General features: G+C 67.6%; 38 protein-coding genes. 5 read left to right on the plus strand and 33 right to left on the minus strand.

Annotated elements, in window-relative coordinates; all coding sequences use genetic code 11:
* The 4 genes from F8D48_RS07055 to F8D48_RS07070 all read right to left on the minus strand — a co-directional run.
* Positions 1–779: Tll0287-like domain-containing protein (locus F8D48_RS07055; protein ID WP_151430750.1), on the minus strand; the 779-nt coding region annotated here is incomplete at its 3' end.
* A gap of 144 nt (positions 780–923) precedes the next feature.
* On the minus strand, positions 924–1,541 hold the full coding sequence (locus F8D48_RS07060) for a 4Fe-4S dicluster domain-containing protein (protein ID WP_016308959.1): 618 nt from the start codon (positions 1,539–1,541) through the stop codon (positions 924–926).
* 16 nt (positions 1,542–1,557) lie between these two features.
* Positions 1,558–4,185 (minus strand): DMSO/selenate family reductase complex A subunit, encoded by a 2,628-nt coding sequence (locus F8D48_RS07065; protein WP_151430753.1) that lies wholly within the window; start codon positions 4,183–4,185, stop codon positions 1,558–1,560.
* 925 nt (positions 4,186–5,110) lie between these two features.
* Positions 5,111–7,195: a BspA family leucine-rich repeat surface protein gene (locus F8D48_RS07070; protein ID WP_170272768.1), complete on the minus strand. Its 2,085-nt coding sequence runs from the start codon at positions 7,193–7,195 to the stop codon at positions 5,111–5,113.
* A 360-nt stretch (positions 7,196–7,555) separates the two neighbouring features.
* Between F8D48_RS07070 and F8D48_RS11795 the strand changes: the two genes are divergently transcribed.
* Together F8D48_RS11795 and F8D48_RS11800 are read left to right on the plus strand one after the other, a co-directional pair.
* Entirely contained in the window at positions 7,556–8,299 is a 744-nt protein-coding gene (locus tag F8D48_RS11795) for an IS110 family transposase (RefSeq protein WP_205717350.1), read from the plus strand.
* The gene (locus tag F8D48_RS11800) at positions 8,271–8,735 is read left to right on the plus strand and encodes a transposase (protein WP_205717351.1); all 465 of its coding nucleotides are present in this window, start codon (positions 8,271–8,273) and stop codon (positions 8,733–8,735) included. Before F8D48_RS11795 ends, F8D48_RS11800 begins: the two co-directional genes overlap by 29 nt.
* 947 nt (positions 8,736–9,682) lie before the next feature.
* Here the strand turns inward: F8D48_RS11800 and priA are convergent.
* The 4 genes from priA to F8D48_RS07095 all read right to left on the minus strand — a co-directional run bounded on the left by priA (position 9,683) and on the right by F8D48_RS07095 (position 15,941).
* Entirely contained in the window at positions 9,683–12,268 is a 2,586-nt protein-coding gene (priA, locus tag F8D48_RS07080) for a replication restart helicase PriA (RefSeq protein ID WP_151430757.1), read from the minus strand.
* Between the two features lie 653 nt (positions 12,269–12,921).
* The gene (ybaK, locus tag F8D48_RS07085; protein ID WP_151430760.1) at positions 12,922–13,407 is read right to left on the minus strand and encodes a Cys-tRNA(Pro) deacylase; all 486 of its coding nucleotides are present in this window, start codon (positions 13,405–13,407) and stop codon (positions 12,922–12,924) included.
* Between the two features lie 260 nt (positions 13,408–13,667).
* On the minus strand, positions 13,668–14,549 hold the full coding sequence (locus F8D48_RS07090; RefSeq protein ID WP_151430762.1) for a lipoprotein intramolecular transacylase Lit: 882 nt from the start codon (positions 14,547–14,549) through the stop codon (positions 13,668–13,670).
* Positions 14,550–15,941, minus strand: coding sequence for a circularly permuted type 2 ATP-grasp protein (locus F8D48_RS07095; RefSeq protein ID WP_151430764.1), 1,392 nt, complete (start codon positions 15,939–15,941; stop codon positions 14,550–14,552). It lies immediately after the preceding gene.
* Between the two features lie 464 nt (positions 15,942–16,405).
* Between F8D48_RS07095 and metK the strand changes: the two genes are divergently transcribed.
* Entirely contained in the window at positions 16,406–17,674 is a 1,269-nt protein-coding gene (metK, locus tag F8D48_RS07100) for a methionine adenosyltransferase (protein WP_151430767.1), read from the plus strand.
* A 226-nt stretch (positions 17,675–17,900) separates the two neighbouring features.
* On the opposite strand, the gene F8D48_RS07105 is transcribed toward metK, so the two are convergent.
* From F8D48_RS07105 to gltX, 3 genes are all read right to left on the minus strand, one after another.
* The gene (locus F8D48_RS07105) at positions 17,901–18,317 is read right to left on the minus strand and encodes a PaaI family thioesterase (RefSeq protein WP_151430769.1); all 417 of its coding nucleotides are present in this window, start codon (positions 18,315–18,317) and stop codon (positions 17,901–17,903) included.
* A 75-nt stretch (positions 18,318–18,392) separates the two neighbouring features.
* Entirely contained in the window at positions 18,393–19,739 is a 1,347-nt protein-coding gene (locus F8D48_RS07110; RefSeq protein ID WP_151430771.1) for a hypothetical protein, read from the minus strand.
* Between the two features lie 12 nt (positions 19,740–19,751).
* A complete protein-coding gene (gene gltX / locus F8D48_RS07115) occupies positions 19,752–21,365 on the minus strand; it encodes a glutamate--tRNA ligase (RefSeq protein WP_151430773.1) in 1,614 nt (537 codons plus the stop codon).
* 828 nt (positions 21,366–22,193) lie between these two features.
* Here gltX and F8D48_RS07120 point away from each other — a divergent pair.
* Entirely contained in the window at positions 22,194–22,481 is a 288-nt protein-coding gene (locus F8D48_RS07120) for a DUF559 domain-containing protein (protein ID WP_240806266.1), read from the plus strand.
* A gap of 218 nt (positions 22,482–22,699) precedes the next feature.
* Here F8D48_RS07120 and F8D48_RS07125 read toward each other — a convergent pair whose 3' ends face one another.
* Together F8D48_RS07125 and mfd are read right to left on the minus strand one after the other, a co-directional pair.
* Complete coding sequence (locus tag F8D48_RS07125; protein WP_151430777.1) at positions 22,700–23,665, minus strand: DMT family transporter; 966 nt, start codon at positions 23,663–23,665, stop codon at positions 22,700–22,702.
* 149 nt (positions 23,666–23,814) lie between these two features.
* Complete coding sequence (gene mfd / locus F8D48_RS07130) at positions 23,815–27,798, minus strand: transcription-repair coupling factor (protein WP_240806267.1); 3,984 nt, start codon at positions 27,796–27,798, stop codon at positions 23,815–23,817.
* A gap of 193 nt (positions 27,799–27,991) precedes the next feature.
* Between mfd and nth the strand changes: the two genes are divergently transcribed.
* Positions 27,992–28,654, plus strand: a complete 663-nt coding sequence (gene nth, locus F8D48_RS07135) for an endonuclease III (RefSeq protein ID WP_135969981.1) — start codon at positions 27,992–27,994, stop codon at positions 28,652–28,654.
* On the opposite strand, the gene F8D48_RS07140 is transcribed toward nth, so the two are convergent.
* From F8D48_RS07140 to F8D48_RS07235, 20 genes are all read right to left on the minus strand, one after another.
* A complete protein-coding gene (locus tag F8D48_RS07140; RefSeq protein ID WP_151430779.1) occupies positions 28,651–29,253 on the minus strand; it encodes a hydrogenase maturation protease in 603 nt (200 codons plus the stop codon). The genes nth and F8D48_RS07140 overlap by 4 nt on opposite strands.
* Positions 29,250–29,711, minus strand: coding sequence for a viscotoxin-A3 (locus F8D48_RS07145; protein ID WP_151430782.1), 462 nt, complete (start codon positions 29,709–29,711; stop codon positions 29,250–29,252). The genes F8D48_RS07140 and F8D48_RS07145 overlap by 4 nt, the downstream gene beginning before the upstream one ends.
* A gap of 13 nt (positions 29,712–29,724) precedes the next feature.
* Positions 29,725–31,917 carry a YhgE/Pip domain-containing protein gene (locus tag F8D48_RS07150; protein WP_151430784.1) on the minus strand — a complete coding sequence of 731 codons (2,193 nt, stop codon included), beginning with the start codon at positions 31,915–31,917 and terminating at the stop codon, positions 29,725–29,727.
* Positions 31,910–33,187 carry a YhgE/Pip family protein gene (locus F8D48_RS11960; protein WP_338073116.1) on the minus strand — a complete coding sequence of 426 codons (1,278 nt, stop codon included), beginning with the start codon at positions 33,185–33,187 and terminating at the stop codon, positions 31,910–31,912. Before F8D48_RS11960 ends, F8D48_RS07150 begins: the two co-directional genes overlap by 8 nt.
* Positions 33,117–34,487 carry a YhgE/Pip domain-containing protein gene (locus tag F8D48_RS11965; RefSeq protein WP_240806268.1) on the minus strand — a complete coding sequence of 457 codons (1,371 nt, stop codon included), beginning with the start codon at positions 34,485–34,487 and terminating at the stop codon, positions 33,117–33,119. Before F8D48_RS11965 ends, F8D48_RS11960 begins: the two co-directional genes overlap by 71 nt.
* A 314-nt stretch (positions 34,488–34,801) precedes the next feature.
* The gene (locus tag F8D48_RS07160) at positions 34,802–35,488 is read right to left on the minus strand and encodes a cytochrome b/b6 domain-containing protein (RefSeq protein ID WP_135969986.1); all 687 of its coding nucleotides are present in this window, start codon (positions 35,486–35,488) and stop codon (positions 34,802–34,804) included.
* 1 nt (position 35,489) lies between these two features.
* Complete coding sequence (locus F8D48_RS07165; RefSeq protein ID WP_151430786.1) at positions 35,490–37,163, minus strand: nickel-dependent hydrogenase large subunit; 1,674 nt, start codon at positions 37,161–37,163, stop codon at positions 35,490–35,492.
* 18 nt (positions 37,164–37,181) lie between these two features.
* Entirely contained in the window at positions 37,182–38,459 is a 1,278-nt protein-coding gene (locus F8D48_RS07170; RefSeq protein ID WP_151430788.1) for a hydrogenase small subunit, read from the minus strand.
* A 273-nt stretch (positions 38,460–38,732) separates the two neighbouring features.
* Positions 38,733–39,581, minus strand: a complete 849-nt coding sequence (gene pheA, locus F8D48_RS07175) for a prephenate dehydratase (RefSeq protein WP_135969989.1) — start codon at positions 39,579–39,581, stop codon at positions 38,733–38,735.
* Positions 39,582–39,822: 241 nt separating this feature from the next.
* Positions 39,823–40,443 (minus strand): manganese efflux pump MntP, encoded by a 621-nt coding sequence (locus F8D48_RS07185; protein ID WP_151430790.1) that lies wholly within the window; start codon positions 40,441–40,443, stop codon positions 39,823–39,825.
* Between the two features lie 10 nt (positions 40,444–40,453).
* On the minus strand, positions 40,454–41,338 hold the full coding sequence (locus tag F8D48_RS07190) for an HhH-GPD family protein (protein WP_330857530.1): 885 nt from the start codon (positions 41,336–41,338) through the stop codon (positions 40,454–40,456).
* Positions 41,339–41,361: 23 nt separating this feature from the next.
* Positions 41,362–42,816 carry a ribonucleotide reductase subunit alpha gene (locus F8D48_RS07195; protein WP_151430792.1) on the minus strand — a complete coding sequence of 485 codons (1,455 nt, stop codon included), beginning with the start codon at positions 42,814–42,816 and terminating at the stop codon, positions 41,362–41,364.
* Between the two features lie 95 nt (positions 42,817–42,911).
* A complete protein-coding gene (locus tag F8D48_RS07200; protein WP_151430794.1) occupies positions 42,912–43,724 on the minus strand; it encodes an HAD family hydrolase in 813 nt (270 codons plus the stop codon).
* Positions 43,725–43,861: 137 nt separating this feature from the next.
* Positions 43,862–45,733, minus strand: coding sequence for an ABC transporter ATP-binding protein (locus F8D48_RS07205; protein WP_151430796.1), 1,872 nt, complete (start codon positions 45,731–45,733; stop codon positions 43,862–43,864).
* Positions 45,730–47,799, minus strand: coding sequence for an ABC transporter ATP-binding protein (locus tag F8D48_RS11970; protein WP_240806269.1), 2,070 nt, complete (start codon positions 47,797–47,799; stop codon positions 45,730–45,732). Before F8D48_RS11970 ends, F8D48_RS07205 begins: the two co-directional genes overlap by 4 nt.
* 8 nt (positions 47,800–47,807) lie before the next feature.
* A complete protein-coding gene (locus F8D48_RS07215) occupies positions 47,808–48,137 on the minus strand; it encodes an AzlD domain-containing protein (protein ID WP_151430799.1) in 330 nt (109 codons plus the stop codon).
* Positions 48,134–48,964 (minus strand): AzlC family ABC transporter permease, encoded by an 831-nt coding sequence (locus F8D48_RS07220; RefSeq protein WP_236650775.1) that lies wholly within the window; start codon positions 48,962–48,964, stop codon positions 48,134–48,136. The genes F8D48_RS07215 and F8D48_RS07220 overlap by 4 nt, the downstream gene beginning before the upstream one ends.
* Positions 48,965–49,066: 102 nt before the next feature.
* Complete coding sequence (locus tag F8D48_RS07225; protein ID WP_151430801.1) at positions 49,067–53,782, minus strand: C-type lectin-like domain-containing protein; 4,716 nt, start codon at positions 53,780–53,782, stop codon at positions 49,067–49,069.
* Between the two features lie 218 nt (positions 53,783–54,000).
* Positions 54,001–55,788: an AAA family ATPase gene (locus F8D48_RS07230; RefSeq protein WP_170272769.1), complete on the minus strand. Its 1,788-nt coding sequence runs from the start codon at positions 55,786–55,788 to the stop codon at positions 54,001–54,003.
* A gap of 161 nt (positions 55,789–55,949) precedes the next feature.
* Positions 55,950–56,267 (minus strand): LPXTG cell wall anchor domain-containing protein (locus F8D48_RS07235; protein WP_151430805.1); only part of this gene is annotated, 318 nt, incomplete at its 5' end.

Raw genomic sequence — 56,267 nt, forward strand, 5'->3', positions numbered from 1 at the left:
GCCTCCCGCTCCTCCCCTGCGCCGGCCACCCGGGAGAAGGAGGCCCGCAGCTCGGTCAAAGGCTCGGTGATCAGCCGGCTGAGCACCACGTAGATGATGAGGGCCATGGCCGCCGTCACGGCCAGGAAGAACACCATGTTCGACACGATGGCGTCGCGCATGTTCGCGAGGGCCGAATCGGCGGGCACTACCACCGACACGGCGCCGGCCACGTCCCCCACCTTCCAGCCCTCCTTGGGGTAGCCCGTGGCGTCGATCTCGCCGGCCGGCTCGCCGTGGCACTCGATGCAGTCCTCGGAAACGTCCATGGCGCGCACGTAGCGAAAGACCTGCTGGTCCTCCTCGGTCTCGAAGCCCCAGGCTTCGTCGGGGCCGCCCTCGACCAGAAAGCCCTCGATAGCGGCCGCCTCGTAGGCGTCGGGCGTGTTGTAGATATTGCGGGGGTTCAGGTTGGTGAAGCGGATGGAGTAGTCGGACTTCTCCGAGAACAGGGCCGCCACGGACTTGCCGGCGATGGCACAGTGCAGCCCCTTGTAGTCGTAGTCGCCGGCGGCAGTGTAGTTGATGACGCTCTGGTTAAGCGAGATGAAGTCCCATACGGCGTCCATCTCGGTGACGAGCACGCGCGACTTCTCGAGAAGGTCGGTCTCGGCCCGGCGAGCCTGGTCGCCGTAGGTGAACACGAGGAACACCGCCGAGATGACCACGAGCACAGCGGTCAGAAGGCCGATGAGCTTCGTCCTCAATCCGATGGCGCTCTGTTCTCCCCCGCGACGCATCACGCTGTCCGAGCCTTCTGCGGCCCTGCTCCCCTCTCCGTTCTCGCAGTTCCCCACTGCTGCCTCCCATGCAGGTACGGCTGGTAGGATGTTATACCCTACCAGCCGCGATAATACCAGTCTTTACGACGACGGGTCGCGCCCTTAGGCCTCGTGGCCCACTTCCTGCGGGTTGCGCAGCGTGCCGCCCTTGTCCGCGTCGCGATGCAGCGCGAACACCACGGCCGGGCCGGTCTCATCGGTCAGCTCGCCGATGGCCGCCGCCCCCTCCGGGTGCGCCTCGCGCAAGCTGGCGATGGGGCCGAACTCCAGGGCGCGCACCGGGCAGGCCTTGGCGCAGGTGGGATCCGGGGTGCCCTCGGGGTTCTCGTCGGAGCAGAGCACGCACTTGTGGGAAAGCCCGTCGTCCAGCTGCACGGGGTGCCCGTAGGGGCAGCTCTTCTCGCAGGTCATGCAGCCGATGCACTTCTCCTTATCGTTGTTCACGATGCCCGTTTCCGGATCCTTCTGCATGGCGCCGGTGGGGCAGTTGGCCACGCAGGCCGGGCTCTCGCAGTGGCCGCAGGTCATGGAGGCGTAGTAGGTGAAGGCCGTGGCGGTAAACGCGCCGGCCTCGTCGGCGGTCCACTCGCCGCCGCCGAACTCGTACACCTTGCGGAACTTGGCCGGCACTTCCAAATCGTTGCGATCGAAGCACGAGGTCATGCAGGCCTTGCAGCCGGTGCAGATGTCGGTGTTGACGAAAAATCCGTACTGTTCCATGGTAATCTCCCCCTTCTTAGGCCTTCTCGATCTTGCACAGGTTGGAATGCACGCCGTTGCCCTTGGAGATGGGCGTGGGGCGCGAGGACGTGAGCACCGAGATGCAGCCGCCCCGGTCGAGCACGCCGCGGTCGCCGATGGTGGCCCCGTCGCGAGTCTCCGGGTCGTACCAGGCGCCCTGGGGCACGCTGACCACGCCGGGCATGATGCGGTTGGTGACCTTCGCGGTCATCTGGGAGCGGCCGCGCTCCGTGGACACGATGACGGCATCGTCCTGGGCGATGCCGAGGGTCGCCGCGTCGCCGTCGTTGATCCAGCACTGCTGGGGCGCCACCGAGCTCATCCAGGGCACATTGCCGTAGGAGGAGTGGGTGCGCGTCTTGGTGTGGTGGCCGATGAGCTGGAAGGGGTACTCCTGCCGCAGCGGGTCGCCGAAGCCCTCGAAGTGGTCGTACCAGATGGGCAGGGCCGTGATCTGGTCGCGGCCGTCGTCGGGGATGACGCCGCCGCCGGTGAGGTCCCACTGCTTCGACAGGTTGTAGGCCTGCTTGGAGAAGACCTCGTACTTGCCGGAGGGGGTGGCCAGCGCCTCGGGCAGGGGCGCCACGGCCGGCTCGTGGTCGTCAGTCTGCTTGAACAGGCCGCCAGCGCGGAACTCCTCGAAGGTGGCGGGCAGGTCGTCGCCGGCCTCCTTGCCCTGCTCGTAGCACCACTCGATCCAGTCGAGCTGGCTCTTGCCCTCGGTGAACTCGTCCTTGAGCCCCAGTTTGTCGGCGATGAGCGTGCAGATCTCGTAGACGGGCTTGGCCTCGAACAGCGGCTCGATGGCCTTGCTCTCGCAGCAGATGAAGCCGGTCCAGGCGGTGCCGCCGGTGGTGAGGTCGTCCTCCTCGAAGGGGGTGGTGCCGGGCAGGATGATGTCGGAGGCCATGGCCGTCGGCGTCATCCAGGGATCCACGGTCACGATCATGCGCACGCCGGAGTCCTTCTCGTCGGGCAGGTTGTAGATGCGCAGGGAGTCGTTGATGTCGGCGTGCTGGCCCATCATGACGTTGGAGCCGTAGTTCCAGATGAACTTGATGGGGGCCTTCAGGGCGATGGTGCCGGGCTCCTCGGCATAGGAGGTCGCACCGGTCTCGTCGATATGGCGGATGCCCCAGGTGGCGTCGTTCATGACCGTGTAGTCCTCGATGGCCTGGTACCAATCGAAGAAGGACACGCACACATCCACGGTGTTCTTCTCGGGGAAGCACGGGATGGCCGTCGGGGTGGCATAGGGCACGCCGCCCACACCCTCACGGGCGCCGGTGCCGCCGCCGGAGATGCCCACGTTGCCGGTGATGGCGGCGATCATGGCGATGGCGCGGGAGCTGTTGCCGCCGTTGGAGTGGCGCTGCGGGCCCCAGCCCTGGATGGTGGCCGTGGGGCCGTCCACGTACAGGTCGGCCAGCTCTCGGATGACGGCGGCGGGAATACCGGTGATGGCGGCGGCCCACTCGGGGGTCTTCTCGCCGGTACCGGCGTAGGCGCCGGTGCCGGCGAGATAAGCCTCATAGGACATGTCCTCCTCCACGGTGAGCGAACCGGACGCATCCAGGCCCATGAACGCCGTGCTCGCGGGCTCGGCAGCCGACACGTCCTCGGCGAAGCTGTCGGAGAAGAAGCCGACGAACTTGCTGCGAAGGAAGTCCTCGTCCAGCTTGCCTTCGGCGAAGAGGTACTGGATCATGCCGGCGACGAGGGCCGCATCGGTGCCGGGGCGGATGGGGATCCAGCGGTTCGCCACGCCCACGGCGGTGTCGGACAGGTGCGGGTCCACCACCACGATGGTGGCCTCGGGGTTGTCCTGGCGCACCCGAGTGAGCAGGTACTGCATGGCCGAGCCGGACATGCGCGTGTTGGCCGGGTTGTTGCCGAACAGCACGATGTTCTTGGAGTTCACCAGGTCGGTCACCTCGTTGTTGGACCAGGCGTCACCGTTGAATAGCGGCATCTCCCAGGTGATCTGACCGGTGGAGTAGTCGGCGTACTGGCGCAGGTAGCCGCCCCACAGGTTCATGAGACGGGCGAACATGGTGGAGTCGGGGTGCCACGACTTCGACACAGTGCCGCCGAGCACGCCGGTGCCGTATTGGATGTAGAAGGCGTCGTTGCCGTACTCCTCCTTGATCTCCTTCATGGTGGTGGCGATAAGCTCGATGGCCTCGTCCCAGGAGATCTCCTCGTACTTGCCCTCGCCGCGCTTGGTGCCCTCTACGCGCTTGAGCGGTTTCTGCACGCGGTCGGGGCTGTAGATGCGCTGGCGGTTGGTGCGGCCGCGCACGCAGGAGCGCATCTGGTAGATCTTGCCGGGGCCGAACTCGTCATCGCCGTCGGAATCGATGTCGATGCGCACGACCTGGCCGTCCTTCACGTAGGTCTTCAGCGGGCAGCGGCTGCCGCAGTTCACATGGCACGCCGACCAGGTGACCGTATCGTAGTCGAGCGGCTCGCCGCCCGTGACGGGCAGGCTCTCCTCCTCGGACGCATCGGTCTGCGCGGCCGGAGCGCACCCGGTCAGCGCCACGCCGACTCCGGTAACGCCCGCCAGGCCGAGAAACGAACGGCGGCTGAGGCCCCCGAACGTCTGCGCAGTCTTCTCCATAGACTCCCCTTTCCTCGTCGTCTCGAGGATCCCGGGCAGGATCCTCCCTCGTTGGGGCAGTCTACGCGCATCGCCGTGGAACCTCCATGGGTATTTGGTTCATTTTTCCTTGGGAAATTCTTATCGAAATATTGCGCCCCAGGTGGGATGGGCAACCTCCCAGTCGGTCGGCGGTCGGGACGGGAGGGAACGCGAGGACGAGATGCCGCGAAGGCCGCGGTGGATTCGGCTGGGGAGGCGCCGCGGCGAAGGTCGGCGAGGCTCGAGGGGCGGAGGCTCCGCAGGCAGCTGACGGCGGGCGAGGCGAGGCGAGCTCGGCCGGGAAGGCACTCGGGACGAGGCGAGATCGGTTGGGAAGACGCTCGGGACGAGGCGAGCTCGGTCGGGAAGGCGACGAGGAAGAGGGGCGAGATTGGTTAGGAAGGCGGTGCAGCGCAGAAACCTGCTCCAGGGGCGGGGCACGAACAGCCCGTGACACCAAACTCCCCGTTTCCGCCCGGCATCGCAGGTTTTCCGTCGCAAACGGGGAGTTTGGTGTCATTTTCCGCGGCAGAAAGCGGCGTTTTGGCGCTATCGGTCGACAAAACCCCAGGTCGGCAATGAGAGATTCCTCGGCAGGCAGCACCAAACTGCCCGTTTGCGACAGGAGGTGAGGCGCGGGAGACGGAAATGGGGAGTTTGGGTACATAGAAGTGGCTGCCAACGGGCGCTCGCCCGATCTTCCGCACCCGGCGAAAAAGCGACCCCGCCGCAATCGGCTATTTGCGGGCGCGCGGTGCGGAAAGGGCCGGGACGCATTTGGCGCTCCGGCCCTCGAATGAGACGAATTTCCACGTCGCAGGAAAACCAGCAGCGTCAGTTACCCGCGGGCGCGGCAGCTGCCAGTAGGCTCTACCCGCGCGGGTGCGCGGACCGTCAGCAGACTCTACCCGCGATCCCTGCGGCGGACTGCGACGGCGGCGGCCAGGGCGCAGGCGGCGAGGGCCGCGGTGGCCAGGGGTACGGCCGGTGCCACTTCGTCGCCGGTCTGAGCGAGGCGGGTGGCGGACCTGGCCGCGGACTTCACCGGGGCCTTCGCCGCCGGGTCGGCCACGGCGTAAGTGGCCTCGATGACCCGCTCGGTGCCGTCGGGCATGGAGTACACGGCCGTCACCTCGTAGGCGCCGGCGCGGGTCGGGTCGATGGCCTCGACCTCCTTGCTGTCGTACTTGATGGTGACCGCCACGTCCTCGGCGCCGGCCGGGAAGCCCTCGCGGGTACCGAAGCGCTTGGCCAGGTCGCAAACGATGTCCCGCTTGTCCATGGCCACGCCCGTCGCATCCAGCGGTAATGTCACAACCTCGGAGAAGGCCACCGTGCGCTTGGGGGCGGGGTCAGCGGTGGTGCCGCCGTTGGAACCGCCATTTCCATTACCGGAACCGGAGCCGTTCCCATTGCCGAAGCCATTGTTGGAGCCACCGTTGCCATTGTCGGAACCGCCTCCGTCGCCGTCCGACCCGTCGCCCGAGCCATTACCCTCGACAACAGCGGTGTAGGTGCCAGCCGTGCGAGCTGGGATGGAATCGGCCGCGAAGACCTCCCCCTTCTCGTTGCGCCACTTCAGATCATTCCCATCGCGCCAATAGGGCAGTCCCGATGTGGTAAAGTCGCCTGTAGCAGGCAAGGAAATTCTGGTCAGAGAGTTGCAATCCGAGAGCATCATGAAAAGATGCTCCACCCGTGTCATATCGAATTTTGAAAGGTCGAGGCTTCCTACCGAGGAGCAATATGAGAGCATACGAGTCATGTCAACCACGTTGGACGTATTGAATTCCGAAAGGTCGAGTGAGCTTAAAGATGAACACTCCTGAAACATGGAGTTCATGTTCACCACCTTGGAGGTGGTGAATTTTGAAACATCAAGAAATACCAGGCTCCGACATTCGTTAAACATAGAGCCCATGTCCGTCACTCTCGCGGTATCGAATTTGGAGACATCGAGGGACTCCAACGAGGAGCAATCATTAAACATGTAGCCCATGTCCGTTACCCAGCCAGTCGTGAACGTAGCCGGGAATTGAATATCTTTGAGCGACGAGCAGCCATTGAACATCCACTCCATATCCGTCACCTTCGAGGTGTCGAACCGAGAAAGATCGAGGGATTTCAGCGATGAGCAACCGGAGAACATGTAGCTCATATCCGTCACTATGCTAGTCTGAAACGTAACCGGCAGCACAATAGTCTCCAAGGACGAGCACTTGCTAAACATGTTGTTCATGTCCGTCGCCCTGGAGGTGTCGAAACCCGAAAGATCGAGAGTTTTGAGGGACGCGCATTCGGTGAACATACCACTGATGTTCACCACCGCCCCCGTCCTGAAGCTCTTCGGAAAAGAAAGGGACTTCAAAGACGAGCACCCGAGAAACATTTGGCTCATGTCCGTCACTTTAGAGGTGTCGAACTTGGAGAGATCGAGGGACACAAGAGAGGAGCATCCGGCGAACATCTGGCTTGCATCCTCCAGACTCGTGGTCTCGAACTTGGAAAGATCGATGGATTTTAGAGAACGGCAGTCGTGGAACATCCTCCGCGCACTCTTTACCTTAGAAGTGTCCAATTTCGCCATGTTCACCTGCTCGAGATTCTCCAAATCATAGAACCACCAAGCGGCGCTCTGGGGCTGGAAGGCGTCGGCTACGACCGCCTCCACTACGTAGGGTCTTTTCTCCTCTTCGATCCATTGGTGGGCCGGAGCATTGGCATCATCTCGAAACGGCTGAATATCCTCCAAAGGCCCATACTCGGCCCTGGCACCCTCGCCCTTCTGGAACACGAGCGTGTACCCGCCACCATCGCGGGAGTACAGCGCGACGAATATATCGTCGTCCGCGACGGGAGCGGCCTCGTCCGCCCAAGCGCCAGAGGCAGATGCCAGCGCAAGAGAAAACGCGACGGCCGCCATCAGCGCTAGAGTCCACAGGGCTGTGAAGCCCTTCGCCCTCAACGTACCCCGTGCTGCTTCTCCCATGTTCGTCTTCCCTTCTCTCGGCAGGCGCCGGACGGAAAGCACCCGGCGCATCTTCTCCGCCTGAGGGTAGCAAATAAGTGCCCATTACAGTTAGAGCCGCCCCGCAAGGGCGGCTCTCTTTATCTTCCATTGCGAGGAGGCTACGATGGGGGCGGCCCTGACGGGCTGCTGGCCGGCCGCGCCGGATGGCCCTTCGCCCCTGCCTCTCCAGAAGGCCCGGGGGGTGTTGCCACCGGCGCGGCCAGGCCGCGGGCGGACGACTGATAGAGATCTGCCGGGCGCGCGGCGCCACGGCCGGGTAATGTGGGTGTCGCGGGCCCGCGGCGGGACCGGCCGGCCGACCTTCGGAGAGGATACATCATGGAAGAGAGGGGCACAACCGCGGCGGTGCTCGGCCTCGACGTCGGCAAGGCGTCGCACTGGGCCTGCGGCATCGACTCCTCGGGGCGCGTGGTCCTGAGCGGACGGGTCGCCAACAGGGCGGCCGACGTGGACGCCGTGCTGGCGCGCGCGGGCTCGGGGGCGCTGGTGGTGGTCGACCAGAAGCGCAACATCGGCGCGCTGGCCGTCGCGAGGGCCCGCGCCGCCGGCAACCCGGTCGCCTACCTGCCGGGATCGGCCGAGAAGGCCCTGCGCGACGCCGAGGCCGGCGTGGCCAAGACCGACCGCATAGACGCCGAGGTGATCGCGAGGGCCGCGCTGGGGATGCCCCATGTGCTGAGGCCGCTCGCCGAGGAGGCCCCGCGGGCGGCCTCCGTCCGGCTGCTGGCCTCCCAGCTGGACTTCTGCACGGGGTCGAGGACCCGGGCGAAGAACCGCCTGCGGGCGGTGCTGCTCGAGGCCGACCCGGCGCTGGAGGCCGCCGTCGACCCCTCCTGCGCCTGGCACATGGCGGTGCTGGCCGAGATCGGGGGGGCCGGCGGACTGCGCCGAGGCGGGCATCAGGCGGTTCAGGGCGGTGGCCGAGCGGGCGGGCGGCGCCTCGCGGGCGGCCAGCTCGCGGCTCTGGGGCGCGCTCGCGGCCTCGGCGTCGGCCGGGAGGCCGTCGGCTCCGGCGGAGGGGGCGCTCGCCCGCATGCTCGCCCGCGGCATCCTTGCGCTTGACGGGGAGGCGTCCGAGCTGCGGGCCCTGATGGCCGCCGAGCTGGAGTCCGACGAGACGTACCGCTGCCTGCTCACGGTGCCGGGCGTCGGCCCGAAGACGGCCGCCGCCCTGGTCGCCGCCGTCGACGTCTCGCTGTTCCCCAGCCACGACAAGCTCGCGAGCTACTGCGGGGTCGCCCCGGCCGACAGCCAGTCGGGCACGAGCGTCAGGTCGGCCAGGCCGCAGCGCGGCGGGAACAAGACCCTGAAGAACCTGCTCATATTCTCCTGCAACTCGCTGGTCGGCACCGGGAACAGGTTCGGGAGGTACTACGAGGAGTGCCGGGCGAGGAACATGCGGCACAACGCCGCCCTCAAGGCGGTGGCGCGCAAGAGGCTCAAGGTGATCTGGGCCATCATGAGGAACCCGAGGCCCTACGAGGAGCCCGTCGCGTAGGCGCCGCACCGATCCGCGGCCCCCGGAGGGGGCCTGGCTCGGTGCGCCCGAATCCCTGCTGCACCGAGCCAGCCAAGGGGTTGACAAAACTATAGAGACACCCCCCGCAAGGGGTAATTCGAGAGTCGGGGCCTAGGCTTCGAGGCACAGGAAATTATTCCGACCTATCGAGGAACAGGCGACGGAGGCACACTGGGCCCTCATCGCCGGGAGGGCGCATCGAGCTGCCGAGACGGCGGTGCGCCAAGCGGGCCAATCACCGAAACACCTGCAAAACCGCGATGCGAGATTCCGCAAGCTGTCAACGTCCTTCTCGGTACCCAAACTTCCCGTTTCCGACAGACACCGCGGGCTTTCTGGCGGAAACGGGAAGTTTGGTGTCATTTTTCAAGCCGAAAGCGGGGATTTTGCGCCCTCATCCAACAGAAGCCCAGTTCGCGGATGGACAATCCAACATATCGTGATACCAAACCCCTCGTTTTTGACAGATCCAGCAGGTTTTCCGTCAAAACCGAGGGGTTTGGTATCGTTTTCTCTGGCAGAATACGGGGGTTGGGTACTTTCAGTCGACAAAACCCCAGGTCGTAAATGGCGGATTCAGCGCACCCCGATACCAAATCCCCTGTCTTTGCCGGAAAACGAAACGAGAGCGGCGAAAATGCGGGGTTTGGTATCGGAGAGCAGGCCGAGAGACACGTCAAGGGACACACGTCGCAACGGCCTCGGCGCGAGGGGGAGTTCTCGCAGAGGGGGCGAGAGGCGCTTAGCCGTCCCGTCCCCTTGGCTCCATTCCGCTCAGCCGTCACTCCCCGCCTTGGACGGCCGAGCCCAACTCGACCGGACACAGCTGCCAGTCCCCGCCCCGGGCCTGGCTCCCTCGGGCCGACTGCCAACCGTTGCGCACCTCGGGCTCGGCTGGGTCGGGTCGCAAACCGCCAAGCGCTTCCCTACAGCAGGTCCATGGGATCTACGTCCACGGCGGCGTTTACCTGGGGGTTCGCCTTGCGGACGCGGAAGAGCCGAGCGAGGGGCGCGGACAGGTCGGCGCCCAACGGCGCCTTCACGACGATGTGGTAGCGATAGGTGTTGCGCAGCTTTCCCAGAGCGCAGGGCACCGATGGCAGCACCGTCCAGCGCGAGTCGCCCACCTCGTTGCGGATATGCTCGCTGATCTGGGCGTGCAGCAACTCGGCCTCAGTGGCCACGGCGTGCTCGTCGGCGCCCCACACCAGCACGTTGGCCAGGGCCATGTAGGGCGGGTATCCCAAAAGCTTCCGACGCGGCAGCTCCGAGCGCAGGAACAGGCCCCGGTCGTAGCGAGCCGCCGCCTGGATGGCCACGGCGTCGGCCTCATAGGTCTGCACAAGCACCCGCCCGTCGAGGGCGGCGCGGCCGGCGCGGCCCGCCACCTGCTCGATGAGCTGAAAGGTGCGCTCGCCGGCGCGGTAGTCGGGCAGGTGCAGCTGGGTATCGGCGTTGATGACGCCCACGAGGGTCACGTCGTCGAAGTCGAGGCCCTTGGCGATCATCTGGGTACCCAGCAGCACGGCGGCCTCGGCGGCGCCGAATCGTTCCAGCAGCTCCTGGTGGGCGCCCTTGGCCTTGGTGGTGTCGGCATCCATGCGGATGATGGGCACCTCAGGCCCCACCCCGGGCATCTGGTCCAGCAGTTGCCGCAGGTCGGCCTCCACCCGCTGGGTGCCGGCACCGAACTTCTTCAGGTAGGGGCTGCCGCACTCGGGGCAGACGGGCGGCGCGGGCACGCTGTGACCGCAGTGGTGGCACACCAGCTTGGCCCCCTGCTCGTGATAGGTGAGGCTCGTGGAGCAGCTCGGGCACTCGGGCACGAAGCCGCAGTCGCGGCAGAGCAAGAATTTCGCGAAGCCCCGCTGGTTCAGCAGCAGCACCGCCTTGCGGCCGGCCGACAGCTCCTCGGCCAGGGCCCGCCTCAGCCGCCCCGAGAACATGGAGCGAGCGCCCGAAGCGAACTCGGCGGCCATGTCCACCACCTCGATGGCGGGCATGGGGCGCCCGTTGGCCCGCTCGGGCAGGGCCGCACTCGTCCAACACGGATTCTTCGCCACCTGGTAGAGCGCCTCGATGGAGGGGGTGGCCGACCCGAGCACCACCGCCCCGCCGGAGCGGGCCATCATCCACTGGGCCACGTCCCGGGCCTGGTAGCGCGGGGCAGAGTCCTGCTTGTAGGAACCCTCGTGCTCCTCGTCGATGACGATGAGCCCCACGTTGGCCAAGGGCGTGAACAGGGCGCTGCGGGCACCCACCACCACCCGGGCCGCGCCGCTTCTGATGAAGTCCCACTGGTCGAAGCGCTCGCCGGCGCTCATGCGCGAGTGCATGACGGCCACAGTGGCGCCGAACCGGCCGCGGAACCGCCCCACGGTCTGGGGGGTGAGCGAGATCTCGGGCACGAGCACGATAGCCGTTCGTCCCTCGGCGAGCACCTCCTCGATGGCCCGCAGGTACACCTCGGTCTTGCCCGAGCCGGTCACGCCGTCCACGAGCACCACGCGCCCCCCGGCCGCCGCCCGGGCCTCGCCGATGGCCGCCAGGGCCGCCGCCTGACCCGCCGTGAGCACCGGTCGCGCGGAGGCTGAGGCCGGGCCGTCGGGCACTGCAGGACCCGCGGGGGCTGAGGCCGGGCCGTCGGGCACTGCAGGACCCGCGGAAGCCGCAGCCGAGCCATCCCCTGCGACGGGACGCAGCGGCATTTTGCTCGGAAAAACAGGGGTCACCGGGCCTCCGGCCGGACCGTGCGGCACGGATCGGGCCGCCGCTGCCCCGGCCGAAGACATGGCCGCCGGCGCTCCGACCGGACCGTGCGGCGCGGCAGGGGCAACGGCTCCCTCCATGCCGCGCATGCGCCGGCGCCGCTCTACGGCCACGGCCCCCTTCGCCTCCAAGGCCCTCAATGTGGAAGCCACTGAACCGAACTCACAGGTCAGCTCGGCCACGCGCACGTCGCCGGCGGCCACAGCGGCCAGCACCTGCTGCTGCCTCACTGCGTTCTTCCGGGGTTGGAACTGCCCGAAGGCGGGCCCCTGGGTCACCCAGCGGTCGTCCACCTCCCCAATCTTGGGCTCTTCCAACCGCCAGCGGCCATCCCGCGAGCGTACCACGCGCGGCACCGCTCCGGGCGGCGTGAACAGGCGCACGCAACTGGACAGAGGCGCCACGTAACGCCCGGCGATGTACTGGGCCGCCGCCGCGCCCTCTTCGTCGAAATAGGGTTCCGAGAGCACGGCCTCCACCTGGCGCAACTCTGCCGCCGCCAAGGGATTGCCCCACAAATCGGTGCCCTCGTCGGAAGAGGCCGCGACCTCTTCCAAGCCCACTATGTAGCCCACGGCCTTGCGCCCGCCCAGCGTCACGAGCACCGCGCATCCCACCTGGGCCGGGTGCCCGTCGCGTCCGGCCGCGACCTCGCCAGCAGCCATATCGTCAGGCACGGCGTAGGAATAGGGCGCATCGAGCGCTTGCGTGGGAATATCGACTATGACCGAGGCAATGAACATGGAGAGCAGTATACCAGCAATGGCCCATGCATCGCGCAGCGCACAGGGTGCCCCCAAACCGAGCAGTCAGGGTCCGGCTGCGAGCTGGCCCTTCAAGCAGCAGCGAACCATGTCCGCGGAAGAAGCGCGGACCAGGCTGGCAGATACGGGCATAGAAGGGCGCGCCGACTGGGAAAGAGCCCCGCCCAAGGGCACCGAACTGACCTTCTGCGACACCGGTTTTCAAAATCATGTCGCATACGGGATGTTTGGTGCTTCTTTTCGCGTCTTAAATTGCATATTTGGAACAAGAATCTCCGTAATGCCTGATTACAGCGATGCAATATCAAGCTGCTGAACTCGAAAAAGCACCAAATCGACCTTTTGAGGCAGAAAATCGATCTGCGATGTCGCAAAGGGGCCCTTTGGTGCTTTTCCGAACCTGCCCGACCTGCCGGGCCTGCAGGGAGCGGCGGGCTGGCCGGGCCTGCGGGGAGCGGCGGTGTGCGGGGAGCAGCGGGCGTGCGGGGAGCGGGGAGCGACCGGGCCTGCGGGACCCGCCGGGCGTGCAGGGCGCACCGGGCGCGGCGGGCCTGCGGGGCGCTCGAAAATGATGGTCCGGCTCTCTTCCGGGCGCGTTGCCCCAACTGGTGCAGAGCCGTAGCCGGCTCTTCCTACACCGTAAGATCCGCATACCGAAACGGCACTAGGAGGCCCAGGTCGTCGGGGGCCATGCGCACTTGGCAGCCCACCTTGCCGCCGGAGAAGTAGATCGTATCGAAGAGCTGGGCCGTCTCGTCCACGAAGGTGGGAAAGCGCTTCTTCATGCCGATGGGCGAGCAGCCGCCGTGCACATAGCCCGTGAGCGGCAGCAGATCGCGGGCCTTGCACATAGCCACGGCCTTCTCCCCCGCCGCTGCGGCCGCTTTCTTCAAGTCCAGTTCGCAGGCCACGGGCACGAGGAACACGTAGTGCGCCCCGGACTTGCCCTCGGTGACGAGGGTCTTGAACACCGCATCCACCTCCTCGCCCTGAGCATGGGCGATCTCCACCCCGGTCATTGAGGGGTCGGCCTCGAAGAACAGCGCCTCGTGGGACAGTCCGGCCGCGGCCAGCTCGCGCAGGGCATTGGTCTTATGGTCTTTGGCGGAACGGGCCACAGGAGCTGCCTTTCATGGATCGGCTACGGAAGGGACGGCGAACTGGAGAGAGGGCGACAAGACGAAAGAGGAAGGCACAGCCGCCGACGCCGAGCAGACTACCACCTGCGGCTGTGGCACTCGCGAAGCGGCTCTGCAGGCGGATGCGGTTGCCCGCGAAGCGGCTCGGCGGGCGGCTGCGGCTGCCCGCTAAAATAGCTGTGGGCGCTCGCGAAGCAGCTGTCGGCGGCTGCGACTGTGGGCGAAGTGGCTGTGGGCGATTAGCGGCGACCGCCCTTCCGCTTCTTCCCCTTCTTGGGGCTGCGGGCCGCCGCAGCGGCAGCCTCCTGTAGCTCGCGGGCCTGCACCTGGGCCCGCCAAGCGGCCACGCAACCGCCGGCGAAGCACAGAAGCCCCAGGCCCACGGCCGTGGCGAGCCACACGGCCCCCATGCCCATCCAGAAATCGAGCGGATACATGGAGATGAGCAGCGAATCGGCGCCGAACGTCCAGGTGCCGTCCACAAAGAACAGGGAATGGAAGGCGGCGAACAGGCCGTTGAAGTCCACGACGCCCCACAGGCCGAGCACCGCGAGCAGCGCGAGCAGCAGGGCCGGGCCCATGCGCAGCATGAAGGCCAGGGCGGCAAACTGCTTGCGGACGCCCAGCAGGACAGCGATGATGAGCGCCGCCACGCCGATCATGCCGAGCCACGAGCTCACCCCCACGATGAGGGTGTTGCAGTCCTCCAGGTGGCTCACGGCCGCTCCGTCCAAGGCGTAGCGGTCGGATACCTTCGCGAGGGCGTCCATGGCGGCGAGCGCCGTGCCCCCCTCCCCAAGCGCCGTCCGGGCGGCACCCGTCCACTCCCCCGCCTTCAAAGCACCCTCGGCGCTCGCCTCGCGGGCGGCCTCCACCACCGCAGCCGCCAACTCCTCGGCGGCCTGCTCCGCATCCCCGTGGGGCTCCACGGTGAAGGCGCGCGTCACGCCGGCCAGCTCCACCAGCTGCTCATGGGTGTAGGGCGACGCCTCGCCTGTGCTCACGGCCCCGGCCAGGGCTGCCGTGGTGGCCGGCAGACAGCAGGCAGCGAAACCGCACACGAGCAGCGTGACGACCAGCACCGTGGTGCCGATGCCGGCGAGAATGCTGTTCGACCCCATTTACAGCCCCAGCCCTTCTACGCCCTCGCAGTCCACCCAGATGGTGGCAGCGGTCATGCCCTCGTTGGTCTTGGAGATGGTGGGATGCGGCCCCAGGCGGCTGAACACGCCCTGGAAGCGACCGTTGTACAGGTACAGGCCGTTCAGATTGTTGTAGGGCACCGGCTCGCTGGCCACGGCCCCGTCGGGCGCGTCCAGAATGCCCGCATCCGGCGGCAGCGTGTCGGTCTTGAAGGGGCGGATGTAGCGCTGCACGATGAAGGGGTAGCCGGCCCGCCCGTTGGCGAACTCGTCGATGACCCGCTCCCACTCCTGCTGGCTCACCTCGCAGCCGGCGTACACGTTGTCGGCGCCGTAGTGGTCGGTGGGCTTGACGATCCACTCGTCCTTGTTGGCGCGGATCTGGGCGAGGTTCACCACTGACTCGTCCAAAAAGGCGGTCATAGGCACGGTCTCCTCCACGAACGCGATCTCCTCCTCGGTGAGGAAGGCCTGGGTCTCGGGGGCGAACAGCACCTCGAACAGCTGCTTGTCGTGGACGATGTGCCCCGAGAACGCCCCGATGAGCGCTACCTTGCGCGCCCGCACCGCGTCGATGAGGGCCTGGGAATCGTCCCAGAATTCCAGCACGTCGTTGGTGACCGAGCGACGCCAGATGGCATGCACGGGCAGTCCGTCGGGAGTCGTGAGCACCTCGCCGTCGAAGGCCAGATCGCGCACATCGGCCACCACGCATTCCACGCCGGCCTCGCGGAACTTCTCGGCGAAGATGTGGAACTCGTCCACCACGCCGTTCTCCAGGTAGTCGCAGATGGCAATGCGCGGATGCTCCACCTTGAAGCGGTAGGTGTCGTAGATATCTAAGAAGGTGCGCACCCAGGGCTCGAACAAATCGCAGCCAGCCACGGCGTGGCTCTCGGCGAACACGCGGAAGGCCTCGGTGTTCGTCACGGCGTTGGTGATCTCGCGGTTCTCGTTCATGCCCGCGCTGCCGTCGCCGTTGAACTCGCAGAAGTGGATGCGATAGTCCTCCTCGTTCAGGAAGGTGTCCACCCGGGCGAAGGGCAGTACCGCGTCGTAATCGCGCGGCAGCAGGATGAGCTCCACCAGACGCTCGTCGAAATCGAAGAGCTTGCGGTACTCCTCGTCGGCCCGGTAGCGCTCGATGACCTTGCAGAGCACCCGGTGGCTCATCTCGGCCGTGTCGCGCATGACCTCGTAGCTTTTCCGGTTGAACAGGCGCGGCACGAAGGAGGAGGCCACCACCTGGTGGTGCACGATGGCCGTGGAATTCTGCATGTACTCGAAGGCGGCGCGGCGGTCCTCCACCGCCCCGTCGAGCTCGTCGATGATCTGGAAGTACGCGCGGGTATAGTCGGCGTTGGTGGGCATGGAGGCTCTTTTCCTCGGATCCGGTACAACGGGATAAGTGTAGCACGACCGCGCGACGGTGCGGGGAAGGCGTAGGGGAGACGTTGGCCGCCCTCGATCGGGCGCGCCGCGGCGGAGTCGCCCGAGAGCCGTCGCGGAGCCGCCCGAGAGCCGTTGCAGAGCCGCCCGAGAGCCGTTGCAGAGCCGCCCGGGAGCCGTTGCAGAGCCGCCGCGGCTCCCCGCCCCTCCCGGCCACCGCCTTCCGTAGGGTTTCTGTATCCTTCGCCTCGGCTGTCCTTGCGCGGGCGGGCCTTCCCCGCTACCATGGGCAATCGCGCCCGTGCGTGCCCGAGGGCCCGCGGCGCACCCAGTTATCCAGAGTCGGGGTAGAGAGTTGGCTCGCCGATCCCGACACCAACCTGACGCGCCTCGCCCACGGGCGGCCGCCAAGGTGGTCCGGCCAACAGCGATACGAAAGGAATCTCATGAGCGAGAATCGCACCAGCTACCTGTTCACGTCCGAATCCGTCACCGAGGGCCATCCGGACAAGATCTGCGACCAGATCTCCGATGCCATCCTGGACGCCATCCTGGCCAAGGAGATCGCCCTGGCCGAAGAGGGCTACGTGGCCCCCGACGGCAACCCCGCCGACCCCTCCAAGATGCGCTGCGCCTGCGAGACCCTGGTGACCACCGGCACCGTGTTCGTCACCGGCGAGATCCGCACCCAGGCCTACGTGGACGTGCAGTCCATCGTGCGCGACGTGGTGTGCGGCATCGGCTACGACCGCGCCAAGTACGGCTTCGACGGCAACACCTGCGCGGTCATGAGCTCCATCCACGAGCAGTCCGCCGACATCGCCCAGGGCGTGGACGAGTCCTTCGAGGCCCAGCACGACAACGCGGCCGCAGCCGACCCCTACGAGACCGTGGGCGCCGGCGATCAGGGCATGATGTTCGGCTACGCTTGCAACGAGACGAGCACCCTCATGCCCCTGCCCATCTTTCTGGCCCACCGCCTCTCCGAGCGCTTGACCGCGGTGCGCAAGAACGGCACGCTGGACTTTTTGCGCCCCGACGGCAAGACCCAGGTGTCGGTGCGCTACGTGGACGGCGCGCCCGTGGCCGTGGAGAAGGTGGTCGTGTCCACCCAGCACGCCGACGACATCGAGCAGGACGCCCTACGCGAGGCCATCATCGAGACCGTCATCCGCCCCGTCTTCGAGGCCGAGGGCGTGGCCATGGCCGACGACTGCGAGATCTACGTGAACCCCACGGGCCGCTTCGTCATCGGCGGCCCCATGGGGGATGCGGGCCTCACGGGCCGCAAGATCATCGTGGACACCTACGGCGGCATGGGCCGCCACGGCGGCGGTGCCTTCTCGGGCAAGGACTGCACGAAGGTGGACCGCTCCGCCGCCTACGCCGCCCGCTGGGTGGCCAAGAACGTGGTGGCCGCCGGGCTCGCCGACCGCTGCGAGGTGCAGATCGCCTATGCCATCGGCGTGGCGAAGCCCGTGAGCGTCATGGTGGAGACCTTCGGCACCGAGAAGGTGCCCACCTCTGCCATCGAGGCTGCCGTGGCCGCGGTGTTCGACCTGCGTCCCGGCGCCATCATCGACGCGCTGGATCTGCGCCGTCCCATCTACCAGAAGACGGCCGCCTACGGCCACTTCGGCCGCGAGCTGCCCGAGTTCACCTGGGAGGCCACCGACCGCGCCGCCGATTTGCGGAAGGCCTGCGGGCTGGAATAGGGAGAACTCCGAGGATACCGAGCGGGGACATCACCCCAGTCGGAATCGTCGGGTATTCCAATTCGCTCGGACAGTCCTCGCTTTGTGGAACAGTCCACCGGACTGTTCCAGTCGCTGCGGAACTCGCTCGGTCGGAACACCCGACGCTTCCTCTACGCCGGCACATTGCCGCAACGACAAGGGCCCTGGACGGGGCCCTTGTCGTTTATGGAGCTCCGGAGCGCTCCTATTGCTCCGCTTCGCGATAGACGGTGGTGGTCACCCGCGCGATGCGCCGGCCTGTGTCGTCGGTCACATCGGTGGTGTAGAAGCCGAGATGGCGCCCGGACTTGTCCACGTTGCAGGTGGCGATGAGACGGGTGCCCCGCGAGGCGGACATGTAGTCGACGGCGCTCGACACCGACACGCTAGGGGCCACGCCGATGTTGCTGGCCAGGGCCAGGGCAAAGTCGGCCAAGGTGAAGATGGCCCCGCCCATGACGTTGCCCAGCGCGTTGCGGTGGTGGTCCTGGATGTCCAGCTCCGCCACGCCGTGGCCCACCGAGCCCTCCACGATGCGGCAGCCCACATGCTCGGCGAAGCGATCGTGGCCGAAGAAGTCGTTCAGCTCATCCAGGGTGGGGTAATCGGACAGCGGGGGCATGGGCCCTCCCTTCTCGCGAGAAGCGCTCCGGCCGGGGCGGGAGCGCTTCGATGATCGTACGTATGGGGGACCGGCCTAGTTCTCCAGGGCCGGCGTGGCCGTGGCGGCGAAGAGCTCTAGGTACTGGCCGTCGACCACGGTGACGGTCTGCTTGCCGCCGGGAATGACGTACTGGGTATCCACGATGGAGTCGTCATCGAAATCGAGGTCGTCCATGACGTAGGCGGCGCACTCGTCGGTGACTTCGGGGTCGTCCACAGGGGCCGCCGTGATGGTGTAGGTGCCTGCGGGAATATCGACGCCCACGCGGTAGCAGCCGTTGCCATAGGGCGCCGTCGGGTTAACGGAGGTGGACGGTGCCGGCTTCATGACGGCCCCTTCCACGCCGGGCTCGAAGGCGATGAGGTCGCCCTCGTCGAGCTCGACGAAATAGTTGCCCAGATACTGCACGCTGTCATCGAGATCGTAGGCGCTGCCCTTGCCCGTGGCGCTATCGCCGTCGAAGACGTAGTAATGGCTCAGAAGGTCGCCGCCCTCCAGGGCGTAGAGCCCGGCCGGAATGGCGCCCTCGGGACCTACGGTGTAGTAGCCCTTAGGGCAGGTGCCGTCGGCCGCAGGGGCGCCGGCCTCGAAGCCCTCGGTCTCCAGGAGGCTGGTCACCTCCTCGTAGCTGAGGGCCATGGTGGTGGCGCCGTCGGGCTTGCTGTCCTCGGGCGTGTAGTAGTCGCCCTCCGGCGGCCAGCTGTGGTAAGGGTCGTCGTAGTCGTAGCTGTAATCGTCGTAGACGTAGTCGTTCACGCCCTCATATCCGGCCACGGTGAGCCCCACGCAGCTCACGCAACCGCCCAGGCCGATGACGAGGCCCGTGGCAAGTCCCAAGAGGAACCAGGGCCAGCGGCGCTTCTGGCCGCCCGAAGCCGGCGGCTCGTAGCCGTACACCGGCGCCGGGGGAACCGGCGGCGTCGGCGGCACGGCCCCGTAGGGCTGCTGGGGCGCGGCCCCGTAGGGCTGCGGGACAGCCGCGCCATAGGACGGCTGCCCGGTGGCAGTCCCGTAGGCCTGCTCGTAGGCGCTGCGACCGGATGCCGAGGCGGCAGCGGCGGAAGTCGGAGCGGTCTGGCCGTAGGGCTGCGCATAAGGCTGGGCAGCGGGCTGAGCCGCCGCGCCCACTGCATAGGGCGCAGTCGGTTCAGGCACCGGTGCCGGCGCGGCGGGGCGGTGGGCGGCGAAGGGGTTCGACACGTCGGGCGCCGTCGACTGCGCGGGAGCCGGGGCCGCGAGGGCGGGCTCGGGTGCCGCCACGGCCTCAGCCTCGGCCGCCGGGGTTTGTTCGGGCGCGGGCACTGGAGCCATCTCGGGCACCGCGGCGCTGGGGCCGGCGGGCTCGGGCACGGGAGAGATCTCGGGATTCTTCTCGTCCATGGGAAGACCTTTCTACTTGAAGACGTGGGCGACCACCGCGTCGATGCGGGCCACCACGTCGGCGGGATCCATGAGCATCATAGCCTCGAACAAAGGCGGCGACACCATGTTGCCGCAGATGGCCACGCGCAAGGGCTGGAACAGAAGCTTCGGCTTCAGGCCCGCTTCCTCGCCGGCGGCGCGGCAGAGTTCCTCCAAGGCCTCGGCATCCCAGGGGTTGTCGTCGTCGGTCAGGATGGCGCGGCAGATGGCCAGGGCTTCCTCGGCGCGGGCCCCCTCCTTCAGCAGCACCTTCTGCACGCTCTTCTCGTCGAGCACCACCGAGTCGCCCCAGAACAGGAAGGCCAGCTTGGCGGGAATCTCGTCCAGGCGCGCCAGGCGCTCGGCCACGAGCGGGTACATGGCCTCGTAGAACTCGGCATCGTCGTCCACATCGGCCAGGCAGGCCTGCCAGGTTTCGGCGTCCACGCCCGCACCGGGCACGCGGGTCGCCGCCGCGGCCGCGGCCGCCTCCTCCTTGGTGGGCGTGGGCACCTCGGTGATGCCGTCGGCCACGTTCGACCCGTCCAGGTTGGCCTGGGCGAGCCACGGCTTAGCGGCCTCGCGCCAGGCGGCGGCGCCCATCTCGCGGATGTAGACGCCGTCCATCCAGTCGAGCTTCTTCTCGTCGAAGATGGAGTGCTTCTTGGTGATGCGGTCGAGCGAGAACGTGCGGCACAGCTCCGCCGGCGGGATGATGGTGGTCTCGCCGTCAAGCGACCAGCCGAGCAGGGCGAGGAAGTTCACAAGCGCCTCGGGCAGGTAGCCCCGGTCGCGGTACTCCTCCACGTTGGTGGCTCCGTGGCGCTTGGACAGCTTCTTGCCGTCGGCCCCCAGGATCATGGAGAGGTGCGCGAACAGCGGCACCTCGGCGCCCAAAGCCTCGTAGATGAGCACCTGGCGCGGGGTGTTGGACAGGTGGTCGTCGCCGCGGATGACGTGGGTGATGCCCATGTTCACATCGTCGCAGACCACGGCGAAGTTGTAGGTGAAGGTGCCGTCGGTGCGGCGCAGGATCATGTCGTCCATGACGTCGATGGGGAAGCTCATGTCCCCGTAGACGGCGTCGGCGAACTGCACGGGCCCGTGGTTCTCGGGCACGGCGAGGCGCCACACGTGGGGCTCGCCGGCGGCGATGCGGGAGGCGGCCTCCTCGCGCGGGATGGCGCGGCAGGTGCGGTCGTAGCCGCCGTAGCCGCCCTCGGTCTTCTCGGCCTCGGCCCGCTTGGCATCCAGCGTCTCTTTCGAGCAGAAGCAGGGGTAGGCGGCCCCCGCCTCGATGAGCTTCTCAAGCGCCGCCTCGTAGGTGTCGGTGCGCTGGGTCTGGAAGTAGGGGCCGCACGGGCCGCCCACCTCGGGTCCCTCGTCCCACGTCAGGCCGAGCCAGTCCATGGCCCGCAGGATGATCTGGGTGTTCTCCTCGGTGGAGCGCTCCGGGTCGGTGTCCTCGATGCGCAGGATGAAGGTGCCGCCGGTGGCACGGGCGAAGGCCCAATTGTAGATGGCGGTGCGGGCGCCGCCGATGTGCAGCTTGCCGGTGGGAGACGGCGCGAAGCGAACGCGCACGGGCTTGTCGGTGGTGGTCATGGAACTCCTCGGAATTCAGTCGTATACGGCCTCGATGCAATCGCCGACCAGTATAGCACGGCGGCCGCCCGCGGCCCTCCCTACCCCAATTTCCGCACAGGCTCGGACAGGCGGCCCACATGGTGGGCGCATCGGCCAGGGCCGCCAGGGCCTCGTCGGCCCGTACGCTGTAGGCCTCGCACACTTTCTCAAGCGGCGGCAGCTTCTTCATGGGCGGGTTCCTTCTACACCATTCGAACGCTCCCCGATAAACCCGAGTGTAACCATGATAGCGGCCATCCATATCGCCCGCCTTCATTGCGACGGCACTGTTTTCGCGAACGATGCCCGCGTCGTGCCCCCGCCAACAGGCCCGCGGTGCCCGCACCGCTTTGCGAGCGATGCCCGCGTTGTGCCCCCGCCATCCCTCCTGTGGATTTTTCGCGATCACCCCCTCGGACGCCTCCGTGCATCACCAGTTCAAAAGCTTATGACGGCGCGCGGACGGTTCTGAAGCGACAGTCAGGAGAATTACATTTGCTAAGCTGCACCGCCCCGACAACGAAAGGCAGCCTCCCATGGAACTCCTCGTCAGCGGTCCGACCGGCCTCCAAGGGCTGCGGCAACTTCGATACCGCCATCGATCCTGGGCCTCGAACCGCCGACCCCTCGATCTGCGACTCAACCCGCCCAGCGAGACGTCGGTAGCCCATGCCCGCGCCCTGCTCGGCGGTTGTGAGGAGCCGCTCTCTATCGTTGTCGGGCGCCCGTCCGACCGACGCAGGCTCGAGGGGGCTTAACCGGCCCATAGACGTTTCCGCAGTCACAGGCAATGCATGGGGAGCCGACGTGAGGCGAACCGATCTATCGTGGGAGGGCACGCGCGTCGCCGTCGAATACGACAGCAGCATGCACCATTCGGGTTCCGAGAAGATCGAGCGCGATGCGAAACGCCGCACCCTGCTCCAAGCGGCCGGCTATCACGTGGTGGTCGTGACGAACGACCAACTCAAGAAGATTGCGGAAATGGATCGCGTAGGGCACACTCTCTCGCGCCTCATGGGCAAGCGGCAGAGGATACGCATTCGGGACTACGAGAAGAGGAAGCGTCTTCTGCACGCCCGGCTGCTCAACTGAGCGTAGAGGCGCTCCACCCCGGCCGCCTGCGCGAGCGCCGGCGGCCGGCTCGATCCGCGACGGCTCAGCTGCGAGGCGGTCCCGTTTCGGCCAAGACCACGATGCTAGCAGGCTTGACCTTGGCCGCCCACCAGAGGCCCGCTGCGGCCACGTCCCATACCGGGCCAGACCCCGCGACGACACCGACACTGAAGGGTGCGACCCGAGAAGCGCCCCCCCTACGACGCCGGCGGAGCAGTCGCTCCCGAAGCCCGCTCCCCCTTCGCACCCGAGAGAGACACAAGCGTGATCATGGCGGCCATGAGGATAAGGCCCGCCCAGTCGGCCCCCGAGAACGCCGTGCCGAGCCACAGGGCGGCGATGACCATGGCGCCGGCCGGCTCGGCCACGCCGAGGAGGCTCCCCTTCACGGAGCCGACGAGGGACACGCCGTAGAGAAACAGGCCGAAGGCGGCGAAGGTGCCAAGCAGTCCCACGCCCCCGAGAAGGGCGAGCCAGCCGACGGCATCCAAGGCCGGAACGAGAGAGGACAGGCCCGCACCACCGCCCACAGCCTGGGCCGCCCACACAAGGGCAGCCGCGATGCCGCTGATCACCATACCGCAGCTGATAATGGTGACGCGATCCCATCGGCCATACAGGCGCTGCGGTGCCATGATGTAGAGCGTCTCGGACAGAGCGTTGACAATGCCCCAGGCCAAACCCGCCATCGGCAGCACGATGACGCCCCAATCGCCCTGGGTGGCGATGAGGGTCGCCGCAGCCAGGGCGCACACCAGACCGATGAGATCGGGCACGCGCGGCGCGCGGCGCAGCCTCAGGCAGGTGAACAGCATGACGAACACCGTGCAGGTGGCCTGGAGCACCGTGGCCGTGCCGGCGTTGGTGTACTCGATGGAAATGGCGTAGGTGATCTGGCTGAGGTAGAGCCCCACGCCGAACAGCAACAGCGGCCCGCGGGCCGCCCGGGCGCCGAGCAGCGAGAGCAGGGCCTCGCGGCGGGTGGCCAGCACCACGGCGATGAACAGCACTGCCGCCACGGCCGCCCGCACGAAGGAGATGAACGACGAGGTGATGGCATAGTTCTCCCCCAGAAACTGGATGCAGGCGCCCGAGAAGCCCCACAGCGTGGCCCCGCCCAGCGCACAGGCCACGCCCCGCCAGAAATGGCTCGTTGCAGTCATGCGCGTCTTCCTCTCTCGCTCTTCGTCTCTCATGGTCTGCCGAACGCCCCGCGGGCCGCGCCAGGGGCCATATAGCCCAGCGCGCCCGGTGACGGCAAACCGCCCCACCTCGTCCAGCGGCGGCGCGCCCGCAAGGGCGGCCGCCTCCGCTACTCGTCCCGCTTCTTCGCCCGGGCCGCCCGCTTGGCCGCCAAGCGGTCGCGGGCCGCCTCGCCCCGAGCTCGGGTCGCGGCGCGACGCTCTCCGCGCGCCGTCAGCTTGCTACCCGTACCGCGTCCCGACGGCGCAGTGCGGTTTTCGCTGGGGCGGCCTCCGGACCGCCCGTCAGCCCGGCTCGCGCGGGCGGGCTGAAGCCCGCTCCCACGGGACGCGCCGGCCGATGGGGCCGAGGCCGGAGCCGCAACCCTCTCGGCCCCGTCCGCCGTCTCCTCCGCCGCGGCCCCGCCAGCCCTCTCGGCGGGCCGCCCGTCCAGCGGCTCCTCGGCGCTCCCGTCGCCGGTCACGTCCGCCAGAAAGCCCGCGATGGGGCCCATGAGGTTGTCCTGCTCTTCCAGGCCGAAGTAGCGCAGGGGCAGGGCGAGCTTGCGCTTGTCGGGATTGTAGCGGGCCGCGGCGCGGCGCAGGCCCTTCATCTTGTCGGCGGGAATGTCGATGGGCTCCACTACCAAGCGACCGGCCACCACCGAGATCAGCTTGATGCCGTGCTCGTTGGCGAAGGCCTTCAGCCGCGCCCGCTCGAACAGGTTCGCCGCGGCCGGGGGCATCTCGGGGGCCTTCGCGAGCATCTCCTCCCGCAGGGCCGCTACCGCATCCACCGTGGCCGCCGCGGCCAGCTTGCGATACCACAGCACCCGCGCGTCGGCATCGGGGATGTACTCCTCGGGCAGGTAGGCGTGGCCGGGGATGTTCACCGTGATGTCCGACAGCGCCGGGGGCAGCTCGCCTGAGGCCTCGCCGAGCTCCCGCGTGTCGTTCACAGCCTGGGAGAGCATCTGGGCGAACAGGTCGAAGCCCACTGCCGACATGTTGCCCGACTGCTCGGCCCCCAGCATGGAGCCGGCGCCGCGGATCTCCAGGTCGCGCATGGCTATGCGCATGCCGCTGCCCAGATCCTGGTGCTCGCTCAAGGCCGTCAGGCGCGCGGCGGCCTCTTCGGTCAGAGGCACGTTCTCGGGGAACATGAAGTAGGCGAAGGCCTGCACCGACGAGCGGCCCACGCGGCCCTTCAGCTGGTACATCTGGGCGAGGCCGAGGCGCTGGGCGTCCTCGATGATGAGCGTGTTGGTGTGCGGGTTATCGATACCGCTCTCGATGATGGTGGTGGCCACGAGCACGTCCAGCTCGCCGGCCGCGAACTCCTCCATCACGCGCTCCAGCTCTTCCTTGGTCATCTGCCCGTGGGCCACCCCCACCCGCGCCTCGCCGGCCGCGGCGTGCACGCGGTCCACCGCCTCGTCGATGGAGCGCACCCGGTTGCTCACGTAGTACACCTGGCCGCCCCGGGCCAGTTCGTAGCGGATGGCGGCGCTCACCACGTCGGGGTCCCACTCCCCCACGTGCACCTCCACCGCTCGCCGCTCGTCGGGCGGCGTGAGGATGAGCGACATGTCGCGCACGCCCGACAGCGACATCTGCATGGTGCGGGGAATGGGCGTGGCCGACAGCGTGAGCACGTCGATGGACTCGCGCAAGTTCTTCATCTGCTCTTTGTGCTGCACACCGAAGCGCTGCTCCTCGTCGATGATCACCAGGCCCAGATCGTGCGGGTTCACGTCGCGCGAGAGCAGCCGGTGGGTGCCCACGAGCACCTGCACCTCGCCCGACGCGAAGCCCTCGAGCGCCCGGGCTTGCTGCTCGGCGCTGCGGAAGCGCGAGAGCACCTCCACGGTGACGCCGAAGGGCTCGAAACGGTCCTTGAAGGAGGTGTAGTGCTGCTGGGCCAGAATGGTGGTGGGGCACAGCACCATCACCTGCTTGCCGTCCTGGGTGGCCTTGAACGCGGCCCGCAGGGCCACCTCGGTCTTGCCGAAGCCCACGTCCCCGCAGATGAGACGGTCCATGGGCCGGGCCGATTCCATATCGGCCTTCACGTCGGCGATGGCCGCCAGCTGATCGCGCGTCTCCTGGTAGGGGAAGGCCTCCTCCATCTCGCGCTGCCAGGGGGTGTCGGGGCTGAAGCGGAAGCCCTGGGTGGCGGCGCGGCGGGCGTACACGTCCACCAGGTCGAAGGCGAGCTTCTTGGTGGCCTTGCGAGCCTTCGCGAGCGCCCGCGACCAGTCGCTCGTGTTCAGGCGCGTGAGCCGCGGGCTCGCCCCCTCGGGCCCCACGTAGCGGGTTACGCGGTCCAGCTGCTCTGTGGGCACGAACAGCTTGTCGCCCTCGGCGTATTCCAGCTGCAGGTAGTCGCGCTCGGTGCCGTCCACCTCGCGGCGCACCAGATCGCGGAAGAAGGCGATGCCGTGGGCGGCGTGCACCACGTAGTCGCCCGGCTTGAAGGGGAAGGTGACCTCCGTGACGTCCACCGACACCCGCGCCGCGCGACTGGCGGCCCGCGAGCCCTGGGTATCGGCCGCGCTCACAAGCGCGAGGTGCGCCTTGGGGATGATCATGCCGAGGGGGATGTCGTTGTCCACGATGTTCACCACGCCCCGGCGCAGCCGGCGCTTGGCCTGGGCGGGGGTGTCGGCGTCGGCACTTTGAGGCCCGTCAAGCGGCGGTCGGGCGGAGCATCCCGTGCTCGGGCAGTCCTCGCTTTCGGAAAAAGAGGGGTCAGAATTGTACCCCTCTTTTTCCGAGTCTGCGGAATCTGCGCGCGGGACGCTCCGCCCGACCGCCGCCGCACTATTACCATCGTCGAGATTCTCCGGCTTCAAAATCTGGATGGGGATGCCGTGATCCACCATGGCGTGGCGCATGGTCTCGCGCGCGCGGTAGTTCGGCGCGGAGAACACCACGGTGTAGCGATCCTCGGTCAGGCTCTTCAGCTTCCCGAATATCTTGTCGGGCACGCCGGCCACGTCCACGCGCTTCACCGGCAGCTCGTCGTCCAGCTCGCCGCCCACGCGCATGATGGACACGTAGGTGGCGCGCACGGCCCCGCCGAAGTCCATGGCGGCCGGGCTCGCGTACAGGCCGGAAAGGGCGATGTTCGTGCCGCGCGCACGCTCGGTCAGGTCGTCGGCGCCGTGGGAGGCATCGTCGAAGAGCGAGCGCGGCTCGATAAGGGCGCACATGGTGCCCGCGCCGGCATAGGCCCCCAGGGTCACCGGCTCCTTGTACAGGTAGGGCAGAACCACGTCGGCGCCCTCGAACACGAGGCCGCCCTCCATCTTCTCCAGCACGTCGCGCAGGGCCGGGTTCGTGAGCGCCGGCTTCTCCAGGGCGCGCCGGGCGTCGGCCAGGGCCTGGGGCGAGGTGGGAAACTCCGAGACCGGGTACACCTCCACACTCGGCAGCGAGGCGATAGTCTGGCCCGTGGCCGGCACGATGCGGCGGATCTCGTCCAACTCGTCGCCGAAGAAGTCGAGCCGCACCGGATAGGCGAGATTGCCGGGAAACACGTCCAGCGTGCCCCCGCGATGGGCGAAGGTGCCCGGCCCGTCCAGCTCGCCGGTATCGGCGTAGCCGGCCGCTGCCAGGGCCCGGGGCAGGTCGTCCAGCTCGGTCACGCCGGGAATGCCCATAGCGTCCAATTCCGCGCCGGCCCGCAAAACCAGCGGGCGCGCGGCCATGGCGGAAGGCGGCGCCATGAGGCGCAGAAGGGCCCGGGCGCTGGCCACCACCACGACCGGCCGCGCCGACTGCAGCGCCCAGGCCGCCTCCATGCGCTGGGCGACCACCCGGGCGTCGGGCTTCTTCGGCGCGAAGGGAACGTCGGCCCGCTCGGGGAAGCGCAGCACCCGCTCCTCCCCCAGAAAGGCCGCCACCTGGCGGGCGAAGGCCACGGCGGCGTCTTCCCCGGCCACCACCACGAGCGTGGCCTGGGGCCTGTGGGCGAAGCGGGCCGCCGCGAGGAAGGGGCGGGCCGAGGCGGCCACGCCCAGCGTGGCGTCGGTGCCGTCGTCCAGCTTTCCCCAGAATGCCTCCAGACAGCCCGATTTCTCCAAGGTGAAGGCAAGCGCATCGATGAGCACGGCAATCTCTTTTCGTCAGCCGCGGCTCCGTCGCCGGAAAGGCGCGGGGCCGCAGGGGCGGTCGTTCGTGGAAACCCGAAAAGCCGCCCAACAAGGCGGCCGCGGTTTGCTACAGTGTACTTCATAACGGAAACGGGAATCCGCGGGGAATCCCCAACGGTAACGATGCGGTAAGCGGCGACAAGGAGCGATCATGGCACGGGAATCTCTGGCGAGCAAGCGTGAGCGGGCGGCGGCCGTCGAGGAGCGCATGTTCGCCCACTACGGGCCGGGCAAGGCGTCGCTGGACTACACCACCCCCTTCGAACTCACGGTGGCCGTGGTGCTGTCGGCCCAGTGCACCGATGCGGCCGTGAACAAGACCACGCCGGCGCTGTTCGCCGCCTACCCGACCCCGGCCGACATGGCCGCCGCCGACCCGGCCGCCATCGCCGAGATCATCCGCTCGCTCGGGTTCTTCCGCAGCAAGGCGAAGAACCTCGTGGCCCTGGCCCAAACCGTCATGGCCGACTTCGGCGGCGAGATTCCCGCCGACGTGGACGCGCTGCAGAAGCTGCCGGGCGTGGGCCGCAAGACGGCGAACTGTGTGATGTGCGAGGCGTTCAAGGACCCCCAGGGCATCGCCGTTGACACCCACGTCTACCGTATCGCCCATCGTCTGAAGCTGGCCGGGCCCTCGGCCGACACGCCCCAGAAGGTGGAGGACATCCTACTGAAGGTTTACCCGCGCCCCCAGTGGCTGTTCATCAACCACCAGTGGGTACACTTCGGCCGCGAGTTCTGCCGCGCCCGCAACCCCCGCTGCGCCGACTGCATCGTGGGCGACCTGTGCCCCACCCGCGGCCAGTGGGGCTAGTCCTTGCGGGTAAGCGGGAACCCGCGGCGGGAAAGCTCGGCGACGACGGTTTCCACGAGAAGGGGCAGAGCTGCCGCGCATTCCGGCGTGAGCCCCACACAGAACTGCTCGGGCGAGGGATTTCCCACCTGCATGCCCAAGCAATAGCCCTCGGCCTCGTAGCCCATCAGGCTGGCGGCATCGAAGAGATCCACGAGCTTCAGGTCGTGCAGCGACGCCTCGGGGCCGGAATGGCGCGCCATGGCCTCGGGCTCGAAGCGGTAGACGGTGCCGGGCGCATCGCCCGTGCCGTCCACGGCATCCACGGTGAGGATGAGGTCGCAGCGATCCACATAGGACAGCATGTCCAGGGCCATGCAGCCCACATCGAGCAGGGTCACGTTGTCGGGAATATCGTAGGCGGCCACGATCTCGTCGTAGGCCGCCGGCCCCACCCCGTCGTCCAACATGAGGCGGTTGCCCACGAAGAACACCGCCGCCGTACGCGAGGGATCGGGGGCGGCGCAGGCTTTCCGTGCGGGACAGGCCGTCACGTCGGCAACCCCTTCGGGAGCGTTAGCCACCGGCCGGGCCCCGCGCTCGCCGTCGGGCGCGCTCATGCGGCACCGCCAGCCTGAGCGGCAGCTTCCGCGGCCGCGTCCGCAAGGGGGCGGAACTCCAGGTTGTACCAGGTGGCCAGGGCCACCACGATAACGGCCGCCACCACGGAGACCACGGCCCACACCCGCTGGCGGCGCAGGTAGTGCTCGCGGCTCTCCCCCAGGTTCTCGGCCCGATGGGCCGCCAAGGGCTGCGACACGATGGCGAACACCACGGTGGCGCCCACCAGCGCCGCGGTCATGACCACGGCCAGCACCACCGACAGCGCTGTCGGCTCGGTCACGGCGGCGTAGATGACGTTGTCCGCGAACAGCCAGGCCACGAAGAACAGGAACGCCGCCCAGATGCCGTGGGCCGGCCCCCACACCGGCGCCAAAAACAGCGCCCCCACATTCACCCGGGGCAACCCCCGCAAGAACTTCTCTTCCTCGGCGATCTGCTCGTCGGTTAGCGCCATGGGCTTCTCCTTCTCATCCAACTAACTTGGATGATTCTACCTGCTCCACGTACCACTCCATGAACTTTTCCAGTGGCTTGCGCAGAACGAGGCCCAGAAGGGCGGCGGGAACGAGAAAAAGGGCTAGCTCGCCCATCTGCACCCAGAAATCGTTGCCGTAGGGGCCCATCATGGCCGCGCGCATGGCGTTCACCACGTGGGTGGCGGGCAACCACGGGCTGATGGCCTGGATGAAGCCGGGCAGAAGCTGGAGCGGGAAGGAGCCGCCACAGCCGGTCACCTGCACGATGAGCAGCAGCACGGCGATGGCCTTCCCCAGGTTGGCGAAGGCGGCCACGAGCGCGTAGATGAGGAAGGTGAACACGAGGCCGGCGCCCCAGAAGCAGATCATGAACAGGACAGGCTCGGCCACCTGCACCCCGAGGAACAGCCAGTTGCCCAGGCCCATAACGGTGGTCTGGGCCAGCGAGATGCCGCCCATGACGGCAAAGCGCCCCAAGAAGAGCTGGCGGGGCTTCGCGTCCTTAAGACCCGCCGTGCGCGCCTCGGCCGACGACACCTTCGGGCGCACCACCACGAGGATGAGCAGCGAGCCGATAAACAGGGCGAGGGTGGTGTAGAGCGGAGCCATGGCGCTGCCGAAGTTCTCTACGGGAAACACCGCGATGCGCTCGAGGCCCACAGGCATGGCGAGGGCCCTGGAGAGCACGTCCACGTCCGACCCGAGCACGGCGCGCAGGGCCTCCCGATCGCCCGAGGCGAGGGCCTCGTCGATGCCGGCGGCCATGGTGCGCAGGTCCTCGGCGGCTGCGGAGAGCTTGGTTGCCACCTCGGCGATCTTCTCGGAGGTGGAGTCCATGGCCTCGGACGCCGAGTCGGCAGCCCCGGCCAGCTCGTCGCCCGTGCCGCGCAGATCGTCCACGATGGCCCCCATGCGCTCGGCGGCCTCTCCCGCGCCGGCGGCCAGCTCCTCAAGACCCGGGGCCACGTTGGCCGCGTAGTCGTCGCGCATGGACCGGATCTGCTCGCGGGCCGCCGCCGCGTCGGCCCTCGCCTGGTCGCGCTCCTCGGCGATATTCGCATCCCCCGACTCCAGCTTGTCCGCGGCGCCCCGCAGGCTCTCGGCCATGGAGGCGGACATATCGGCCACGGCCCCCACCCGCGACGCAAAGGCCTCCAGGTTCGGGCGCAGCGCCTCGGGAACGCGCCCGGCCAGGCCCGCAAGCGCGTCGGCGGCCTGGCGGTAGAGAGATGTCTGGGCATCGAGGGTCTCGGCATGCTCGCGCAGATCGGCGGCGGCTGCGCCCACGTCCTCGGAGGCGGTGGCGAACAGGGCGTCCACCTTCCCCTCCACATCGTCGAAGCCGGCGGCGCTCTGCTCGAGGGCATCGGAGAGCTGGGCGGCCGAGCCCTTGAGGGCGTCCACCGTCGCCGGCACCGCGCCGGCCTGGGAGGTGGCCGCGTCCAGCGTGCCATCCACGGTGGAGGCGGCCTTCTGGGCGAGAGCGGCCGAGTCGTCGGCCAGGCTCTGGCAGGCCTGGGCGAGCGAGCTGTACAGCGAAAGCACCGAGGCGGTGTCGTCCACGGCCCCGGCCATGTCGCGCACATGATCGGCCACTTCCGCGATCCGGCCGTCCCAGTCCTCGGAATCGGCGAAGGTGGACACCGACTCCGCCAGGGACAGGGACACCTCCGAGAGGGTCTCGGCGAACACAGCGTTGATCTGATAGGACACCGAATCGGCGCCCTTGTCGGTGATCTTCGGGGCGATGGCGCTCTTCTTCTCGTTGGTGTAGTACACGATGTCGGCGTGCTGGGCGTCGGCGGTGTAGAAGGTGAGCATGTCGCGGCTGAAACTCGGCGGGATGACCACGGCGGCGTAGTAGCGGCCCGAGCGCGCCCCGTCGATGGCGTCCTCCTCGTCGGTGAACACCCAGTCGATCTGGTCGTTGGCCCTCAGGGCGCTGACCACCTGATCCCCTACGTTCACCCGAAGGGGCACCAGGTCGCTCTTGTAGCCCTCGTCGGTGTTGGCCACGGCCACGGTGAGGCTGCCCGTGTTGTCGAAGACGTTCCAACAGGCGATGATGTTGTACCAGGCGAACAGCGACGGCACGACGACGAGCCCCACGGCGATGATGATGGACATGACGTTGGCCGAGAGCCGATTGAAGTCGGCCCGGGCGATGCGCAGGATGTTATCCACGGCCCTCACCCCCCTTCGCGGCCGCATCCCCTTCCGGCGCCGGCCGCTCGCCGGCCCCGTCCGCGTCGGCGACGCGCTTGGGGGCCGCCGCGGCCGCATCCCGCCCGCGGGTCGGGGTACCCGCGCCGGCATCGAGATCGGCGGCGCTCGCCACCGTGACCGAGGCGTCGTACAGGTCGAGCAGGCTCGCGTCCGACATGGACTCGAGTCTCATCTGGCGCTCGAAGCTGAAGCGCAGGCTCTCCACGACGACGAGGGCCACGAACAAAAGGATCATCCACAGAAGCCAGCCGGTGAGCAGCCACACCTTCTCGGCCGGCGTGAGCGCGAACACCACCGCCAGGGCCACCGGCACCGCGATGCCGGCGACGATGGCCCCCTTCATGAGCCGCGGATACCAGCGCGAGAAGCGGGCGTAGCGCTCCTTGAGGGCGCGCCCGTAGGCGTCCTTGTCGGCGAGCGCCCGCAGGATCTGGGAGATGCGGTAGGGGCGCACGGGAATATCGACGTCCTCGCCGTTGAACAGGCCGCCCTCGCGCACCTGGCGCGCCACCATGCGGTTCACGTTCGCCATGAGCGGCCGCAGGAGCAGCCCCAAGGCCGTGAAGGCCACGAAGAACAGGGCGAGCACGGCCAGGTCGGCGGCGTACTGGGCGCCGTAGAAGCCACAGATGGCCTCGCGCATGGCGCCGATGCCGTAGGTGAAGGGGAAGGCCGGGTAGATGGCCTGGAAGAAACCGGAGGTCATCTCGATGGGATAGAGGCCCGTGGCCCCGGGAATTTGGGCGAACACGAGGATGATGCAGATGCCCTTCCCGATGTGCTGGAGGGTGACCGACAGGGCGTAGATGATGGCCAAATACGAGAGCGACGCGCACACCGCCGCCGCGAAGAGCGCCAAGGCGCTGGCCGCCTGCACCCCGATGGCGAGCACGCCGGCGCAGCAGATGACCGCCTGGAGCACCGCCATGGCGGCGAGCAGGAGGAAGCGGCCCCAGTAGCGCTGGCCGAGCGTGAGGTTCTCGATGCCCTCGCCGTCGACCTCCTGGCGCATGATGACGAGCAGCATGAAGGCGCCGATCCAGAAGGTGAGGTTCATGAACAGCGGGGCCATGGCGCTGCCGTAGGCATTCAGGGGGTACAACGACTCGGTGATCACCTCGGTGGGCGAGGCCATGAAGCCGGCGATCTTCTCGGCATTAAGACCGTCGGCCCCGAACAGGCGCGCAAGGGCATCGGAGGCGCCGAAGGCCTGCACGTCGTTGTACACCAGGCCCAGCTCCGACTCTATCCCCTCGAAGAGCTGGTCGGTCTGCTCGACGGTGGAGCGCGCCGTGTCCATGGTGGCGTCCAGCTGGTCGATCACAAGACCGGTCTGCTCTACGAGCAGCCGCTGGTCGCCCAGGGACGCATCCAGGGCGGCGGCGGTGGAGGAGAGCGCCTCCAAGGCGTCGTCGACCGCCGGCAGCGTGGTGCCGAACAGGCCCGCGGCGTAGGAGCCCGCAGAGCCGGTGGCCCCGCTCACGGCATCGTCGAGGGCGGTGGCCGCGTCGCCGACGGCGCCCGAGGTGTCCTCGGTGCGCTGGGCGAGGCCCGACAGCGAGGAGAGGGTGTCGGCCGCCGCGTCGCTGCGCTCGTCGAGGGTGTCGGCCAAAGCCGCGAGCGCGTCGCGCTCGGCCCCCTCGGGCAGCGCCGCAGCGGTCCTCGAGGGCGCGCGCTGAGGCGTCCGTGGCGGCTGTGAGGCTCTTGCCGAAGGCCGGGGCAGCGAAGGCCGAGAAGTCGGCCAGGGTCTGCTGCAGGCCCGCGGAGGTCTCCTTGAGCTCGGCGAGGGTTCCGCCGGCCGCATCAATCCCCTCGCCCGCGCGCCCGAGGGCCTCGCGGGCCGCGTCGGCTTTCTCCTGGGCGCCCTTGGCGGTCTCGCCGATCTTCGCGAGGGTGCTGCGCGCATCCCCCACCGCGCCGATGGCCGCCGACAGCTTCTCGGCCGCCCGCGAGCGGGTCTCGTCGGCCGAGGCGCGGGAGTCGTCGACAGCCTCGTCGATGGCACCCACCGCCACGTCGGTCACCGTGGACACGAAGGTGGAGTTCACCGTCTCGTCCAAGGTGGTGGCGCCGGTGTCGGTAATCTTGGGCGAGACGGGACCTGCCTTCTCGTTCACGTAGTACTCCAGCTTCGGCTGGGTGAAGTCGCCCGTGGTCAGGGTGAGCAGATCGGCGGTGAACTGCTCGGGGATGACGAAGGCAGCGTAGGCCTCGCCCGAGCGCACCTGGTCCATGGCGCTGTCATAGTCGGTGAACTCCCATTTCAGCTGTGTGTTTTCGTGCAGCTGATCGACGATCTTGTCGCCCACGTTCATCTCGCCCGTCAGATCGGAGGAGCCCCCCGCGTCCTGGTTCACCACGCAGACCGTGAGGTTGCCGGTGTTGTCGTAGGGGTTCCAGAAGCCGATGACGTTGTACCAGGTGTACACCGAGGGCAGGACGAGCAGGGCCACGACCACCACGAGGGCCGCCGGGGTGCGAACGAGGCGCAGCAAGTCGCGTCGCAGGATCTTCAACACGTTGCGCACGGAAGACGTTCCTTTCCGCAAGACAGGGAGGGGCGAAAACAGTATCGCCCATCATAGCGCAACCCTGACGGGGACGCTCACCCTTGTTGACGGATTGGCACCAACAGTCAACCGCGAAAGAGCATAGAGGAGACGGCGGGTGTTCCGACCGAGCGAGTTCCGCAGCGACGAGAACAGTCCAGTGGACTGTTCTCCAAAGCGAGGACTGCCGAGCGAATCGGAATACCCGCCGTCTCCGACCGAGGCGAGCCGCAAAAGGAAAGGGCGACCTCCGAAGAGATCGCCCTTTCCAAGCGTGCTTGCGGTCGTGCGCCCTAGTGCACGTCGTGGTCCTCGCCCACGATGTTGTGCAGGTCGGGGTCGTACACCAGGCCACCGTGCTCCTTGTGGATGAACATGAGCTTGGTGGGCTCGAAGCCCTCCACGTTCGCCAGGTAGATGTGGATGAACATGAAGATGATGAACACGTACATCATGAAGTAGTGGATGATGCGCATGGACATGAGACCGCCCACGAGGTTCGTCGTCGCGGCGAACACGGGCACGTTCATGGTCACGCCCCACAGGCACAGGCCGGTCCAGAACATCACGATAATGAGCACCGGGATCAGCAGGTAGCTAATCTTCTGCGGCACGCCGAGCTTGGCGCCGAGCGGATGGTCCTTCTTCAGGAACAGGTAGTACTTGATCCACTCGAGGGCCTGATGGCGGTTGTCCTTCTGGGGCAGCCATGTCTTGTAGTCGGTCACCTGCTGGCGCGTGCCGCCCGTGGGCGAGGTCTTCACGAAGAAGGCCATGATCACGCGGGCAATGCAGTTGAAGAACAGCACGAAGCCGAAGAACAGGTGGCAGCCGCGGGCGATGCCCATGAGGAAGGGCAGGAAGGGAAAGTGGATGAGGAAGCCGGTCAGGATCAGCATCACCATGGCCACCAGGTTGATCCAGTGGGTGATGACGAACACGAGCGGATGGGCCTCACGGTAGTGTGCGAGATGGGCCATCTTACTTCACCCCCCAAGGGCTGGTGACGGTCTCGAAGTGCTTGCCAGTGGCGCGGTCGGTGACGTGCACGGCGCAGGCGGTGCAGGGGTCGAAGGAGTGGACCGTGCGCAGGGCGTTGATGGGCATCTCGATGTCGGCCACGGGCACTCCGATGAGCGCCTGCTCCAGCGGGCCGTGCTCGCCCTTGGCGTTGATGGGCGCCAGGTTCCACGTGGACGGGATGATGATCTGGTAGCCCTCGATCTTGCCGTCCACCACCTTCTCGGAGTGGTACAGCGCGCCGCGCGGGGCCTCCCAGAAGCCGGAGCCCTCGCCGGTGGTGCGCTCGGGAGCGCGGAAGTACTCGGAATCGCCGCCCTTGATGGCCTCGGCCAGCTCGGTGACCCACTCCACCATGAGATCGGCCACGTACATGGTCTCGATCTGGCGGATGGCCGTGCGGCCCAGCGTGTTCTGGAAGGCGGACAGATCGCCCGGTTTCGCGCCCAGCAGGCCCAGGACCGCATCCACGTTCTCCTTGATGAAGGGCACGCCGCGCACGTAGGCCGCGAAGATACGGGACATGGAGCCCGCCTCCATCGGCTTGCCGTCGTAGGTGGGGCACTTCACCCAGGTGTAGCGATCCTTGACATCGTACTCGGTAAAGTCCGGGTCGGTGGTGAAGTAGGGCGAAGTGTAGGTGTCGTCGCCCTGGTACCAGGAATGACCCATGTACTCCTGGATGAGGTTCTCCTGCACGTCGGTGACGCCGAACTTCTCGTCCAGCACGCCCATGGGCAGGTAGCGGTTCTTCATCTGCTCGATGTAGTCGTCGCCGTAGGGCCACCCCTGGCCCTCGAACACGCCCCAGGCGATATAGCGGCCGCAGCCCTTGCCGAAGGTCATGGCCTCGGGATACAGCTCGGCCAGCACGAGGGTGTCGGGCAGCACGGTGTCGTTCACCCAGTCGCGCACCTCGATGGCCATGGCCAGAAGGTCGTCGAGCTTGGACTCGGTGGGCACCCACATGTTGCCGCCGGGAATGGAGGTCATCACGTGGGGCATCTTGCCGCCGAGGAGGGCCGCCATCTCGGAGGCGCGGGCCTGCATCTTCAGGGCCTCCAGGTAATGGGAAGTCAGGATCAGGTTGGCCTCGGGGGCGTCCACGTAGGCCTTGCCGCCGTCAGCCTCGAACCAGTTGCCCGAGAAGATGGACAGCTGCCCGTTCTGGGCGAAGGCGCCCAGCTTATCGTAGAGCTGGTTCAGGTCGGAGTGCAGGGCCAGGCCCTTCTCCAGGGCGAGCCCGTAGGCGTCGTCCACGTTGGCCTCAAGGGCGTTCAGCGGGTTGACGTAGTCGAGAGCCGCCAGGTTGTACAGCCACAGGATATGGCTGTGGAGGAACTGCGCGCCCTCCAGCAGGTTGCGGATGATGCGGGCGTTGTTCGAGATCGTGATGCCGTAGGCCTTGTCGCCGGCGATGGACGACGCATGGGCGTGGGACACGGGGCACACGCCGCAGATGCGCTCGACGATCTGAGCGGCGTCCTCGGGAGTGCGGTTCTGCACAACGAGCTCCATGCCGCGGAAGCAGCCGCCAGAAACCCAGGCGTCGGCAACCTTGCCGTTCTCCACTTCCATCTCGACGCGGAGATGGCCCTCGATGCGGGTAATGGGATCGATAACGGAACGTGTCAAGTCAGCTCACCTCCTTCTCTAGTCGTTGTTGCGGGGATCGGCGTTCTTGTGGACGAGCTCCTCGTCGAGGACCGGGCCGCCGCTGACCGGGTCCGCGTAGGTGCCGACCTCGCGGTCGGGATGCTTGGCGTCCCACTTGCGGATCTTCTCGAAGGGCGCGCCGCCGTCCATGCGGCCAGAAGCCTTCATGCCGAAGCCGTGCACCACGAGGGCGGCCGCCACCAGGCCCGTGACAGCCACGGCGATGGTGGTCGGTTGCAGGTTCAGCGGGCCGATGCGCAGGTCGCGCATGCGCTTGTAGAAGGGGGTGTTCACCTCGACCCAGTTGTCGCCGGGGTTGTGCGGGTTGGACTCGCAGCAGCCCACGCAGGGGGCGCCGGCCTGGACGCACCAGCTGCGGCGGTTGTTCCACAGGGTGACGCCGCACAGAGCGCGGGTCTGGGGGCCCTTGCAGCCCACGGGATACAGGCAGTAGCCCAGGGCCTCTTCCTCGGAACCGAACTCGTAGACGAACTCGCCGTTCTCGAAGTGGCCGCGACGCTCGCAGTTGTCGTGGATGGTCTGGTCGAACAGGTCGCCCGGCATGTTGAAGTCGTTCAGGCGGTTCAGCAGCAGGTCCATGTCCTTCATGACCACGACGTCCACCAGCACCGACATGACCCACTCGGGGTTCACCGGGCAGCCGGGCACGTTCACGACCGGAGTGGCCACGCCGACCTTCTCCAGGTACTGCTGGACGCCGAGGGCCTGGGCCGGGTTGGGGGCCGCGGCCATCCAGCCGCCGTTGACGGCGCAGGAGCCCACGGCCACGACGGCGTTGGCGCTCTCGGCGGCCTCCACCAGGGCGGCCGTTCCGACCTCGCCGGCCACGCGCAGGGCGTTGCCGTCGAAGGCCTCCAGCACGGCACCCTCGTAGATGAGGATGTAGTTGCCCGCCTTGATGGTCTGGGCCTTGGCCTCCTCCACGGAGTGACCGGCAGCGGCCGACAGGGTCTCCGAGTAGTTCAGGGAGATCAAGTCGAGCACCACGGAAGCCACGTCGGGAGTCTCCACCTGGGCGAAGGACTCCGTGCAGCCCGTGCAGGACGCGCCCTCGATCCAGATGACCGGGTAGAGGTCACCGGACGTTGCGCCGATAACAGACTCCTCGAGCGCACTCGCCACGCGCGGGACCGCCAGCGGGGACAGGCCCGCGGCGGCGGCGATGCCGGCGCACAGCTTCATGAAGCTGCGGCGGGACACGCCACGCGAGGCAAGGATGCTGTCGAACTCTGACATCGTTGCCTGATTTTCCATGCGTACACCTCCTTATAGGTGTTCTCGTCTCGCTTACATGCGGGCTTAAGATTATCCTTATTGGCGACCTATTCACTCCGCGAAGCACCGATGGCTGCGAAACATTCTACCAACGGTTGGAAAATGTTACGCAGTATCACGCGGGTAACAAGGAAGGTGAAAGCCCACGCCGCTCGCAGATTTTTCCGACCGCTGCTGGCAACGAGAGCTGGCTCCTTATGCAACCCGGGGTCCGGAACGGCGGCGGTGAACAAGGAAAATGGAGGGATCGCCCTACTCGATGGGATAGCTGCCGAGCACCTTCACGTCGCGCAGCTTCAGGCGCAGGCACTCGAGGGCCGTCTGCACGTCGATGTCGTGGATGGAGCCGGCCAGTTCCACGAAGAACATGTAATCGCCCAGCTGGCGCTTGGTGGGGCGCGATTGCAGCATGGTGAGGTTGATGCCGGCGTAGGTGAACTCCGAGAGGATCATCTGGAGGGCGCCGGGCTTGTCGGCCCGTAGGAAGAGGGCCAGGGAGGTCTTATGCCGCTCGCCGGTCAGCAGCTCGGCGTCGGCGAGGCGGCCCACCAGGGCGAAGGCGGTCTGGTTCTCCGGGTTGTCCTGGATGGCGCGGCGCAGCACTCGGGCCCCGTGGATCTCGGCGGCCAAGGCGTTGGAAATGCCGGCACAGGTGGGGTCGGCCGCGGCCAGACGGGCGCTCTCGGCCGTGGAGGACACGGCCAGGGTGGTCCGGCCGGGCAGCTCGGTGGCCAGGAAGCGGCGGCACTGGGCGATGCCCTGGGGGTGCGAGGCCACGCGCACGATGGCATCCAGATCGGCCTCGGGATGCGCCACCAGACAGTGGCTCACATTGATGACCTCCTCGGCCAAGATGACCGCGTCGGTGCGGAAGGCGAAGTTGTCCAGGGTGGCCGTGACCGGGCCCTCGAGCGAGTTCTCCTTGCCCACGACGCCGAAGCGGGTGACGCCGCCGTCCACACAGTCGAACACCTCGTCGAAGGAGGTGCACTCCACCAGATGCGGCTCGGCGATGCCGAGGCGGGCGGCGAAGCGCAGGGCCGCCTCGTTGCTGTAGGTGCCGGCCGGGCCGAGGAAGGCGATGGAGTCGTCGAAGAGCATGGTCGAGCCTTGTCTGTCAGGATGCCAATAGATCGCCGTCCATGATAAACGCTTTCGCCGCCGCTGCGCCCCGCACGGGGCTCCCCTCGGGCGGCGGCGGCCGGGATGCGGGCCTTTTCGGCGATGAGCGGCCACAGCGCCCCCCCTCCTCAGGCAGCGGCACGGGCCGGCGACGCGGCGGGGCGCGAGGGGGGGGGCGGCCCGGTAGCGGAGCGGGACGAGGGCCCTTCGACGGCGCGGCTTAGCCGGCGAGGTGCTCGCAGAGGATCTTACAGCCGAGCAGGATGAGGACGATGCCGCCGGCGATGGCGGCCGGCTTCTCGAAGCGGGAGCCGAACTGGTTGCCGATGACGACGCCGGCGAGGGACAGAGCGAAGGTGGTGACGCCGATGAGGACGACGGCAAGGGCGATGTTCACCCCGAGGAAGGCGAAGGTGACGCCCACGGCCAGAGCGTCGATGGAGGTGGCCACGGCCAGCATGGTGAGCTCCCGGAAATCCAGGGGCACCAAAGCATCGGAGCAGGCCGCCGTGCCGCGCCGTGCGCAGGTAGCGCACTGGCGGTTGCAGGTGCGGGCGTCAGAGCCCTCTTCATGGAAGGCGTCCCAGAGCATCTTGGCACCGATGAGAGCCAGAAGCCCGAAGGCGATCCAGTGGTCCACCGCCGTGATGTAAGAGGAGAACATGCTGCCCACGGCCCATCCGACAAGGGGCATGAGGGCCTGGAAACCCCCGAAGAACAGGGCGATGACCACGGCCTGGCCCCACTGGATGCGCCGCATGCCAAGGCCTTTGCACACGGCCACGGCGAAGGCGTCCATGGACAGCCCCACGCCGGTCAGAATCAGTTCGATGATACCCACAGCAGCTCCTTCAGGGAATAAGGAGGGCGCCCTCGCGGCGGAAGAAGCCCTCGGCCACCAGATCGTCCACGATAGAGGCGAACAGCGCCTCATCCACGGCCGGGCGCCCGGCGCCCGCCTCGGCGGCGGAGAGCTCGGCGAGCACGCATGGGGCCTCGCTGCCCTCGGGGGCGGCCAGCACCCGGCGCACGATCCAGGCCCGCTTCTGGCGGCGCGATCCCTCGAAAGCGGACTGGCGGCTGTAGGAAGCGGAGCGGCGCGTCGGATTCACGCCCGTGGCCTTGAGGTGCGCCCCGTAGTCGAGCAGCCCGTAGTACCAGCGGCGCGGATCGGCGGCAGCCGGCCCGCATAAGGCCGCGGCGGCCACGGTTGGCGCCAACTCCCGGTCGGACACTCCGTCACGGTCGGGGAACAGTTCGTGGAGGAAGACGGCCCGCACGTTGGTCTCCACGTACACCCCGGGCACCTGATGGGCGAAGGCCATGACCCCGGCGGCCGTAGCCGGCCCGATGCCGGGCAGGGCCAGCAGCCCCTCATAGGTGTCGGGCAGCCGCCCCTCCCCTTCTGCGGCGCACTGGTCCGCCGTGCGCTTCAGGGCCAGGGCGCGGCGGTTGTAGCCGAGCCCCTGCCACAGCTCCAGCACATCGGGCACGGCTGCGGCGGCCAGGGCGTCCACCGTGGGAAACGCCGCGAGGAACCGCTCCCAGAAGCGGCCCACGCGAGCCACCTGGGTCTGCTGGAGCATGATCTCGGACACGAGCACGGCGTAGGGGTCATCGATATGGCGCCAGGGCAGCGCACGGTACAGCTCGTCGCCGCGGGCGAGCATCCGCTCCGCGAAGGCCTCCACCGGCTCGACCCCCGCGGGCCAGGCCGGCTCTACGATCTTCCCCACTGCGCGCCCTTCCCTCCCGCCGGTTACAGCAGGTCCTCCAGCTCGCCCAGGCCGGCGGCGAAGTCCGAGATGACGGCGTTCTCCAGCTCGGCGTACTCCGCTGAGTCCAGCGGCTGATAGGCGGCTAGCTTGTCGAAGAGGTTGTCGCGGGTGACCGGCTGGTAGCGGCGCTCCACCAGACCCTGCTTGTAGGCCTCCTCCAGCGCCTCGCGCACGGCCATGTAGATATCGTAGCGCGGCAGGTTCGCCGACAGGCGCACCAGCTCGTCGCGGTTGAGGGCCCGTAGGGAGGGGTGGCTGCGAGCCAGATCCATCCAGATATCGTCGCGCTCGGCCGGGGTGGGATAGTCGATATCGATGCAGGAGATGGGATAGAGCATGTCAAGGAAGAACGGATCCACCGCCTCGGCCGAGGAGGCGGAGGCCAGCACGTAGACGTCGGGGTTCTCCACGGCCTGGCGGATGAGGTTCACCGCCTCGCGGGCTCCCCGGGACATGGCGGCCATGAGAAGCCCGGCCATGTCGTCGGCGGCCTCGGACAAAGGCGAGCCCCACAGGTCCAGATCCTCCAGCACAAGCACGCCGCCGCCCTCGAAGCCCCGGCGCAGCCCGGCCAGCTTGTCGGCATCGGCGGCCTGGGCGCTCACGCAGAGCATGGGCACTCCCTGGAAGCTCTCCTCCATGCGCATGCGCACGGCAGGCAGGCCCAGCTCGCCCACGGTGGCCATCATGAAGCGGCTCGCATCCTCCCGGGCCGGCGAGCAGAACAGCAGGGTGTCCACCATGGGCATGGCGTCGAAACCGTGGCGGGCGTTCAGCATGGCGACGAACTCGCCGAAGGAAGCGTCGCCGGCCAGACCGATGCCGAGGGAGCGCATGCGCTCCACTACGGCCCCGTAGCCGGGCACGGTATCGTAGGTGTAGATGTCCACCGGCTGGGGCTCGGCGCCGCCCTCGGGCGCACCGACAGGCGGCCCGGGCTGCTCGAGGACGTCCCGCTCCGAGGAAGGCGGGGCGGCCAGGGCCACCGCCGGAGCCGCCGGGCCGCCGATGATGAGCGGCGGGGCGGCCATGAGGCCCATGACATCCTGGGAGATAGCCTCGGACATCTCCTCGAGGTCGTCGCGGGAGATGCCGAATTCCTCCAGGCGGTCGAAAGCCAGACCCTGGAGCTGGGACGTGCAGGCCGCCACCTCGTCATGGGACAGATAGGGCTCGAGCCGCCCGAAGATGTACTCGGCCAAAGAGCGCTCCTTGGTGGCGCAGGCCACGCGCCAGGCCTGCTTGAGGCCCATGATGGCATCCTCCGAGGGTACCTCGCTCGCCTCCGAGGCCTGCTCGAAGGCGGCCAGGTACAGGTGCAGGCCCAGCCGAGCGTCGCCCGCCTCGCAGGCGGCCACGGCCCGGGCCAGATAGTCGGACGGGGCGCCGGACGGATCGCCGGACGCAGGCGGGTTCGCTTCGTCTCTCTCAAACATGGCTGCTACCTCTCATAAGCTGCGGGCCCTTGGGCCCGGAATCGTGTGTCGACGCTATTTTATCGAACAAAAGTGCGCTTGCCTAGGGGCATTTATCACCAATCGAGAATATCGTAGCCCTCGGCGTTAGCCGTGCGCGTGAGGGGGCGATCTGGCGTGACCGCGCAAGCATGGCGGGCGGCGGCCAAAAGCGACCGGTCGGAGTGGTGGTCGCCGTAGGCCCAGCCCAGCTCCCAGCTCCCCGCGCCGAACTGCTCGTCGCAGAACCGGCTCAGCACCGCTACCTTCTCGGGGCCCTCGATGGGCAGCCCCGCCACCTCGTCGGTGTAGCGGCCCCCCTCGTCCACCTTCATGCGGGTGGCAATGGCGTACTGGATAGGATGGTGCTCCATGGCCGCGGCCACGATGGGCTCGAAGGTGGCCGACACGCAGACCACGGCATGGCCCTCGGCCTCGTGGGCCCGCATGGTCGCCTCGGCATCGGCGCGAAAGCGCTCATCGATGAAGCGATCGTAGAAGTCGTAGAGGAACCGGTTCACCTCGCCGACGGGACGGCCGGCGAAGGCGCGGAACACAAGCCCCCGCACCCAGCTCTCGTTCTGGGGCAGGCGCGCCTTGTAGCAAGCAGCCCAACCGAGGATGCGGGCCACTACCGAGGGGGCGAGCATGCGCTTGCGGGCTAGATGGCGCACGAGGAGCACCGGGGAGTTGCCGCGGATGCAGGTGCCGTCGAAATCGAAGGCGGCCACGAGCACGCGGCCGGAACCGGTTGTCGGCGCGCCCTCCATGAGGCGGGTGGCCCCAAGGGCCCCCGCAGCCACACGGCAGACGCCGTCGGGCAGGTGGGCGGACGACCCGCAGGCATCCTCACTCACGGGGACTCCAGGGGAATGCGACGCTATGGACATAATATTTCGACGTTCCTTCGGCGAATCGGCGACGGTCGGCTTTATTCGGAACGCCTATCATAGCCAATGGGAAGCCGCCCCGCACCGGGGACCGCGCAACAACAGAGAACCTTTACCTTTCCGCAACCGTGGCCCGCTCAATCCTCGAAGCGGTCGTTGCAGGCGGCGAACTGGGAGTCGTACAGATCGGCGTAGAAGCCGCCGGCCGCCAGGAGCTCCTCATGGGTTCCCTGCTCGGCGATGTCGCCGTCCCGCATGACGAGGATGAGGTCGGCGCGGCGGATGGTAGACAGCCGGTGCGCGATGACGAAAGAGGTGCGGCCCTCCATGAGCCGATCCATGGCCTGCTGGATGCGCAGCTCGGTGCGGGTGTCCACCGAGGAGGTGGCCTCGTCCAGAATGAGCATGCGGCGGTCGGCCAGAAGCGCCCGGGCAATGGTGAGCAGCTGGCGCTGGCCCGCGGAGACGTTGGTGCCGTCCTCGTTGATGGCGAAGTCGTAGCCGCCGGGCAGGGTGCGGATGAAGTGGTCGGCGCAAGCCTCTCGGGCTGCGGCCTCCACCTCCTCATCGGTGGCGTCCAACCGCCCGTAGCGGATGTTCTCGCGGATGGTGCCGGAGAACAGCCACGTGTCCTGGAGCACCATGGCGAACAGCGACCGCACCTCAGCGCGGCTCATATCCCGGATGTCGGTGCCCCCGATGCGGATGGCGCCCCCGTCCACATCATAGAAGCGCATGAGCAGCTTTACCATGGTGGTCTTGCCCGCCCCCGTCGGCCCCACGATGGCCACGGTGCGCCCGGCGGCGGCCCGGGCCGAGAAGTCGCGGATGACCGGGGCATCGGGGCTGTAGCCGAAGCGCACGCGGTCGAACTCCACATCGCTGGCCAGGTCGGCGGCGAGCACCGACGAGGGGCCCTCGTCCATCTCGGGCAGATCGAGGAAGGCGAAGATGCGCTCGGCGGCCGCGGCCAGGGATTGCAGCACGTTGGACACCTGGGCCAGCTGGGTGATGGGCTGGGTGAAATTCTTCACGTACTGGATGAAGGCCTGGATATCGCCGACGGTGATGGCCCCCGCCACGGCGAAGAAGGCTCCGGACACGGCCACGGCCACATAGCCCAAATTCCCCACGAAGCCGAGCACGGGCATCATGAGGCCCGAGAGGAACTGGGCCTTCCAGCCGGCGTCGTAGAGGGCCTCGTTGTCCCGCTCGTAGGCCTCCACCGTGGCCCCCTCGCGCCCGAAGGCCTTCACCACGGCATGGCCCGAGAACGTTTCCTCCACCTGACCGTTCAAGGCCCCGAGCAGCCGCTGCTGGGCCACAAAGTGCTTCTGGGACAGGCGCACCACGACCACAACGAGGGCCATGGACACGGGAATCATGACCAGGGCCACCAGAGTCATGGCTACATTGATGGACAGCATCATGGCCAGCACGCCCACCACGGTGACCGAGGAGGTGATGAGCTGGGTGATTCCCTGGTTCAGGCTCTGGCCCAGGGTGTCCACGTCGTTGGTGATGCGCGAGAGGGTGTCGCCGGTGGAGTTCTTCTCGAAGTAGCCGAAGGGCACGCGCTCGATCTTGCGGGCGATGGCATCGCGCAGGCGGTAGCAGGTCTGCTGGGAGACGTAGCTCATGATCCACGATTGCACCCAGGCGCATCCGGCCGAGGCCAGGTAGAGCCCGAGCGTGACCGTCAGGATGCGGCCGATGGCGGCGTAGTCGATGGAACCGGTACCCGCCGCCGCGGCCACGGTGCCGTCGAAGAGCACGGTGGTGGCCTCGGAGAGCACCTTGGGCCCCACGATGGAGAACACGGTGGATCCGACGGCGAACAGGAGCACGAGGGCGAGACGGCCCTTGAACTGCCCCATGAAGGAGAGCATGCGGCGCAGGGTGGCCTTGAGGTTCAGGGGCTTCTCGCCGCCCATCATGCGCCCGGCCGGCCCATGGCCGCGACCGGGACCCCGTCCGGGACGGGGCACGAAACCGGGATGGCCGCTCATCGCGCACCCCCTTCCCGGCACGAGGCATCTGGGACGGCTGAGGGGGAATCGGCCTGCGACGCGGCGACGGCTGCGGAAGGGGCCGATGGGTCGGGCGCCACGGTTGCGGCGAGAATGTCGGGGGCGATCCCGACGGCGGCGAGCTCGGCCTCGGAGAGCTGGGAGAGGGCGATCTCGCGGTAGGCCGGGCACGCGGCCATGAGCTCGCCATGGGTGCCGCGGCCGACCACACGGCCCTCCTCGAGCACCACGATGCAGTCGGCGCCGAGCACCGTGGAGATGCGCTGGGCCACGATGATCTTCGTGGCGCCGGCGGCGTAGGCGGTCAGAGCCGAGCGCACCCGGGCATCGGTGGCGTAGTCGAGGGCCGAGAAGGAGTCGTCGAACAGATAGGCCCGCGGGCGCCGCACGAGGGCCCGGGCCATGGCCAGACGCTGGCGCTGGCCGCCGGAGACGTTGGCGCCGCCCTGGGCGACGGGGGCCTCCAGACCCTCCTCGCGCTCCTCCACGAAGGCCAGGGCCTCGGCCGCAGCCAGGGCGGCCCGGATGGCCGCCTCGTTGGCGTTCGGATCCCCGTAGGCGATGTTAGTGGCCACGGTGCCCTCGAACAGAAAGGCCTTCTGGGGCACGTAGCCCAAGCAGGCCCGCAGCGCGTCCTGGGGCCACCGGCGCACGTCGATGCCGTCCACGGTCACGGTCCCGGCGCTCACGTCGAAGAAGCGCTCGATGAGCTTCAACACGGTGGACTTCCCCGATCCCGTGGATCCCACGATGGCCAGCGTAGCGCCCGGCTCCACCGTGAACGACACGCCCTCGAGCACCGGCTCGCTGCCGTCCTCATAGCGGAAGGACACCCCTTCGAAGGCGATGCGCGCGCCGCCGGCTTCTAGGGGCGAAGGCGTGGCGGCGCCCCCTTCCAGATCGGCGCCCTGCGCCGTTGCGCCAACGGGCGAAACCGCCCGCAGCCGCTCCCCCTTCGCCGCGAGGCCGCCGCCCTGTCCCGCTCCCGTCCCGGCGGGAGCCCCGTCGGCACTCCCCCGCGCCCGTTCCCGATCGTGCACCGAGGGCTCGGTTTCCAGCACCTCGCGCACGCGGGCCGCGGCCACGTCGGCCCGGGGCAGCATGATGGAGATCATGCCCATCATGAGGCAGCCCATGATAATGACCATGGCGTAGGTGATGAAGGCGATGAGGTCGCCGGTCTGAAGGGTGCCGGCCCCCACGGCCCCGGCACCGAACCACACGATGGCCACGGAGGTGAGATTCATGACGAGCATCATGGCGGGCATCATGGCGGCCATGGCGCGGTTGGTGAACAGCTGGGTGCGCATGAGCCGGGCCGAAGCCTCGTCGAAGCGCTCCTCCTCGTAGCCGTCGCGGTTGAAGGCGCGCACCACCGAGAGCCCCGTGAGCATCTCGCGGGCCACGAGGTTCACCCGGTCGATGAGCTTCTGCATCATCTTAAATCGGGGCAGCGTGAAGTGAAACAGCACGGCGATGACCGCGAACACCGCCGCCACGGCCACCACGACAATCCATCCCATCTGGGGATTGGTGGCCATCACCATGACCACGCCACCGATGGCGAGGATGGGAGCATAGAGCACCATGCGCAGTATCATGGTGCACACGTTCTGGATGAGCACCACGTCGTTGGTGCCGCGGGTGATGAGGGAGGCGGCCGAGAAACGGTTGATGTCCCCCTCCGAGAAGGCCACGACTTGGGAGAACAGCCGTCGACGCACATCGCGACCGATGGCGGCGCCGGTGCGGGAGGCCACGAGGGAAACGGCCGCGTCCAAGACCATGGCCGCGGCGGCCACCCCCAGCATAAGCAGCCCCAGCTGCCCCAGATAGGCCATCTGCCGCGGCAGGAGATCGACCCCGGCCGCCCGCAGATGCTCCAGCTCGGCCACATCTTCCACGCCGGACTGGGCGATGCCCACGTCCACGATCTGGGATGTGAACACCGGCAAGGCCAAATCGCAGGCCGCCTTGGCCGCGAGCAGCAGCATCACGAGGGCCACGGCCCCCTTGTGCTGCCCGAGAAAGCGGATCACGCCCACAATCGCGCCTATACTGCGAAGAAGGCCAGGGCGGCGTAAACCCCCACGCCGGCCACGGCCGTCCACAGCAGCGACTTGGTCTTGGCCGCCACGAGGGCGCAGGCGATGGCCGCCACGAGCGGAATGGCCGCCGGCCAGATGCCGGCATCGAACATGCCGGGATTCAAGAGATCGTTGGCCACCAGGGCCGCGAAGGCCGCTGGAGGGATGAAGCCGAGCGCCCGTTCCAGATTCTCGGGCAGGGCCTTGCCCTTCAACAGGAACAACGGGATGACGCGGCAGGCCCACATGGCCAGCACGCACCCGACGAGCACGACCCAGAACTGATCCCAACTCATCGGCGCTCCCCTTCCCCCGCGGCATCTTCCATCGGAACGGCCTCGGTCGAGGGGACTTCCGCCGCCACGTCAGCGGACCGGGCGCCCTCCGCTGCTGCGCCCACGGCCGCCGGGGCATTCGCAGTCGTCGCGCCGCGCTTCCCCACAGTGAGGGCGAAGACCATGGCGCACACCACCCCGGCCACGGCGCCGATGAGAATGGCCGGGCCCGTGAGGCCGGCCGCCTTGCACACGTACACGCCGAGGGCCGCCACGGCCATGGCGATGATATTTGCGGAGGTGAACTTCTGGGTGACCAACAGGCAGATGAAGATGGCCGTCATGGCGAAGGCGGCGATATTCACCGGAATGGCCACCGCCGCCCCCACGGCGCAGCCGACGACGTTGGAGATGGTCCACGAGCTCTGGGAGAACAGGTTCACCATGAGGGCCCGGTCCACCGACCAGTTCCCCTCGGCGAAGTGCTGGGTGTTCACGCCGTAGGACTCGTCGGTCACCGAGGCGGCGAACAGGGCCGCCAGCCAGCGCGGGGTCTTCTCGCAGGTGGGGGCGAAGGAGGCCGCGTAGAGCATCTGGCGCGTGTTCACCAGCGACACGCTGGCGGTGATGGAGGCGACCGACGACCCGGCCAGGAACATGTTGCAGATCATGAACTGGCCGGCGCCCGAGTACAGCAGGGCGCACAGCAGAAACACCTGCAAGGGGTTCAGGCCGATGGTGTTGGACAGGATGCCGCAGGGCAGGCCGATGGCCACGTAGCCCAGCATGATGGGAGCGGCCGCGGAGAAGGCCGACAGTATGTGCTCGCGAGAAAACATGACGCCCATTATAGCCAACCTTCGCCCCGTGAAAATCGGGAAATTGCGCCGCGGCAGGAATTGCAGTGTTACCTGGGAATTCTCAAGAAGCATCCGATAAGCTCGTTGGTGCTATCTCCCGATTTTCGCATATCGCCGGGCGATCCAGGCCGCGCCGGCGGCCGTCAGGGCCGCGAGGAGGGCCGCGGCAGCCGTCGCAGTTCCCTCGTCGCCGGTCTGGGCCAGCTTGAGGCGGATCTTGGTAGCGTCATCGTCCCCGTCGCCACCAGGGCCGCTATCGCCGTCATTTGCCGAACCGCTTCCCGAGCCATCGTCGGGATTTGCCGAATCATCGGGAACGGCGCCGGGAATGGGCTCCAGCACGATTTGAATGGCGTGGTTCTCGCCGATGTCCTCGAAGGTGAACGAGCCCGCGCCGAGCAGGTCGGGGCGCTCGCCGCCGTCGATGATGACCTTCACCACCCGGTAGCCGGGGGCGGGCGCCCATTCCACGGTGTAGCTGCCGCCGCGGTCCACCGACGAGCCGCCGGTGATGGTGCCCGCGCCGCCGATAAGGGACGTCTCCACCCGCAGCTGCTCGGAAGCCTGGGGGCGGGGCGTGCGCGAGGGCACGGTCTCGTCGCCGGGCTCCCGCTTCTCCACCACGAGGGACACATGGTCGCCGGGCTTAAGGGTGCCTCCGGGGATGACCACCTCGGTGGCGCCGGGCGGCACGGGGAAGTGCTGGTCGCCCACGACGATCTCGGTGGGCTCGTAGCCCTCGGGGATCTTCCAGGTGATGGTCTGGTCCTCGTCGGGATCGACGAAGCCGGTGCCGTCGCCGATGGTGATCGAGCCCGGGCCGCCCTCCACGCCGCCGGTGACGTCCACGACGTCCTTCACTGTGTCGGGGTTGGCCTGCTCGCCGTCCTTAGCGAAGTACACCTTCACCACGTGGTCGCGGTCGATGCCGCCGATGCCCATGTCGAGTCCCGCCCCGTCGGCCTGGCGCCGCTCGATGGTCGGCGCGGGGAACACCGGCTCGGCCGCGGCCGCCAGGGCGACGGCTTCCGACGGGCCCTCATCGGCCCAAGCCTTCTCGGGCCCGAGGGCGAAGGGGCTCGCCACCCCATCGGCTTCGCTGTCGGCCGCCGAGCCCACCGCGGCGCCCACGGTACCGCTCAGAACCGCGGCGGCATCGGAGAGGGCCGCCACCGTGGCCAGGGCGCCGGCGGGCACGCGCTCGTCGAAGACGGGCAGGCCGTCCACCTCGATATAGGAGATATGGGCGCCCCCGTCGGGAGTGCCGGAAATGTCAACGTAGCCCTGGCCCTTGAACAGGGTGCGGGAATCGGAAGCGGCCCCCGGCCCGTAGGCGAGCACGGCCACGTCGAAGACCACGGGCCGCAGGGTGACCACGACGGCCTTGTCCTCCTTGATGTTGGAGAGCTCCAGCTCGCGCTCGTCGGTACCGGCGGCCTCCTCGCCGTTCACCTCCACCTTCGCCACCTCGTAGACGGCGTAGGAGGGATCGGACACATCGGGCACGGTCTGGATGACCGGCTGCCAAGCCACGTGGTACTCGCCGCCGGCGGTCACCGTGCCGCTGCCGGTGATAGTGCCCGGGCCGCCCTTGATCTGGGTGGTCACCCGGTGGTCATCGGGGTTCAGCGCCGGCGCGCCGTCGGCCCGCTCGGTGTACACGTCCACCACATGATTGGCCGCGATCTTCGCGAAGTCAACGGTGCCCGCGGCCACGGCCGCAGCGGACAGTTCCTTGCCGTCCACCCACACCGCCGCGATGCGGTAGCCCTCGACGGCCTTCCAGGTAGCGCGTCCGTCGGCCCCGGCGGAGAGCACCGCGCTCGGGCTCACCTCCGCCCCCGCCCCGTAGCGGTTCACGGTCACCGTGTAGAAGCCGCCCGTGGAGCTGCCCTCGATGATGGGGTTGCGAGCCAGCGTGACCACCACCTCGTGGTTGGCGGCGATTTTCTCGAACACCTGACGGGCACCGGCAGCGTCCACCAGGCGGCCGTCCACCTTTACCGAGGCCACGTAGCAATCGGGGCCGGCAGCCCACGTGATGGTGGCCGTAGAGCCGGCAGTCAGGGTCTGGCTGGGGGTGATGGTCGCTCCCTCGGTGGCGCCAGCGAGCCGCGTGCTCACCGTGAACAGGCCCGGGGCTGGGGCAGGTGCGGGCTTCTCCTCCACCACGTAATCGATATCGGCCACGTAGTCGGTGCCATCGGGGCTCGGGTAGGTCACGGTGATCTCGTAGTTACCTGGCTCGGAGGGATCGATCTCGTCGACGGGCAGGCCGTCTTTGGTGATAGTGACCACCGGGTCGACCCCCTCGGGAATGCGCTTGTCGTCCGGGGCATTGGAATCGGGTCCGAACTTGTCCTCGACAAGGTCGACCAGGTCGTCCTTGGTCACCGGAGTCGGCACGGGCTTGGGCGGCTCCACAGGGCGCACGATGTCGATGGGATCGTCCTCGGTGAGATCCACTACGATGCGCTCGGTCACGGCGAGCTCGGCCGGCTTCAGAGTCACGCGATAATTGCCATCGGCAGTGAGCAGCACGCCCCCGACCTCGGAAACCTCGGGGAAGGTGGCCCGAAGCTCGTAGGTGCCCAGCTGGGGCCGCACAGCGTTCAGGGCCAAGCCGCCGGCCGTGGCGGCAGAGAAGGTGGGGGCGCCGAGCACGACAGCAGGGTCATCGCCCGGAGCGAGCATAGAGGCAGGCCACGCCACAGGCCAGGTGTGCTCGCCGTCGTCGGCGCTGTCGGTGGCGGCCGCACTGTCGAAGGCGGCCAGATCGCTGTAGCGGCCCACGGGGGCACCCGGGGCAGCGGGGTCGGCCAGGGGCACGTTTTTCACCCACGAGACGGGATCGGTGCCCGCCGTGGGGAACCAGCGAGTGGCAATGGCCAGGTCGCGGGGCACGATAGAGCCCTGGACCGTGAGGGTGCCGTCGGCAGCCAGCCCTGCGATGCGGTAGTCGGCCGCCTGGGGGCCCTTCACCTTCACACCGTGCAGCACCAGATCCCGACTGCCGGAGTCCTTGGCGACGAATTCGGCCCGCTCGAAGGAGAGCCACGCCGAGGCGCTCCCGACCAGGCCATCGGCCATGGACACGTTGCCGCCCTCCAGATAGGGCGTCCCATCATAGACCTTCGACCAACCGCGCCCGGCCACGGTCACCGTCTCCCCCGTCTCGGGGTCGGTGACCTCGGTATCCTGGGTAGCATCGGGGGCCGCGGGATCGTCCGGGGCCTGGGCCGGCTTCGTCACGTCCACGGCCCGGGGCTTGATGGTGAAGGTGGCCTCGCCGGTCACGTAATCCTGCACCGTCGTACCGTCCTCGGTAACGCTATAGACGCTCTTGGACTCCACCTTGTAGGAGCCAGCGTGGATGGGCTCGCCCTTCTCGTTCATCTCTTCGGGGCGCAAGGGCCGCCAGCCCTTGGCGTCGGCTCCCTCCGAGCCGGGATCCTTGATCCAGTAGGTGCGCTCGACCTCGGCATCCTTCTCATCGACGATGGCGCCGTCCTTCACGATGTGGGTCTTCACGTGGGTATCGCCGTTCACGTTCTCCTGCACGGCCAGCGGGTCACCCACCTGAATGTCGTCCGCCTCGGTGGTGATGGTGCGGCCGGTGGGGTCTACGATGATGTCCACCTTCACGTACACGTCCAGCGACACGTCGGCCCCGGCCTGGTCATCGTCAGGGTCAGCGTCATCGGGCATGCCGCCGTACTCGATGATGTAAGGGAGCTGGTAGGTGCTCATGGCCAAATCGTTCCATTGCCCCTCGGTCTGGCTCGTGCCCAGCTTGACGGCCAGCTGCATATACTTCTCCTCGTTGCCAGCCTGATCGGGCTGACCATTGGACCAGAACATGAACATCTCTTCCTGGGTCTCCGGATTGATCGCTTTCTTCCATCGCGACCCCGTTGCCGCCTCGCCCATCTTCAATCCGGCCTCGGGACCGGCAACCCAATAGTAGGAGCAGAAGTTTCCCGCTCCCATAAATGTTTGGCTCGTGGCCCATCGCGTGGGCACGTCGGCATTCTGAAGCCGATAGTTCTGAGCCCAAGCGTTCCCCTTGCGCGTATAGGTATCGTCAGTCGTGCCGCTGATCCAAGTGTCGGTATGCACGAGTGAGAACACGAAATCCTGCTCCGCACGGCTTGTCACCGTAACCAGATAGCCCCTCATGCCCATGTAGGTATGGGTCTCCGCGGCAGTCAGGGCCGCGTACCAGGAGCCTACCACCGGCCCCACCTCGTAATAATGCCCGTTCAGGGAATTGTAATCGCGAATGGTAGTCACGGGCGCGAGGCTCGCCACCAGGCGCAGGCCCTTGGTGTTGGTGGCGTCGGCCAGACTCAAGGTCAGATAATCGCGCAGGAATTCCTCCCACTGCTCGGCCGTGGCGCCGCCGTTGGTCTTGTAGTTGACCGACCAGTTGCCCGTTTTGCCCATGCGCTCGAACCCGGCGGGCAGGGTCTCGTTGTTGTTCTTCTCGTGCTTGGAGTTGTAATAGATGTCGTCGCCAGAAGCGATGCCCGTGGTGAACTGCACGGTAATGCTCTGGAACTTCGCGTCGGCCGGTTCGGTGCTCACCTTCAGGTCGGGGAAGTGGTAGGTGTTGGCCTGTCCCTCCACGGGCGTGGCCGCACCGGCCTTGATGGTCAGCTTGACCGTATCGGCCGCCTGAGCCACAGGCTCATCGGCCCACGCGCACTCAACAGTAGCACCCCCCCCCGTGAGGGGCATGGCCATGGTCGCGGCCAAAGCGAAGGCCAGGGCCAGCTTCAAGCTCTGTTCGAATGCGCGCTCCATCAGAACCGTCCTTATCTCTGGCGGGGAGCGAGCCCCCGCATCCTTCTCCGCTGATCGACGTGCCGTCGGTAGCCTTTCATATTGTCACTAATCCGTTGGAAAATCAACTGCCGAAGGACAACCGGGGGCGCTGAAAAGCGCATAGAGCCCCTTGCGCGATCGTTCGGCTGGCAGCGGAACGTGTGGGAGCTCCCGGCACGCCGGGAAAACCGGCGACTTTACCGGGCAGCTCGCCGCGCCGTTGCCGCGGCCACGTCTTTTCCGCTGAACACGAGGGCGTAGCGCACAATGCCGGCCTCACCGGCGTTGGCCGCGCAGTCATAGGCGCGGTCTTCGATCTGGGCGAGGGCAGCCTCGGCCAGGGAATCCGCCAGGGACGAACCGAGCTGGGCCCGCATGACCTTCAGCTCCATGACGATAACCGGCAGCCTGTCGGGATCGAGGGGGTTGAGGCAGATATCGTAGCGCCCGCGCCCCGCCTCGCGATTCGAGAGCGGATCACGGTAGCCGGCCATGCCGAACAACAGCCCCAGCATGAGCATGAGGTAGCTGTTCTCGCTGGTGAGATCGAAATAGCTGGGGCCCTGCAACAACACGGAGCCCAGCTCTTCGGTCACCTTATCGCCCTCTCCGGCCGCAAGGGCGCGATGGAACGCTTCGAGCCGATCTCCCCCGCCGGCCACCCGGGCGAACCGATCGACGATTTCGCCACGGAACAACTGGGCAATTTCCAAATTGGGTATGCGCAGGGCCCGAGAGACGCTGCGATTGTTCGGCGATTCAATGTCGTCTGTGGTCAAGCAACCGGCCAGATACAGCATGCTCCACAGCACCGGCTCCGGCGTTGCACCATCGGGAAAGACCACGCCGGTATCCAAAGGCTCGCTCACGGAGCCGCCGTTTTCCAGCAGCCGGTAGAGCTTCTCCAGGGTTCGGTCGTCGGCAGTGCCCACCATATCGCCCAGCACGGCGTTGCCCGAGGTATTTCCCCAGTACACGTCGGCCATACAGTGGTTCTCAAAATAGTTCAGCACGCTCCAGGGGTTGTAGATATCCACGCTGCCGAAACGATAGCCGTCGTACCAGCGGCGCACCTCCTCCATGGACGATTCGCGGCCCAAGTACTCGGCCAGGGCCTCCACCTCTTCGTCGGTGAACCCGAAGCGCTCATCGGAGCGCAGGTTCAGTGCGGTATTCACCACCAGGTTGTTCAAGTCGGAGAAGATAGATTCCTTGCTGATGCGCTGCACCCCCGTCATAACGGCGAAGGCCAGAGCGTCGTTGCCCTTGAAAGCTCCGGTGAGCCAGCCCTTCATGAAGGAGACGGCTTCGTCGTAGTAGCCCTTGGTGCGGCCGCCCATGACCGGGACATCGTACTCGTCCACGAGCACGACCACGCGCTTGCGGTGATGCTTGAACAGCATGCGCGACAGCCGCAGAAGCGACGAGCCCAGCTCGCCGGGGCCGAAGCGACCCGCCATGATCTCCCCGTAGGCCTCCTTCTCCACCGGCAGGAGTTCGTCGCTCTGAAGGAGGTAGCCGTGGCGGGCGTATTCGGCGGCCACCTTATCGGCCAGGGCGCCGAGCACATCGGGCCACGATTCCTTCTTCGTATCGTTGAACGAGAAGTGGATGAGGGGATAGGCCCCATGGTGCTCGCGGTAGCGGCCGCCCTCCGCATCCCAGATGGCGAGCCCCTCGAACAAGGGAGCGGTGTTCGATGCCGCCGCGTCCTCGGGAGAGGGAATCTCGAAGAAGCGCTGGAGCATGGACAGGTTGAGGGACTTGCCGAAGCGGCGGGGCCGGCAGAACAGCGTGGCTTTATAGCCGCTGTCCACGACATCGGCGATGAGCATGCTCTTGTCTATGAACACGGAGTTCTCAATGGTGGTGACGAACAGGTCGTCGCCGATGGGCAGCATCTTTCGGCCTGATAGATCGGAAATGCGCACAGCTCCCTTGTGGTATACGCCGCAGAAGCGCTCGCCGCCTCCTTGATCGCTCACGCTGCACCGCCTTTCCGCGCTCCGCCGTCCTATGGAGGTGATTATACGCCAAGAAGAGCCGCCCAGGGCGGCTCTTCTCGCAGGATGCAGAGGCGATCTGTGATCGACCATCCGCGGCGGCGAGATGCTCGCGCCGACCGCAAGTTATCGGAGCCTTTCCCCTACCATTGGCCGGTGTGCCGCCGCCGGCGCTCGCGTCGGCGGCGCATCGCCACCACTACGAGAACGGCGAGCGCGGCCGCGGCGGCCAGGGCCAGGCCGAGGCCGGCAGCCAGCATATCGTCGCCGGTCTGCGCCAGCTTGATGCGGGTCTTGGAGTCGCCCTCGCCGGCGCCGGGGTCAGACGCATCGGCGGGCCTAACGCCGCCTTTGGCGTCGGTGCCCGGGGCGTAGGCGGGCGCGTCGGCGTTGTCCACGCCGGGGTGGCCCTCCAGGAACGCGTCCCAGCCCCCGGAGGGGCTGAAGGGCTCGCCGGGGGC

Source organism: Adlercreutzia muris (assembly GCF_008831045.1).
In the GTDB taxonomy this organism is placed as follows: domain Bacteria; phylum Actinomycetota; class Coriobacteriia; order Coriobacteriales; family Eggerthellaceae; genus Adlercreutzia; species Adlercreutzia muris.

Excerpts from the sequence above, each read along its gene's own strand:
- F8D48_RS07060 (WP_016308959.1), bottom strand. The coding sequence starts at position 1,541 with ATGGAACAGTACGGATTTTTCGTCAACACCGACATCTGCACCGGCTGC.
- F8D48_RS07065 (WP_151430753.1), bottom strand. The coding sequence starts at position 4,185 with ATGGAGAAGACTGCGCAGACGTTCGGGGGCCTCAGCCGCCGTTCGTTT.
- F8D48_RS07070 (WP_170272768.1), bottom strand. The coding sequence starts at position 7,195 with ATGGGAGAAGCAGCACGGGGTACGTTGAGGGCGAAGGGCTTCACAGCC.
- F8D48_RS11795 (WP_205717350.1), top strand. The coding sequence starts at position 7,556 with ATGGAAGAGAGGGGCACAACCGCGGCGGTGCTCGGCCTCGACGTCGGC.
- F8D48_RS11800 (WP_205717351.1), top strand. The coding sequence starts at position 8,271 with ATGCTCGCCCGCGGCATCCTTGCGCTTGACGGGGAGGCGTCCGAGCTG.
- priA (WP_151430757.1), bottom strand. The coding sequence starts at position 12,268 with ATGTTCATTGCCTCGGTCATAGTCGATATTCCCACGCAAGCGCTCGAT.
- F8D48_RS07090 (WP_151430762.1), bottom strand. The coding sequence starts at position 14,549 with ATGGGGTCGAACAGCATTCTCGCCGGCATCGGCACCACGGTGCTGGTC.
- F8D48_RS07095 (WP_151430764.1), bottom strand. The coding sequence starts at position 15,941 with ATGCCCACCAACGCCGACTATACCCGCGCGTACTTCCAGATCATCGAC.
- metK (WP_151430767.1), top strand. The coding sequence starts at position 16,406 with ATGAGCGAGAATCGCACCAGCTACCTGTTCACGTCCGAATCCGTCACC.
- F8D48_RS07105 (WP_151430769.1), bottom strand. The coding sequence starts at position 18,317 with ATGCCCCCGCTGTCCGATTACCCCACCCTGGATGAGCTGAACGACTTC.
- F8D48_RS07110 (WP_151430771.1), bottom strand. The coding sequence starts at position 19,739 with ATGGACGAGAAGAATCCCGAGATCTCTCCCGTGCCCGAGCCCGCCGGC.
- gltX (WP_151430773.1), bottom strand. The coding sequence starts at position 21,365 with ATGACCACCACCGACAAGCCCGTGCGCGTTCGCTTCGCGCCGTCTCCC.
- F8D48_RS07125 (WP_151430777.1), bottom strand. The coding sequence starts at position 23,665 with ATGACTGCAACGAGCCATTTCTGGCGGGGCGTGGCCTGTGCGCTGGGC.
- nth (WP_135969981.1), top strand. The coding sequence starts at position 27,992 with ATGGCACGGGAATCTCTGGCGAGCAAGCGTGAGCGGGCGGCGGCCGTC.
- F8D48_RS07140 (WP_151430779.1), bottom strand. The coding sequence starts at position 29,253 with ATGAGCGCGCCCGACGGCGAGCGCGGGGCCCGGCCGGTGGCTAACGCT.
- F8D48_RS07145 (WP_151430782.1), bottom strand. The coding sequence starts at position 29,711 with ATGGCGCTAACCGACGAGCAGATCGCCGAGGAAGAGAAGTTCTTGCGG.
- F8D48_RS07160 (WP_135969986.1), bottom strand. The coding sequence starts at position 35,488 with ATGGCCCATCTCGCACACTACCGTGAGGCCCATCCGCTCGTGTTCGTC.
- F8D48_RS07170 (WP_151430788.1), bottom strand. The coding sequence starts at position 38,459 with ATGGAAAATCAGGCAACGATGTCAGAGTTCGACAGCATCCTTGCCTCG.
- pheA (WP_135969989.1), bottom strand. The coding sequence starts at position 39,581 with ATGCTCTTCGACGACTCCATCGCCTTCCTCGGCCCGGCCGGCACCTAC.
- F8D48_RS07195 (WP_151430792.1), bottom strand. The coding sequence starts at position 42,816 with ATGTTTGAGAGAGACGAAGCGAACCCGCCTGCGTCCGGCGATCCGTCC.
- F8D48_RS07200 (WP_151430794.1), bottom strand. The coding sequence starts at position 43,724 with ATGTCCATAGCGTCGCATTCCCCTGGAGTCCCCGTGAGTGAGGATGCC.
- F8D48_RS07205 (WP_151430796.1), bottom strand. The coding sequence starts at position 45,733 with ATGAGCGGCCATCCCGGTTTCGTGCCCCGTCCCGGACGGGGTCCCGGT.
- F8D48_RS07215 (WP_151430799.1), bottom strand. The coding sequence starts at position 48,137 with ATGAGTTGGGATCAGTTCTGGGTCGTGCTCGTCGGGTGCGTGCTGGCC.
- F8D48_RS07220 (WP_236650775.1), bottom strand. The coding sequence starts at position 48,964 with ATGGGCGTCATGTTTTCTCGCGAGCACATACTGTCGGCCTTCTCCGCG.
- F8D48_RS07225 (WP_151430801.1), bottom strand. The coding sequence starts at position 53,782 with ATGGAGCGCGCATTCGAACAGAGCTTGAAGCTGGCCCTGGCCTTCGCT.